Here is a 43995-nt window from a genome sequence, read left to right as displayed (position 1 = left end):
GGACCGTTGGTCCCGAGTCGCCCGCCCCGCCTCCGCCGCCGCCCCCGTCCTCCCCTCCGGCGCCTCCGCACACCACCGCCTTTCCCGCCCCCTGGGAGGCGCCCGCCGGGCAGTCGGGGCCCCGGACGTTCGCCGCGCCGCGCGTGCCGGAACCGCCCGAGCCCGACGCGCCGGCCGAGCCCGCCCTCGCGCCCGACCCCAGCGCCCTGCACGAACTTCCGCCGGATCCCGCCTCCGCGGCCGACGGCCGGCCGGCCGTCGGGCACCTCGGGGACCGGCCGCCCACCTACGACGCCGAGCCCGCCGCCCTGCCCTCCGCCACCTCGGAGAACCTGGACGGACTGGTCCCCGACACCGTCCTGGACGGCGCGCGGTACGGGACGTACACCCTGCGCGCCGTCTCCGTACGCGGTGACTCCGCCCGCTTCCGGGGCGAACCCCGGCGCGACGGACTGCTCACCGCCCGCTTCGGGACCGCCGAGAGCGCCCTCGTCCTCGTCGCCGTGGCCGGCGGCAGGCGGGCCGGCGAAGCGGCGCATCTCGCCGCGGCGGACGCCTGCCGCTGGATCGGCGGGGCCGTCGCCCGCAGCCACGTCCGGCTCTCCGAGGACATAAGAGCGGGCCGCCGGGGCGACCTGAAGTCCGGGCTGCACCGGCTCACCGACCGTACGTACGGCAAGCTGCGCGCCCGCGCCGCCGAACTCGGCGTCGAACCGGACGCGTACACCGCGAGCCTCCGCTGCCTCCTGCTGTCCGCCGACCCCGACTGCCGCACCCGGGTCTTCTTCGGCGTCGGCAGCGGCGGTCTCTTCCGCCTCCGCGACGGACTCTGGCAGGATCTGGAGCCCGTCATTCCGCAGAGCGGCGTCCCGCAGCCGGGTGACGAGCAGGAGGAGGGCCCGGACGGGGACCGGCTGACCATGGACCTCCAGATCACCGCTCCGCCTTCCCCGCACAGCGAGGGCCCCGCCCGGCCGCCCGCCGAGCCCTTCCGCTTCCGGGCCTCCGTGGCGCGGCCCGGCGACACGCTGATGCTGTGCAGTAACGGACTCGCCGAGCCGATGCGCGGCGAACCGGAACTCCCCGGCGAGCTCGCCGAGCGCTGGGGGAACTCCGGACCGCCCGGACTGCCCGCCTTCCTCGCCGACACCCAGCTGCGGATCAAGGGGTACGCCGACGATCGCACCTGCGCCGCCGTCTGGGAGGCGTAACCGCGCACGCCGTGGGTTGATGGATTCCGGAGCCCGGCCGACCGGCTTTCTCGGGCTCCGGAGTCCGGAAACGCCGAAGTGCACGGAGCACGGGCAAGGAAGGGTGCGCACCCATGGCCAAGCAGAACGTGGCGGAGCAGTTCGTCGACATCCTCGCCAGGGCAGGCGTCAAACGTTTGTACGGCGTCGTCGGCGACAGCCTGAACCCCGTCGTGGACGCCATCCGGCGTAACTCGGCCATCGACTGGATCCACGTCCGGCACGAGGAGACCGCCGCCTTCGCGGCCGGTGCGGAAGCGCAGGTCACCGGATCGCTCGCGGCCTGCGCCGGCTCCTGCGGACCGGGCAACCTGCACCTGATCAACGGTCTGTACGACGCGCACCGCTCCATGGCCCCGGTGCTGGCCCTCGCCTCGCACATCCCCTCCAGCGAGATCGGCCTCGGTTACTTCCAGGAGACCCATCCGGAGCTGCTGTTCCAGGAGTGCAGCCACTACAACGAGATGATCTCCAACCCGGAGCAGATGCCGAGGCTGCTCCAGACGGCGATCCAGCACGCCATCGGCCGCGGCGGCGTCAGCGTCGTCTCGATGCCGGGCGACATCGCCTCCAAGCCCGCCCCGGAGAAGAGCATCGAGCACGCCCTCGTCACCGAGCGGCCGACCGTACGGCCCGGCGACGACGAGATCGACAAACTCTGCCGCTTGGTGGACAAGGCCAAACGGGTGACGCTGTTCTGCGGCAGCGGCACCGCCGGGGCGCACGCCGAGGTCATGGAGTTCGCCGAGAAGATCAAGTCCCCGGTCGGGCACGCGCTGCGCGGCAAGGAGTGGATTCAGTACGACAATCCGTACGATGTCGGGATGAGCGGGCTGCTCGGCTACGGCGCCGCGTACGAGGCGACGCACGAGTGCGACCTCCTCATCCTGCTCGGCACGGACTTCCCGTACAACGCCTTCCTCCCGGACGATGTGACGATCGTCCAGGTCGATGTGCGCCCCGAGCACCTCGGCCGCCGCTCCAAGCTCGACCTCGCGGTCTGGGGCGATGTGCGCGAGACCCTGCGCTGTCTGACGCCCCGGGTGAAGCCCAGGTCCGACCGCAGGTTCCTCGACCGGATGCTGAAGAAGCACGCCAACGCCCTGGAGGGCGTGGTCAAGGCCTACACCCGCAAGGTCGACAAGCACGTTCCGATCCACCCCGAGTACGTCGCCTCCGTGCTGGACGAGATGGCCGACGAGGACGCCGTGTTCACCGTCGACACCGGCATGAACAACGTGTGGGCCGCCCGCTATCTGACGCCCAACGGCAGGCGGCGCGTGATCGGTTCGTTCAGCCACGGCTCGATGGCCAACGCCCTGCCGCAGGCGATCGGCGCCCAGTTCACCGACCTGGGCCGGCAGGTCGTCGCGATGTCCGGCGACGGCGGATTCTCCATGCTGATGGGCGACTTCCTCACCCTGGTCCAGTACGACCTGCCGGTGAAGGTCGTCCTGTTCAACAACTCCTCGCTCGGCATGGTCGAGTTGGAGATGCTCGTCGCCGGCCTTCCGTCCTACGGGACGGCCAACAAGAACCCCGACTTCGCCGCCATCGCCCGTGCGTCCGGCGCCTACGGTGTCCGTGTGGAGAAGCCCAAGCAGTTGCAGGGCGCGCTCAAGGACGCGTTCAAGCACAAGGGCCCCGCCCTCGTCGACGTCGTCACCGACCCGAACGCACTGTCCATCCCGCCGAAGATCAGCGCCGACATGGTCACCGGCTTCGCGCTCTCCGCCAGCAAGATCGTGCTCGACGGCGGAGTGGGCCGGATGCTCCAGATGGCCCGCTCCAACCTCCGTAATGTGCCGCGCCCCTGACGGTCGCCGGGGGCGAACACGCCGCCGGGCCGCCCGTCACCGGAGCGCGCCGCGCGGACATCCCTGGTCAAGGAGATCAGTGGCCGTGGTCGACCGGGCCGAAGAAGTCGGTGTGGCCGGCGGTGTTCGTGGGAAGTCAACGGAGGCTGCGCCCATGCGGTGATGGTGTGCGCGGGTGGGATGTTCCGTGCGCCCCTTGCCGCTCCTGACCGTCCACTTATTGATGAGTCGACAAGCGTGACCGTGTGCGTACAAGGGCATGCATGCCGTGAGGCTGTTCGACGGGCAGTCTGACCGGAGGAGGTCGGTTCACTGTGCGGGCGGGGGAAATGACGAAGCGTCAGAAGAGGGTCGCGGTCGTCGAGGGGCACGGCCCCCGGGGGCGGAGACCAGGTGAAGTGGCGCCGCCGGCCCGGATGCGCCGAAAGGTGGGTCACGCCGAACGGTCGGCGGTGGGGGAAGTGCGCCGGGAACTACGGGAGTTCCTCCGGCATCGCTCCGGCCGGGAGCAGGCCGAGGCGGCGGAGCTGCTGGTGAGTGAACTGGTGACCAACGCCCTCATCCACACCCGGCACGGGGCCGTGGTCACCGCCACGGCGACCTCCGCCCGACTGCGGGTGGAGGTCCAGGACTTCGCGTCGGAGGACCTGCCCGCGCCGTACGTACCGAACGCCGACGACGGTACGCACGGCAGGGGCCTGATCCTGGTCCGGAGCCTGGCTGACGCCTGGGGCGTGGAGGCGCAGGCCCTGGGCAAGGTCGTCTGGTTCGAGCTGGGCGGCGGAAGGCCCTGAGAGGCCCTCCGCCGCCCAGGGCCGGTCGGCACATTCCCGTCTGCCGACCGACCCTGGGCGCGATCAGCCGAACTGCTGCTCCAGATCCTTGAGTTTCTGTTCCAGCGAGTCGAGCCGGGGGAGTGTCTGGGTGTCGTCCTCGGCAGTGAGGTCGACGGCCCCCGGGTCACTTCTCCGGTTCGGCGCGTTGAGGCTCTTCGAGTTCGAACCGTCCGCCGGCTGCTTCGGGCCGACGGCTTGCAGGGATGGCCGGGGTCGCAGAGGCAGCTGACCCGGCTCTGCTATGGCGGGCTCCGCGACGGCCGACGCGCCGCCCGAACCCGAGGTGAGGGCGGGCACGTCCACCTGCTGCCCGCCCCGGCCGCCGCGTCCCCAGCCCCGGTTCTGCCGGTTCAGGGCCTTGATGCGGGCCCGGTCCAGCTTCTCCTGGTCACGTCGGCGCAGCCGGTCCTGCTCGCGTTCCTTGCGGTCCTCCCGCACCTCGTCCACCGCCTCGTCCAGGGTGCGGACGCCCTCCAGAAGCATCAGCGACCAGGCGCCGAAGGTCTCCCGGGGGGCCCGCAGCCAGCGGACGATCCGGATCTGCGGCAACGGACGGGGCACCAGGCCCTGTTCGCGCAGCGCGGCGCGGCGGGTCTGCTTCAGCGCGCGGTCGAAGAGCACCGCGGCCGAGAGGGACATCCCCGCGAAGAAGTGCGGAGCGCCCGCGTGGTCCATGCCCCGGGGGGCGTGCACCCAGTTGAACCAGGCGGCGGCCCCGGCGAACGTCCACACCAGCAGCCGGGAGCCGAGGGCCGCGTCTCCGTGGCTCGCCTCCCGTACGGCCAGCACCGAACAGAACATCGCGGCGCCGTCCAGCCCGAACGGAACCAGGTACTCCCAGCCGCCGGTGAGGTTCAGATTCTGCCGGCCGAAGCCGACGAGCCCGTGGAAGGAGAGCGCGGCGGCGACCGCCGCGCAGCAGAACAGCAGGACGTACGAGGCGGTGGCGTAGAGCGCTTCCTTGCGTCTGCGGCGGTCCTCGCTGCGTTCCCAGGAGTCGTCGGCCGCGGCCTTGCCGGCGGCACGCTTGCCGCGTGCGACCACCGTCACCGCCGCCATGACCCCCACGAGCAGTACGGCGCCCGGAAGCAGCCAGTCAAGCGATATGTCGGTCAGTCTCATGCGCGGTCCCTTGCGTCACGTAGGGCGTTTCGTGCGCCATCGTGACGGAATTCCCGTCCCGCTCCGGTGGTTTCGGGACAAGAGCACGCCATGGGGGTGGGAGAGACCATCTATGGGTGGAATCTTCTCGAACGGTCTCCCGGCCGGGCCGAGTTGTGTTCGATTCCACGTCATCCGGACGGGCGGTGTGGATCAAGAAGCTGCTGCGAGCTTCCGCACCCGGTCCGCGTCACAGGTACGCGGGCAGGTCACACAGGTGTCCTCGGGGCGCAGGGTGTAGAAGAGGCAGCAGCTCGCCCGGTCCCGGGTCGGCAGCGACCGGCCATCGGGTCCGGTCAGCTCGCGGAAGCCCGCGGTGCCGACGTACGGCTTGGTCGTGCCGGGGAGCAGCAGCTCCAGCTCGGCCATCGCCCGGCGCTCCTCGCCCAGCAGGTGCGCGATGTACCAGAGGCCCTCGACGATCTCGTCCGTCGCCATCCCCCACAGGGCCCGCTTTCCGCGCCGCATGCGCGGCCCGAAGCCGTCCAGCACGGGACCGAGGTGCTCGGTCAGGGAGGCCAGGACCTCGGCCCGCAGCGCCGCCTCGTCCGCGACGACCCAGGCCCCGGGCAGGTCGGCGGCCGGGTCGTCCGGCAGGCAGGCGAAGGCGCGGACCCGCACGGTCAGGTGCCCCAGAGCCCGCTGGAAGGCCACGTCCTCGACCGGGATCCGCGGCACCCGGTGCTGCAGGAACCAGGGCACCGTCACCAGCAGACAGGCGGGCCAGGCGTACCGGTGCAGACCGAAGCTCGCCACCACGTCCGGGCGGGCCTGCCGGCCGTAGTCGCGCAGCACCTGGGCGTTGTCCCAGGCGAGGAAGGAGTCCACGGCGGCGCCGCCGGCCGCCAGCTCGGCCGCGCCGACCCAGCCCGCGCCGGACGGGGCGACGGCGTCACCGTCGAGCACGTCGGCCCGCAGTCCGGGGAACACCTCGGTCAGGCGGGCGTACGCGGCGGTCACGGGGGACGTCGCGGCACCGGTGAACGGCGGGGAGAGGGTCATGCAGGGGACCACCGAATCGGGATCGTTTGCAGGTAAGGCTTACCTTACCCGATGCCGTCGATGTTTGAACTGCAGCCTCCTCCCTCTATCGTGCACAGGAGGTCCGGCGCACGCGAGTCGGCCCGCGGCAGGTGGAGGAGGTCCGGGTGGAGCAGGGCAGCGCGCGCGAGGGCGCACGTCCGGCGTACGCCCCCGGAGCGTTCCCGCGCACCGCGGCGGAGGGCTGGATTCCGAAAGGCCGAGTGCCGGAACAGGCCCAGGGCGACCGGGCCGGCGGAGACCAGGCCCGGAGCGACCAGACCCGGAATGACCAGACCCAGGGTGGCCGGGCCCGGAGCGAACAGGCTCAGGGTGACCAGGCCCGGAGCGAGCAGGCCACGGGAGAGCGAGTCACGGGAGAGCACGCCCGGGGCGAGCACGCCCACAGTGAGCCTCCCGCGCCGCGTGCCGTTCGGCGCCACTCCATCCGCGGCCAGATCCTGGACGCCCTGCGCGCCGCCCTCGTCGACGGCGAACTGGTGCCCGGCCAGGTGTACTCCGCCCCCGTGCTCGGCGCCCGCTTCGGGGTCTCCGCGACGCCGGTGCGCGAGGCCATGCAGCGGCTGGCCGTCGAGGGCGCCGTCGAGGTCGTGCCGAACCGCGGCTTCCGGGTCAGCGAACGCGGCCCCCGTGAGCTGGCCGAGCTGGCCGAGGTGCGGGCGCTGATCGAGGTCCCCGTGATGCTGAGCCTGGCCCGTACGGTCCCGGCGCACCGGTGGAGCGTCCTGCGCCCGCTGGCGGAGGCCACGGTCACGGCGGCGGCCGCGGGCGACCGGGCCGCCTACGCCGAGTCCGACCGGGCCTTCCACCGCGCGGTCCTCACGCTGTCGGGCAACGAGCAGCTCGTGACCGTGGCCGACGAACTGCACCGGCGCTCCCAGTGGCCGCTGGTGTCGGGCCCCGCCACCCGTCGGGCCGACCTGCTGGCGGACGCCTCCGAGCACACCGCCCTGCTCGACGCCCTCATCGCCCAGGACCTCGCCGTCGTCAACGCCCTGGTCCGCGAGCACTTCACCGGCGCCGACGGCTGACCCGGACGGCCCGCGCCCGGGGCCCGGGTCCCGGCCGACGACGACCGCGTCGGAGGCTGCGGGCCTCGGCTCAGCCCGCCTCCGCGGAGCGCTGGGCCGGGGGGCCCAGGTACGGGGCCAGCCAGGTGGGTACGCCGCCGAGGAGCCGGAACAGCCGGCCCGCCTCGGCGCGCAGCCGGGCCGCCTCCGGTTCCGGTTCCGCCTCCGCGAGCGAGATCAACGCCGGCGCCGTACCGACCAGGAACCCCAGCTCCTCCCGGATCCGCAGCGACTCCGCGAAGCCGTGCCGGGCCTCGGCCAGCTCCCCCTCGCGCAGGGCGAGCGCGGCCAGATGCCGCCAGGTGGACGAAAGGAGCAGCTCGTCGCCCCGGGTCGCCGCACCGGCGTGCGCCCGGCGGAACGCGGCGCGCGCCGACTCCGGCGACTCCGCGATGTTCTGGGCGATCAGCCCGCGCCGGAAGTCCAGCAGCGGCCGGGCCGGGGAGGCGGGGGCCAGCAGCGCCGCCGACCGGCTCAGCGCCACGCTCGCCTCGTCGGCCCGGTCCCGTACCGCCAGGAGGGTCGAGGCGTACGCCAGATGGCCCCGCTCGGAGGCGGCCGCGCCGCGCTCGTCGTCGCTGCGGGCGATGGCCTCCGCCGTGCGCAGGGCGTCCTCGGCGTCGGTCCAGCCCTGCCCGGTGTAGAGACAGCGCTCCGTCAGCAGGGCGGTGCGCTGGAGCGCCGAGGCCGGGTCGGTGACGGCGTGGTGCTCCAGCAGTGCGGCCGCGTCCGTCCAGCAGGCGCGTGACCGCAGCCGCCATACCGCGGTCTGGAGCGGCGGATCGTCATCTGCTGTCGTTCCGGAACCAGACATGGCGGTATGCGCCACATTGCCCTCCCCGAGCGCGCCATTGTGCTGTTGGGTACGGCGCATCTCAGCACGGAATGGCACGCCGGGCCAAGGGGTCCGGACCATGTCAGGTGAAAGATTTCACAATCGGCCGGAGTGTGACGGTGTCCGCCGGACCCCGTGCGCGGCCGGAAGATCAGCTCATACGCAGGGCGAGGAAGAAGTCGAGCTTGTCCTCCAGGCGTGAAAGATCACGCCCCGTCAACTGCTCGATCCGTCCGACGCGATAGCGCAGCGTGTTGACGTGGAGGTGCAGCCGGGCCGCGCAGCGGGTCCAGGACCCGTCGCAGTCCAGGAAGGCCTCCAGCGTCTCGATCAGCTCTGCCCGGTGGCGCTGGTCGTAGTCGCGCAGCGGGTCCAGCAGCCGGGCGGTGAACGCGCGCCGGACGTCGTCGGGGACGAACGGCAGCAGCAGCACGTGCGAGGCCAGTTCGTGGTGGCCGGCCGCGCAGACCCGCCCCGGGCGTGCCGCGGCCACCCGGCGGGCGTGCCGGGCCTCTTCCAGGGCGCCGCGCAGCCCTTCGGCGGAATGTACGGCCGCGCTGACGCCCAGTGTCAGCCGGCCGTCGTCGGCGAGGCCGGCCGAGAGCGGTTCGCGCACGGAGGCCAGCAGCGCGTCGGCGTGCAGTCCGGGGTCCGCGTCGAGGGCGTCGGCGTTCTCGGCGCCCGCCCGCCCGGCCTCGCCCTCCGCGTCCTCCCCGGAGTCCGCGGGCACGGTGGTGAGTGTGGGCAGCGGCACCAGGGCGATGGCCTCCTCGCCCGTGTGGGCGACGGCGATCCGGTCGGCGGAGTCGGGGCCGCTGACCGCCGGGTCGACGAGGATCTCCTCCAGCAGCGCCTGGGCCACCGGGCCGCTCGCGATGTCGCCCGCGGCGACGGCCTGGCCCGTGGCGCTCCAGTCGACCCGGGCCACCACGACCTGCCACTGCGGGGCCACGCCGAGGCCGGGCAGCAGGACCGGTGCGGCGACCCGCAGTCTGGCCGCGATCTCGGCGGGTGCGGCGCCAGCCTGGACCAGCTCCAGGACCTCCTGGGCGAGCCTGCGGCGTACCGTACGGGCCGCGTCGCGGCGGTCGCGCTCGACCGCGATCAGCTGGGTGACGCCCTGGAGCAGGTCGAGCCGGGCGGCGGGCCAGTCCGATGCGTCCGCCTCGACCGCCAGCAGCCAGTCGGAGAGCAACGACTCCCGTACGTCGCGGGCGGCCGGCACCGCGCCCCGGCCGGTGTTCCGGATCGGGAAGAGCGAATACGTCGTACCGGCGATCGTGGCCCGGTGCGGACCCCGGCGGCCGGTCCGGGTCGCGGCCAGGTGGTGTCCGGCCAGCGCCGCGCCCAGCGGTCCGGGCAGCGGCGCGCCCGCCCCGGCGATCTGGCGGCCCGTGGGGGACAGGACCCAGGCCCGCAGGTCCAGGTCGGAGGTGAGGAGGTCCAGGACCACCTCGGGGCCGCCGCCCGCCGGGCCCGAGGTCATCAGCCGCCGGTGCCGGTCCACCACGGCGGCCAGATCGCCCGCCCGCTCGCCGGAGACCTGACGTACGACGTACTCGGTGATCGTTGCGAAGGCAACGGTCTCGTGCACGGCGAAGAGGGGGAGGCGGTGGTGCCGGCACGCCTCGACCAGATCGGCGGGAATGTCGCCGAGTTCCGCCTCGCCGGCCGCGAGACCGGCCACCCCGGCGCCCGCCAGGATCCGGACGAACGGCTCGGAGTCCGCCGCGTCCCGGTGCCAGGCGAGGCCCGTGAGCACCAGTTCGCCGCCGGAGAGATAGCGGCTGGGGTCGCGCAGGTCGGTCGTCATGACGCCCCGGACCGTGCGGTCCAGCTCGTCCTCGCCGCCGAGCAGCCGCAGGCCCAGCGCGTCGGTCTCCAGCAGTGCGCGCAGCCGCATCTCGTCGCCGCCGATCTTTCCGTAGGGGGGAGTGGGTGAAGGAGGAGTGGTGAAGGAGGTCGTGGGCGGGGGGAGCCGTGGGGTGAACGGGTATCTGTGAATTGCGGTGAGGTTACTGATTCCCGCCATTCGTTCGAATCTACAAGACGAGGACGGAGAGCAGCCAACTCCTTCAGTGTTTCGGTGACTGCACCGGCAGGACCAGGGCTTGTGTACTGGGCCACACACCACATGAACACCACATGAACGAGCCAGTCGAGGGCCGGCCGTCCCCAGCCCCAGCGAACGACCCGATTGAGAAGAAGAGAGCCACTCATGGACTTCCTTCGCCCCGCCAGCTGGGAGGAGGCGCTCGCCGCCAAGGCCGAGCACCCCACGGCTGTGCCCATCGCGGGCGGCACCGATGTGATGGTCGAGATCAACTTCGACCACCGGCGGCCCGAGTACCTCCTGGACCTGAACCGCATCGGTGAGCTGTCCGAGTGGGAGGTGGGCCACACGAGCGTGCGGCTCGGCGCCTCCGTGCCGTACAGCGCCATCATGGAGCACCTGCGCACCGAGCTGCCCGGTCTGGCGCTCGCCTCGCACACCGTCGCATCCCCGCAGATCCGCAACCGCGGCGGCGTCGGCGGCAACCTCGGCACCGCCTCACCGGCCGGTGACGCCCACCCGGCCCTGCTCGCGGCCGGCTGCGAGGTCGAGGCCGAATCCGTACGCGGGACACGGCTGATTCCTATCGACGCTTTCTACACAGGGGTCAAGCGCAACGCCCTGGCGCCGGACGAGCTGATCCGGGCCGTGCACATCAGGAAGGCCGACGGACCGCAGCAGTACTCCAAGGTCGGCACCCGTAACGCCATGGTCATCGCGGTCTGCGCGTTCGGCCTCGCGCTGCACCCCGAGACCCGCACCGTGCGCACCGGCATCGGTTCCGCCGCCCCGACCCCGGTCCGGGCCAAGGAGGCCGAGGAATTCCTGAACGCCGCGCTCGAAGAGGGCGGGTTCTGGGAGAACGGCAAGATCATCACCCCCGCGATCGCCCAGCAGTTCGCCACCCTCGCGTCCGGCGCCTGCAACCCGATCGACGACGTACGCGGCACGGCGAAGTACCGCAGGCACGCGGTCGGCATCATGGCCCGCCGCACGCTCGGCTGGACCTGGGAGCAGTACCGCGGCGCGGGCCGCACGCTGGAAGGAGCTGCGTAACCATGCGAGTCAATTTCACGGTCAACGGCCGTCCGCAGGAAGCCGACGACGTGTGGGAGGGCGAGTCCCTCCTGTACGTCCTGCGTGAGCGCATGGGCCTGCCCGGCTCCAAGAACGCCTGCGAGCAGGGCGAGTGCGGTTCCTGCACGGTCCGCCTGGACGGGGTCCCGGTCTGTTCCTGTCTGGTCGCCGCCGGTCAGGTCGAGGGCCGCGAGGTCGTCACCGTCGAGGGCCTGGCCGACTACGCCAAGCACCGCGAGGACGCCCACCCCGGCGGCGGCTGCGCCTCCGGCGCGTGCGGCACCACCCTGGACGCCGCCAAGCGCCGGCAGGACCGGCCCACCGACGGCCGGACCGGCGAGGCAGCCCCGCTCTCCCCGATCCAGCAGGCGTTCATCGACGCCGGAGCCGTCCAGTGCGGCTTCTGCACCCCCGGCCTGCTCGTCGCCGCCGACGAGCTGCTGGAGAACACCCCCTCGCCGTCCGACCAGGACATCCGCGAGGCGCTCTCCGGCAATCTGTGCCGCTGCACCGGTTACGAGAAGATCCTCGACGCGGTCCGCCTCGCGGCCGCCCGTCAGGAAGAGGCGGTCCAGTCATGACGACGCCCCCGAAGGCCCAGACCGTACCGGCCGGCACGCCCACGAAGATCACCCAGGGTTCGCCCACCAAGGGCGGCATCGGCGAGTCCACGCTCCGCCCCGACGGCACCCTCAAGGTCACCGGAGAGTTCGCGTACTCCTCCGACATGTGGCACGAGGACATGCTGTGGGGCCAGACGCTGCGCTCCACCGTCGCGCACGCGGAGATCGTCTCCATCGACACCTCCGAGGCGCTGGCGACGTCCGGCGTCTACGCCGTGCTGACCTACGACGACCTCCCGGCCGAGATGAAGAACTACGGCCTGGAGATCCAGGACACCCCGGTCCTCGCCCACGGCAAGGTCCGCCACCACGGTGAGCCGGTCGCCATCGTGGCCGCCGACCACCCGGAGACCGCGCGCCGCGCCGCAGCCAAGATCAAGATCGAGTACCGGGAACTGCCCGTCGTCACCGACGAGGCATCCGCGCTCGCCGACGACGCGCCGCTGGTCCACGAGGGCCGCACGGACGAGTACATCAAGCACGTCCCGCACGCGAACGTCGTGCACAACCAGCCGATCATCCGCGGCGACGCCGACGAGGCCGCGAAGCGGGCCGACGTCGTCGTCAAGGGCGAGTACACCTTCGGCATGCAGGACCAGGCCTTCCTCGGTCCCGAGTCCGGGCTCGCCGTGCCCTCCGAGGACGGCGGCGTCGAGCTGTACGTCGCCACCCAGTGGCTGCACTCGGACCTCGAACAGATCGCCCCCGTCCTCGGCCTGCCCGAGGACAAGGTCCGCATGACGCTCTCCGGCGTCGGCGGCGCCTTCGGCGGCCGCGAGGACATCTCGATGCAGATCCACGCCTGCCTGCTGGCGCTCCGCACCGGCAAGCCCGTCAAGATCGTCTACAACCGGTTCGAGTCCTTCTTCGGACACGTCCACCGGCACCCGGCGAAGCTGTACTACGAGCACGGCGCCACCAAGGACGGCAAGCTCACGCACATGAAGTGCAGGATCGTCCTGGACGGCGGCGCCTACGCCTCCGCCTCCCCGGCGGTCGTCGGCAACGCCTCCTCGCTCTCGGTCGGCCCGTACAAGATCGAGGACGTCGAGATCGAGGCGGTCGCCCTCTACACCAACAACCCGCCCTGCGGCGCGATGCGCGGCTTCGGCGCGGTCCAGGCCTGCTTCGCCTACGAGGCGCAGATGGACAAGCTCGCGGCGAAACTGGACCTGGACCCGGTCGAGTTCCGGCAGCTCAACGCCATGGAGCAGGGCACCCTGCTGCCCACCGGACAGGCCTGTGACTCGCCGGCCCCGGTCGCCGAGCTGCTGCGCCGGGTCAAGGCCCGGCCGCTGCCGCCCGAGCAGGAGTGGCTGACGGCGGGCAGCGAAGGCACCGCCGTCGACATCCGCTCGCTGCCCGGCGGGCTCTCCAACACCACGCACGGCGAAGGCGTCGTCCGGGGCGTCGGCTACGCGGTCGGCCTGAAGAACGTCGGCTTCTCCGAGGGCTTCGACGACTACTCCACCGCCCGTGTGCGGATGGAGGTCATCAACGGCGAGCCGGTCGCGACCGTGCACACCGCGATGGCCGAGGTCGGACAGGGCGGCGTCACCGTGCACGCCCAGATCGCCCGTACCGAACTCGGGGTCAACCAGGTCACCATCCATCCCGCCGACACCCAGGTCGGCTCCGCCGGATCCACCTCCGCCTCCCGCCAGACGTACGTCACCGGCGGTGCGGTCAAGAACTCCTGCGAGGCCGTCCGGGAGCAGGTCCTGGAGATCGGCCGCCGCAAGTTCGGCACCTACCACCCGGCCTGGGCCACCGCCGAACTCCTCCTGGAGGACGGCAAGGTCATCACCGACGGCGGTGAAGTGCTCGCCGACGTGGCCGACGTGCTGGAGGACGAGGCGATCGACATCGAGCTGGAGTGGCGCCACCGGCCCACCGAGGCGTTCGACAAGCGCACCGGACAGGGCAACGGCCACGTCCAGTACTCCTTCGCCGCGCACCGCGCGGTCGTCGAGGTCGACACCGAGCTCGGCCTGGTCAAGGTCATCGAACTGGCCTGCGCCCAGGACGTCGGCAAGGCGCTCAACCCGCTCTCCGTCCTCGGCCAGATCCAGGGCGGCACCCTCCAGGGCATGGGCGTCGCCGTGATGGAGGAGATCATCGTCGACCCGAAGACCGCGAAGGTGCGCAACCCGTCCTTCACGGACTACCTGCTCCCCACCATCCTCGACACGCCGACGATCCCGGTCGACGTGCTCGAACTCGCCGACGAGAACGCCCCGTACGGGCTGCGCGGCATCGGCGAGGCCCCCACCCTGTCGTCCACCCCGGCCGTCCTCGCGGCGATCCGGAACGCGACCGGTCTTGAGCTCAACAGGACACCGGTGCGGCCCGAACACCTCACCAGCACCTGAGAGCCTGCCGGGTGACCTCTGACCGGGCGGCCACGCCCTGGCACGCACGCTTCCGGCGTTGCCGAAATGCCCTAGTAGCTCCGCTACAAGGCCATCCCGGCGCCTTGGAATCGCACGCACCATGCCGCGTCCGCTTTCCGATCGAAGGCCACCCGGCAGGCTCTGAGAGCCTGCCGGGCGATCTCCCACCGGTCCTCGCCCGGCAGCCTCCGAGCGGTTCCCCCCCGAACTCTCCGGGCGGTGCGCAGAGCCGAGAACGTCACACTTTCCGCACCCCGCACCGCCCGGAGGCACCAAGTACCGCACCGCTCGCGGTTCTTCGCCGTGCCGAGCGCACGGCAGCGCCACACGGATCATCCGTGCCGCCGGCACATCCGTTCTGCTTCAACAGTCCGTCCCGGCCGTCCCCGGGTCGTGCAGCCGACGCAGTCATCCCAAATCCCGCATTCAGGAATCTCCAAGCGGGTGCCCCTGTGAACCTTGGGAGTCAGGCATCATGACCCAGCAGTCAGTGGAACCGAAGACCAGCGCGGAGGCCGCGGGCCCCGGCTCGCGCGTCCCCGCCGGAAGATCATGGCTCGACCGGTACTTCCATATATCCGAACGAGGATCCTCGGTCGCGCGCGAGGTGCGCGGCGGCGTCACGACCTTCATGGCCATGGCGTACATCCTCCTCCTCAACCCGCTGATCCTCGGTGGGAAGGACGTCGACGACAACCTCCTCAGCCAGCCCGCGCTGATCACCGCGACCGCCTTCGCGGCGGCCGCGACGACCCTGCTCATGGGCTTCGTCGGCAAGGTGCCCCTGGCGCTCGCCGCCGGGCTCAGCGTCTCCGGGGTGCTCGCCTCGCAGGTCGCACCCAACATGACCTGGCCGCAGGCCATGGGCATGTGCGTGATCTACGGTGTGGTGATCTGCCTCCTGGTGGTCACCGGCCTCCGCGAGATGATCATGAACGCGATTCCGCTCGCGCTCAAGCACGGCATCACCATGGGCATCGGGCTCTTCATCGCCTTCATCGGCCTCTTCAAGGCCGGATTCGTCCACCAGGGCGTGGCGACCCCCGTCTCCCTCGGCCCGGCCGGTGAACTGGCCGGCTGGCCCGTCCTGATCTTCTGCGTGACCCTGCTCCTCATCTTCATGCTCCAGGCGCGCAACGTCCCCGGCGCGATCCTGATCGGCATCATCGTCGGCACCCTGGTCGCGATCGTCATCAACGCGATCGTCGACATCGACCCCAAGTCGTGGAGCAGCGGCCCGCCCGCCCTGGAGGGCAGCGCGGTCGCCATGCCCGACTTCTCGCTCTTCGGGAACGTCGAGTTCGGCGGCTGGGGCGACGTCGGAGTGATGACCGTCGGCATGATCGTCTTCACCCTGGTGCTGGCCGGCTTCTTCGACGCGATGGCCACCATCATCGGCGTCGGCACCGAGGCCAAGCTCGCCGACGAGAAGGGCCGTATGCCGGGCCTGTCCAAGGCACTGTTCGTCGACGGCGCCGGCGGCGTCATCGGCGGTGTCGCCTCGGGCTCCGGCCAGACGGTCTTCGTCGAATCGGCCACCGGAGTCGGCGAAGGAGCCCGGACCGGGTTCGCCTCCGTCGTCACCGGCCTGTTCTTCGCCGCCTGCCTCTTCTTCACCCCGCTCACCGCGATCGTCCCGACCGAGGTGGCCTCCGCCGCCCTCGTCGTCATCGGCGCGATGATGATGCAGAACGCCCGGCACGTGGACTGGGGCGACCGCTCGGTCGCCATCCCGGTCTTCCTGACCGTGGTCCTGATGCCCTTCACGTACACCATCACCACCGGTGTCGCCGCGGGTGTCATCGCGTACAGCGCCATCAAGCTCGCCCAGGGCCGGGCCCGCGAGGTCGGGGCCTTCATGTGGGGGCTGACGGTGATCTTCATCGTCTTCTTCGCCCTCAACCCGATCGAGAGCTGGCTGGGCGTCCACTGACGCGCCCGGTACCGCCCTCCTCCCCCCATCACCGGTGATCTTAAGGAGACACGCCATGCTGGACATCGCCGAAGAGCTGCACCGGTGGGTCTCTCAGGGCCGCGAGTTCGCCGTCGCCACCGTGGTGGCGGTCGGCGGCAGCGCGCCCCGGCAGCCGGGAGCCGCACTCGCGGTCGACCGCGACGGCACGGCCATCGGGTCGGTGTCCGGCGGTTGCGTGGAGGGGGCGGTCTACGAACTGTGCCAACAGGCCCTCGACGACGGGAAGTCCGTCCGCGAGCGCTTCGGCTACAGCGACGAGGACGCCTTCGCGGTCGGCCTGACCTGCGGCGGCGTCATCGACATCCTGGTGACGCCGGTACGGACGGACGACCCCGCCCGCCCGGTGTTCGCCGCAGCGCTCGCGGCCGCCGCGGAGGGGACGGCGGCCGCGCTGGCACGGATCACGGACGGGCCCGGCGAACTGCTCGGGCTCCCGCTCCTGGTCCGTACCGACGGAAGTTACGAGGGCGGGCTCGGCGGCCACCCGGCGCTGGACCGGACCGCCGCCGCCGAGACCCGTGCCCTGCTGGACGCGGGCCGCACGGAGCCGCTCACCATCGGGGCCGAGGGCTCCCGCTGCGGCCGGCCCATCGAGCTCCTGGTCGAGTCCAGTGTCCCGCCGCCCCGGATGATCGTCTTCGGGGCCATCGACTTCGCGGCCGCGCTCGTCGCGGCCGGGAAGTTCCTCGGCTACCGGGTCACCGTCTGCGACGCCCGACCGGTGTTCGCCACCCCGGCACGCTTCCCCGAAGCCGACGAGATCGTCGTCGACTGGCCCCACCGCTACCTCGCCGCCACCACGACCGACGCCCGCACGGTGCTCTGCGTCCTCACCCACGACGCCAAGTTCGACGTACCGCTGCTGGAGGCCGCCCTCCGCCTCCCGGTCGCCTACGTCGGCGCGATGGGGTCGCGCCGCACCCACCTGGAACGCAACGACCGGCTGCGCGAGGTCGGCCTCACCGACGGTGAACTGGCCCGGCTGCACTCGCCGATCGGCCTCGACCTCGGCGCCCGTACGCCGCAGGAGACGGCCCTGTCCATCGCCGCCGAGATCGTCGCGGTCCGGCGAGGCGGCAGCGGCGTACCGCTCACCGGGGCCCGTACCCCCATCCACCACGACACCAGCGGACAGCCACTCGTCTCGGTGGCTTGAGGTGGCCTGAAGTGGCTTGAGTTGGCTTTGAGGTGCCTGAGACGGTCTGAAGTGGCTTGAGGTGGCCTCAGCCCCCGGCCGGCCGGACCGCGGGCGCCCGCCCGAACCGGGCCAGCAGATGCCAGACCTTCTTCAGGTCCTGCTCCGCACGGCGCCCGGCACGTGCCGCGTCGCCGATGATCCGGGCGTCCAGATACCCGTCGACGGCGAGGGCCGCCCCGAGCTCGACGTACTCCGGCCCCCGGAAGCCGGGACGGCGGCGCAGCTCGTCGACGCCGATCCGGAACCCCTCGTGCCACTCGACGGGACACGGCAGCCTCCCGGCCGCGGCCTCCACCGCCGTCCCCCGGTACGTCGGGTCGAGCACGAGCGCCTCCACCTCCCGGTCCAGCCGGACCGGAACGTGGATCTGCGCCTCGATGTAGTCGTCCAGGGCGTCACGGTCGTCCGCCGCCGCCAGCTCCACGAGCCCCGACATCCGGGCCGCGACCCCGAAGCGCTCGGGCTCGGCGGCGCTGTCCGGATAGCAGAAGGTGGCCGAGCCGAGGACGTCCGCCGCCAGCCGGAAGTGCGCCGACCCGAACCGGGGCGCGCCGCCGATGGAAGCGCGCCGGACGTCCAGCGCCCCGTAGACGGGCCGCTCGGCCGGCCCGGCCCGGTCGTACGCGCCGCCGAAGATCCGGCTCTCCCAGTGCCACCGGTCACCGCCGGGGTGCGCGGTGAGCCCGCCGTTGCTGGTCCCGGTCACGAACTGGGAGACGTACGAGCCGTCCTCGCGCAGCCGCTCCAGGATCGGCCGCCCCGCCACCGTACGGTCGGGGTGGAAGTTCAGCGTGACGCGCGGTCCGGCGTCCAGGGGCGCCCCCGAGGACAGCGACGTGACGTGTTCCAGCGCCCGCCCGCGGGGCGAGGTGACCGGGAGATCGGCGTTCATCGGGACAGTGTGCCGGGACGGGTCCCGGGGGAGCACCTGAATTGCCCCGCCCGGCCGGTGCGGTTGGATGTGACCATGAGCGTTCACGATGTGGCCCGCAGGCTGCCGGGCATAGCCGCCCTCACCGATCTCTGCCGTTCCCTGGCGATGCTCGACGCCATCCTGTGTCCCGAGTGGGACCACCGCTGGCACAGCTTCGACGCGCGGTGGTCGCCGACCGAGGCGATGGCATCGATGCGGGACGGGTCGGGCGGGGAGTACTCCGTGGTCTTCTCCGCCGCCGGCGCCTACGCGCGCGGCTTCGACCACGAGTCGCCGATGAGCCCGTACGTGGACGACGCCCCCTGGCCCGGGGTGCTCGACGAGGTGCCCGCCGTGTTCCGCCGCTACGTGGACGAGCCGTCGTTCACCGACGAGTTCGGCCTGCCCGTGGTCACCGCCTGCCTCTGGCGCGAGAGCGGCGACGACCGCTGGCGGGCGGGCAGCGTCGAGTTCCCGGAGGACGGTGAGGACTCCGACGGCGCGGACTGGCTCTTCCAGCTCCTCGTCACGGGCACCCCCGAGTCGTACCAGGAGTGGGCCGAGGACTACTTCGACCTGCCCGTCGACCTCGACGCCGTACGCCATGTCCACGCGCTGCGGCCGCTCACCGACGAGGTGATCGCCGCGCTCTGCCCCGAGCGGATCCCCGCCGAACTGGCCGAGGACGTCAAGGAGATCGGGTACCCGGCCGGCACGGCGGAGTGACGCGCGCGCGGCCCTCGGGCGTGCCCCGGCGTCAGTCCGCCTCCGGAGTCGTCGGATCGCGGCGGGTCAGCGCCTGTGCCGCCGGCAGACCGGTCCGGGCCGCCACCGCCAGCCGGGCCCGGACCTCCGCGCGGGTGCGCGGCCGGAAGCGCGGCTGCTTGCCGCAGCCGCACGCCTCCAGCCCCTCGTAGCGCAGGCCCGCCGCCAGGACGGCCGCGACCGCGCTCCAGGCCGCGGTGTCACGGCGCGGCGGCGGCGCGAAGTCGTGGCCCGCGCAGACGAGAGCACGGCCGCAGTTCGGACAGGGCTGCTCCCGGCCGTCCGCGGGATGCCGCTTGAAGCTGACGCGGCAGGCGACGCAGGCGAAGTGCAGCTTGTAGTGGGTCATCCCGTAGTGGCACACGGGACGACGTTACCGGGGGGAGTACGCGGCCGGGGCCCCGGGCGGCCCCTGGAAGAGCAGGCCCGGGGCCCCGGCGCTCAGGGGGCGTTCCGCGTTCAGCGGCCCGCCTGCAGGGCCCCCCACATCGCCGGGCCCACCACGCCGTCGACGTCCAGCCCGCGGGCGGTCTGGTAGTCGCGGACCGCCGTACCGGTGGCCGCGCCGAATTCGCCGTCCACGCCCACCGTGGTGCCGAGCGCCGCCGTCAGGGCCCGCTGGAGCCGCTTCACCGCGTCGCCCGAGCTGCCCTGCTTCAGCAACGGGGTCGTGCCGGCCGACAGCAGGGCCGTCCAGGTCTTCGGTCCTACGATCCCGTCGGCGTCGAGGGAGCGGTCCTGCTGGAACGCCTGCGCGGCGCTCTTCGTGCGGGTGCCGAAGAGCCCGTCCGCCTGGCCCGCCTCGTAACCCTGTTCGTTGAGCAGCAGCTGGACGGCCTTCACCTGCGGGCCCGACGAGCCGGACCGCTGTGTCGTGTACGCGGGAAAGGTGATGCTGTCACTGCCGCTGCCCGGGTCGCCGCCGATCAGCCGCATGTAGTGGTTCCAGTCCCAGTGCACGCCCGGGTCGGTGTGGTCGTTGCCCGGCACCTCGCTGTGGCCGACGATGTGCGCCCGGTCCTTCGGGATGCCGAACTTCGCGCTGAGATGGGAGGTCAGGGCCGCCGACGAGCGGTACATCGTGTCGGTGAACCAGGCCGGGTCGTCGACCCACCCTTCGTGCTCGATCCCGACGGACGAGGCGTTGGCGCTGCGCGCGTGCCACGCCGTGTCCTTGTCCCGGACCGTCTGGGTGACCTCGCCGTCCGAGGACCGGATCACATAGTGGGCGCTGACCTCGGAGTCCGGGTTCTGGAACCAGCTGATGGAGCCCGCGTACGAGCCCTGGGTGACGTGGACGACCACCTTGTCGACGCTCGCGGTGCGGTCGGCGGCGAAGTTGTCGGGGTGGGCGGGCACCCAGCGCGCCGAGGGGTAGTCCGCACTCTGGGCGTAGACGTCGGACGCCGACAGCGCGCCCTTGTCCGGGGCGACCGGCCGGGAGGGCACGAGCACCTGCTCACCGCCGGGCGTCTTCGCGGCCACGCCCTCGGCGAGGAACGTGAAGACCGCGTCGGCGTAGAGCGCGGCGGCCGGGTCGTCGGCGGCGCTGTAGCGGGCGACCGCCGGATACCAGGCGTTGACGTCCCGGCGCTCGGCGGCGTCCAGGCCGAGCGCGTCGGCGTGGTCGCGCAGGACGGCCGCGCCACCGAGGATGTTGGCCGTGGTGTCCCGGCGCAGCCGCGCCGCGCTCTCCCCGGTCAGCTCGGAGGCCTTCTCCAGGGAGCGGTTGACGGGGTTGCTCGCCAGGTGCATCACGCCGTAGCCGTTCGCCTGGCTGGGCTCTCCCGCGTGCCCGTTCAGCCGGGACTCGCCGTAGCCGACGGCGGCCAGCAGATCGCGCGGTACGCCGTACGCGTGTGCCGCCTCGGCGAAGGCGCGGTTCATCGGGTCGGCCGTGTCCGCCACCGGGGCGGCGCTCGCCGGCTGCCCGGCCGTGAGAAGGGCCGTGGCGGTGAGGACGGACAGGGCGCAGACGCGGGCCCGGGTTCGGGCGGCGATGCGTCGGGGCATGAGGGCTCCTGCTCTGTGGGGGACGCCATGGAAATGCGACGGGAACGCAGTGGAAAAGCGGTGGGAACGCGGTGGGAATGCCGTGGGATCGCGGTGGAGGAAAGGAGCTGGGTGAAGAGAAAAGCCCTCGGGCCGGGGCCGACCAGAGGGACGTGAAGCACCGTCAGGCTAGCGATACGGGTTGCGCATGACAACGAGGCGCGCCGGTGGGCGGGATGGCAACATGCCGGAAAATAAGGGGAGTTGACCGACTCGCCGGCCTGCCGGGTGACGTCGGGCCGCACCCGGCGGAGCAGCCCGCGCCGGCCGGCACGGGGTGGCCGCCGGCAGCGGTCGCCGCCAGTGGCCGAGGCGAAGTGGTCACGGGCGAAGTGGTCGCGCTGACGCTTGATCGCCGCGGCCATCCGTACGCCGCCGCGGCCAGCCGGGCGTACGCCGCCCCGGCCATGCCCTCGGGGGCGTACTGCCCCGGTCGTCGCCGGACAGCGCCCCCGCCCCGGCAGCCACCGGCGCCGCACCCCGGATTCGTACACCTGGACACCCCTCCCACCGCACGAGGGAACGCGGACCGGGAACCCGTCCGCGAAGGCGTATAAAGGGTCCTTCCGGAGCAGCCGGCGTCCCCCGATGGCCCCTCCCCCCTCCCCTCACGCGGCCGGCGTCACCGCGTCACCGATCCCAGGAGCGCCAATGAGCACTTCGGACGAGATCAGCGCCCTGCTGGTAGCCAAGTTCGGAACCGACCCCGAGGCCATCCGCCCCGATGTTCCGCTGCACCGGCTGCGGCTGGACTCCCTCGCGCTGGAGGAGCTGCGGCTGCTCATCGAGGACCGGCTGGACGTGGACCTGGAGGACGTCGCGCTCACCTCGCGCGACACCGTCGGACGCCTCGTCGAGGCCGTGCACGGGAAGGTCTCCGCATGAGCGCGGCCACCGCACCGCCCTACCGCCGGACGCCGCTCGCCCCGTTCGCCGCCGCCGTCACCGGCGTCGGCCTGGTCACCGCGGCCGGTACGGGAGCGGACGCCGCCTGGCACGGTGTCACCGAGGGCCTCGTGCCGTCCGCCGGTCCCCGGCCCGAACTGGCCGGCCTGCCCTGCGACTTCTTCTACTCCGTCACCGACGGCGACCCGGGGGCCGTCCTCGGGGTGGCCGCCCAGCGGCTGATGGACCGCTTCTCCCAGCTCGCCGTCATCGCCGCCCGCGAGGCCGTCGCCGACGCCGGGCTCGACCCGTCCGTCTGGGACAGCGGCCGCGTCGGCATCGTCATCGGCTCCGCCCACGGCGGGCTGCCCTTCTACGACGAACAGCACGCCGCTCTCGCCGGGCGCGGCCCCCGCCGGGTCTCCCCGAAGCTCGCCCCGCTCAGCGTCGTCAACGGCGCGGCCAGCAGCGTCAGCCTGGACCTCGGCGTCCACGGCCCCAGCCAGGCCGTCTCCACCGCCTGCTCCTCCGGCACCGTCGCCATCGGCACCGCCCACCAGATGCTCCGCTCCGGGGCCTGCGACATCGTCATCGCGGGCGGCGCCGAATCCACCTGCACCCGCCTCCTGATCGCCAGTGCCTGCAGCCTCAAGGCCGTCTCCACCCGCCGCGAGGACCCCACGGCCGCCTGCCGCCCCTTCGACACCCACCGCGACGGCTTCGTCGTCGGCGAGGGCGCCGGGCTGCTCGTCCTGGAACACCCGGACCACGCCCGCGCCCGGGGCGCCGCCGTCCGCGCCCACGTGAGCGGTTACGGGGCCTCCAGCGACGCCCACTCCGCCGTCGCCCCGGACCCCGATGGCCTCGGCATCGAACGCGCCCTGCGCACGGCGCTCGCCGACGCGGGCCTCTCCCCGGCCGACGTCGGGCACATCAACGCGCACGGCACCTCGACGCTCTCCAACGACCTGATCGAGGCGACCATGCTCCGCCGGGTCCTCGGCGAGAGCCCCCTGGTGACCTCCACGAAGGCGATGACCGGGCACACTCTCGGCGCGGCGGGCGGCATCGAGGCCGCGTTCACCGTGCTCGCCCTCCAGCACCAACTGGTCCCGCCCACCGTCAATCTGGACGCACCCGATCCGCTGATCCCCGTCGACGTGGTGGCCAAGGAAGCCCGCGGCGCCTCCTTCGACTGCGCCGTCAAGACCTCGCTCGGCTTCGGCGGCCACAACGCGGCACTCGTCCTCACCAGGGCCTGAGCGGAAGGGAACGCAGGAGCACATGCCCGAGGAGATCATCCGGACCCTGTCGGTCGACGACGTACGCTACAGCTACCGCCTCCTGCCGCACTCCCGCTCCGGCGGCGTCCCCGCCACCGAACCGACGCTCATTCTCGGCGGCGCGCTCCAGGGCATGTTCGGCTGGCCCCAGATGGACGACCACCTGGGCCCGGCCACCGATGTCGTCACCGCCGACCTGCCCGGCATGGGCAGCGCCGACCCGCTCCCGCCGGGACCCAGCGCCGATCTGCTGCGCCGGGCCGTCCTCGGCATCGCCGACGACCTCGGCGCGCCCCGGCTCAACGTCTTCGGCTTCTCCTACGGCACGGCCATCGCCTTCGGCTTCGCCCGCCGCCACCGGGGGCGGGTGGCGCGCCTGGCCCTCGGCGGCGTCCCGGTCCACATCGACGACGCCCAGGTCACCTGCTGGGAGCGGGCCCGGCAGCAGCTGGCGGCCGGGGACCGCGCGGGGTTCGCCGCGACGGCGGCCGACGCGCTGATGTGCCTGGACCCCGAACGGGCCGTACACCGCAGGGAGTTGGCGCGCCGCTATGTGCGGCGCTCGTTCCTGCACGCACTCGACCACTCGCCGCACGCGGCGGACTCCCTCTACCGGGCGCTGGCCGACCGGCCCGACTTCTCCGGTGGTCTCACCGGCGTACCGGCGCTGGTCTTCGCCGGGGAGCACGACACGGTGACGTCTCCCGCGCGGCAGCGGGAGTTCGCGGCGACGATCGAGGGCAGCCGGTTCCTGACGATCGAGGAGTCCGACCACTGGGTGGTCCTGGAGCGGGCCGGCGAGGTGGCCGCGCTGGTCTCCCGGTTCTTCACCGAGCGGGAGCCGGTGACCGGCGCGGTCGCCCTGCCGCGTCAGGCGGGCACCCCGGTGGGGCGGCGAACCTGAGAGAGACCCCGGTGGGCGGACCCGAGAGACCCCGGCGGGGCGGACCTGACAGCGGCCGGTCCGCCCCGCCGGGGCAGTGCCTCAGAACCAGGGCCCGCCGACCTTGATCCGCACCACCTGCGGGTCGTGGTCGCTCGCCTGGTCGGCGAACTCGGCGTTGATGTGCACCACGTCGTAGTCGAAGCGCCGGATGGCGGGGCTCGTCAGGATGTGGTCCAGCGTCTGCGAGTTGCCGTCGTACACATAGCTGTACCGCTCCGAGGCGGGCAGCGTCGTGATCAGCGGCCTGAGAACCCCGCCCTTGGTCAGCGTCTTCATCGTCGGGGAGAACTCGAAGTCGTTGATGTCCCCGAGCGTGATGACCCGCGCGAACCTGTTCGCCTTCAGCAGGTCGGCGGTGAAGGCGTTGACCTCGGCGGCCTGCTGGATCCGATCCGCCTCCGAGGACCGGGTCGGCTCCTGGTAGCGGCCGTGCAGCGGCTGGTCGCCGCCCTTGGACGCGAAGTGGTTGCCGATGACGAAGACCGGCCTGCCCCGGAAGACGAACTCGCCCACCAGGGGCTTGCGGCTGTTGTCCCACGCCGGGCTCGTCGGGTTGATCCGCCCCGGGGACGCGGAGAGCCTCACGCCCCTCCAGGTGTCCACGGCCCGCACCGGCGTGGTGGCGTCGCCGCCCGGCCGGTCGGTGAAGGAGACCCGCTTCGGGTTGAACAGGAAGACGTTACGGATGTTGCCGCCGGGCTGACCGCCGTCCTTGTTGTTCTCGGGGGCGATGTAGCGCCAGTCGTAGCGTGGCCCGCCCTGCGCGACGATCGCGTCCGTGAACCGCTTCAGCGTGGCCTCGGAACCCGTCGTGCCGTCGTTCACCGGACCGTTGTCGTCCTGGATCTCCTCCAGCGAGACGATGTCGGGGGAGGAGAGGTTGACCGCGACGCCCTCGGCCAGGGTGTCGAACTTGCCCTGGTCGTCCAGAGCGTCGAGGTTCTCCACGTTGTACGTGGCCACGGCGAGCTCGTTCCGCTTCTGCTTGCGGGTCACCTCGCGCCGCAGCTTCTTGTCGACGTGCGTGCCCAGCTCGGTGGCCTGCACGTTGTAGCCGCCGTACGAGGCGTAGTCGAGCACCCCGGTGGTGCGGCCCTTGAGCACGTCACCGACGTTCGCGGTCGGCACCGGACGCGCCGGGTCCAGCGACATCACCTTGAGCCGGCCGGTGTTCTGGTCCTCGTACGAGGCGTAGACCGTGCCGCCGCGCCGGTTGCGGTTCTCCCAGGGCTTCACCGTCACCCAGATCTCGTCGTACGCGGTCGTCGCCCCGGTCACCCGGGTGTCGGCGATCTCGACCCGGGAGCCCTCCAGCGCCTCGTACAGGTCCAGGGCGTACCGGGACGGCTCCAGGGGCAGCGCGTCGATCGTCCCGCCGTCCGCCGACGGCACGTAACGGCCGGGCACCGAACGGGAGTCCAGGACCACCGGGGCGGGCAGCGCGTTGCCGGACGACAGCACGGTGGTGCGGGGGGCGGTGAGCTGGGTGTTCGACTGGGTGCTGGTTCCGGGGCGGTACTCGCCGACCTTGCCACTGACCAGGACGGAGTCCCCGACCGCCACGGACGGTACGGCGGAGCCCGTGTAGACGAACAGGCCCTCGCTGGTGCGCGGGTCGTTGTCGGGCGCGGTGTCCTGGATCCAGAAGCCGCGCGAGCCACTGCTCCGTACGCCGGTGACGACGCCCGGGACGCCGTCCACCATCGTGCCGTCGAGCGGGGAGATCCGGGTGGTGCCCTGGATGTCGTGGATCCGTACGTCGCCGGGCTCGGTGGGTCCGGGCTCCTCGGGCTCCTGCCCGCCGCCGGACGTCTCGCCCTTCGTGTTGACCGGGGTCGGGGCTCCCGCGGTGAGATCGGCGGCGTTGTCGTCGGTGTCGGCGAGTGAGGCGGCCCGCGCGACGGACGAGGTGGCCGAGGCGCCGGGGACCGGGCCGCTGCCCTCCCGGACGACCGCGGAACCGTAACCGACCAGATCGACGATCCGGGTGTCCGCCGCACAGTCCGCCGCCGACTTGCAGGTCAGCGGGTCCGTCCCGGAGACGAGGGCGACGGTTCCGCTGCCCCCGGCCATGGCGATCGTGCCGGTGGTGTCGGCGGTGGGCAGCGCGACCGTTCCGCCGTTGCCCTTGGCCTGGGCGACCAGGTAGCGGCCGCCGGGAGCGATCGACCCGGACAGCTCGGAGACCTGCCACCGCGAGCCGGCCGACGGGCTGCCCGGCAGGTACTGGACGCTGAGGCCGCCGACCGCGAAGGGCGCGGAGCCGGCGTTGGCCAGCTCGACGAAGTCCCGGGTCAGGGTCGCGCCGGAGTTGCCCCCGCCCCCGTACACCTCGGAGATGACGGCGGTGGCGGACGGGGCCGCCTGGGCGGCGGGCAGGGCGGTCACCGCGAGAGCGGCGGCGACGGCGCCGGTCAGCAGGACGGATCCGGATCTGTGTATCTGCACGGGTGGTGCCCCCAACTGAGTAGTAGGGAGCAAAAACTATGCGCGTAGAACAGGCCATGACAAGGCATCATCGGTTAATTCCCGGCATCATTCCGGGTGCGCGGCCGGAAGACCCCGCCGGATCGTGGTGCACGGGTGCCCGGTTCGCCGGATACGAGGCCCCGGACCTTGACGGTGCGGGGTCCGCGCGCGTGCCGCTGTCCGGGGGAAGCCGGGCCGGGACGCTCCCGTCCGGATCGACGGGAGCGCCCCGCCCGGCGCCGGCCTGTCGGCCCGCGGTGCCGGCTACCCCCCGGCGGTCCTCACCGACGCGTCCCCGCGCCGCCGCTCGGCCCGGCGGCGAGGGGACGCGGGCCGGGGTCACTGGCGGATGCGGTCGCGGATCCAGACCCCGGCCTCCTTGAGCACCCCGGTCCCCGTCCATGTGCTTCCGTCGCAGGTGCCGGTCTTGAAGACGGCGCCGGAACGGTGGTCGTCGGAGTAGTTCCAGTTGGTCCAGGAGATCTTCTTGCGCTTCATCAGGTCGACGTAGCGCTGCGACATGGCGAAGTCGTTCGCGCCGTCGCCCGAGTAGTTCTGCATCCCGAACTCGGTGACGAACACCGGCAGTTCGTCGGAGGCCCGGTCGAGTGTCCGCAGGTACTCCCCGCGGTGCGAGGCCGCGTAGAAGTGGAAGGTGTACATGATGTTCGAGGCGTTGACGGGGTTGTTCACGACCTCCGACTCGTCGGAGCCCTCGGACACCCCGAAGGAGGACCAGGCGCGCGTCCCGACCAGGACCACCGAGTCGGGGTCCTGGGCCCGGATCACCGGGATGATCTGCTCGGCGTACGACTTGATGCCCGACCAGCTCACTCCGGAGGGCTCGTTGGCGATCTCGTAGAGCACACCCGGGTGGTTCCTGTACTTCTTCGCCATCGCCGTGAAGAAGGTCTTCGCCCGCGACAGGTTCGCGTTCGGGTCGCCCGGGGAGAGCATGTGCCAGTCGATCACCGCGTACATGCCGCGCGCGTGCGCCGCGTCGACGAACTTCTGTGCACGGGCGGTGAATCCGGCCGGGTCGGTCTCGTAACCGCCCTCCTGTACGTAGGTGGAGACGCGCAGTACGTCGGCGCGCCAGTCCTGGGCCAGGGCGTCGAGCGAGCCGCCGGTGACGCACTGGGCGTACCACTGGGTGCCGTGCGTGCTCATCCCGTTGAGGGCGACCGCCCGGCCGGAGGCGTTGCAGAGCTGACGGCCGCAGACGGAGAGCTGTCCGTTGGCGGCGAGCGGGGTGGCGGCGGTGGGGGAGGCGGGAGCCGGTGCGGCTCCGGCCCGGACCGGAGCCATGAGTGCGGCGACGACACCCAGCGCGGACGCGGCGAGCAGGGCCTTGCGGGCGAACCGGCGGCGACCGGCCGTGGGGGTGGGCTCGGTGGGGGGACTGGTGCGCTGGTGCATGGTGGTGCTCCCTTCGGAGGGGGTGGGAGGCGCCATGTCGGCAGATCTGAAAGTAAAGGTTCCTATCAATTGCGTCAACGGTGTTGGGAAACTTTCCTGTCTATCAACGCGCGCGGCGGAAGGTCCCGTTGGGATCTTTCCGCCCGGTGCCGACGGGCCGGGGCCCCGGCCCGATCGCCTTCCGCGCCCTCCCGCGCCCCCCGTGCGGCCGGACGCCCGGACGTGTCCCGGGTGAGGAAACACCCGGTGCGGCCTAAGGGCTGTCCCGTCATCCCTGGCGGGCGCACGACGACAGCTACGGCACCTCGCCGCGTTGTCGGAACGCCCGAATACATCCAGTATGCGGACGTCCCTCCGCCTTGCGATGCACCGCATCCGACGCCGCGCGCTGATCCACCAGGGATGACGGGACAGCCCTTAAGGTGCGAACCATGGCACGGAGCGCGGCGCATCCCGGGCCGACCGGGGGCGACGCCGCTCCCGGCGGCCCCGACCCCCGGCGTTGGCAGGCACTCGCGGTCTGCCTGGTGGCGGGCTTCATGACCCTGCTGGACGTCTCCATCGTCAATGTGGCCCTCCCCTCCATCCGGGAGGGCCTGAACACCCCGGAGTCCGCCCTCCAATGGGTGCTCTCCGGCTATGCCCTCGCCTTCGGTCTCTTTCTCATTCCCGCCGGACGCCTGGGTGACGCGCGGGGCCGCCGGGTGGTTTTCATGGTGGGACTCGCCCTCTTCACCCTGGCCTCCGCCGCCTGCGGGGCCGCCCGGTCCAGCCAGTGGCTGGTGATCGCCCGACTGGCGCAGGGCATCGCGGGCGGACTGATCGCCCCGCAGATCTCCGCCCTGATCCAGCAGATGTTCTCCGGGCGCGAACGCGGCCGGGCCTTCGGCATGTTCGGCACCGTCGTCGGCATTTCCACGGCCGTGGGCCCGCTGCTGGGCGGTCTGCTCATCCAGGCCGCCGGACCGGACCACGGCTGGCGCTGGGTCTTCTACGTCAACCTCCCGCTGGGCGCCGTCTGCCTCCTGCTCGCCCACCGCCTCCTGCCCGACACGCCCTCCGCCGGCCGGGTGAGGCCGCGCGACCTGGACCCGGTGGGCGTCGCCCTGCTCGGCGCGGGGGTGCTGGCCCTGCTGCTGCCGTTCGTCCAGGCCCAGCAGTGGCCCGGCAATGCCAAGTGGCTCCTGCTCGTCCTGGCCGGGGCCCTGCTCACCGCGTTCGTCGCCTGGGAGTCGCGGTGCACCGGCGGACGCACCCACCCGGTCCTGGACCTGTCGCTGTTCCGGCTGCGTTCCTACTGGCTGGGCTGTCTGCTGATCCTGCTCTACTTCGCCGGGTTCACCTCGATCTTCTTCGTCACGACCCTCTACCTCCAGTCCGGCCTGGGCTACTCCGCCCTCCAGGCCGGACTCGCCATCACCCCCTTCGCCCTCGGCTCCGGCGTCGCCGCGTCCATCGGCGGCCGGCTCGTCGGCCGCTTCGGCCGCCCGCTGGTGGTGGCGGGCCTGGCCATGGTCGCCCTCGGCCTCGCGGGCACCGCCCTCGCCGTCCACCTGGTCCCCGGCGACGGAGCGGGCTGGGCCATGGCCGCCCCGCTGCTCCTCGCCGGTCTCGGCAGCGGCCTGGTCATCGCCCCGAACCAGACGCTGACCCTCGCGGAGGTCCCGGTGAACCGGGCCGGGAGCGCCGGGGGCACCCTGCAGACCGGCCAGCGGGTGGGCTCCGCGATCGGGATCGCCGCTGTCGGCGCGGTGTTCTTCGCGCAGGTCGGCCCGGCCGGCTGGGCCGACGCCTACGACTACGGGCTCCTCGTGTCCGTCGCCTTCGTGCTGGCCGGACTCGTCGTGGCGCTGGCCGACGTCGGAGCGGACCGACGGGGCAGACGACGTGCGGCACGGAAATCCACCGAAGCATCGAGGAGCGCGGCATGAGCGACAGGACAGCGGACGACAGGACTGCGGACGACACGACAGCGGATGACGCGGGAGCGGACGACACGACAGGGGACGGCACGACGGCGGACGGCGCGGGCGTGACAGCAGCGGACGGCCGGGGCGCGGGCAGCGCCGGGAGCGACGGCAACACCTCCTACGGCCACAAGCCGTTCAAACGGTCCCGGAGCCACTTCGCCGACCGGATCACCGCCGACGGACGCGACGGCTGGCCCGTCGAGCCGGGCCGCTACCGCCTCGTCGTCAGCCGCGCCTGCCCCTGGGCGAGCCGCGCCCTGGTCTCCCGGCGGCTCCTCGGCCTGGAGGACGCACTGTCGCTCGCCGTCGCCGACCCGATCCAGGACGACCGCAGCTGGCGCTTCACCCTCGACCCGGGCGGCAGGGACCCGGTCCTCGGCATCCGCTGTCTGAGCGAGGCCTACGACGCCCGGGAACGCGACTACCCCGGCGGCGTCAGCGTGCCCGCGATCGTGGACGTACCGAGCGGGAAGCTGGTCACCAACGACTACCAGCGCATCACCCTCGACCTCGCCACCGAATGGACCGCCCTGCACCGGCCCGGCGCCCCCGACCTCTACCCCGGACCGCTGCGCGCGGAGATCGACGAGGTCATGGACGGCATCTACCGGGACGTCAACAACGGCGTCTACCGCGCGGGGTTCGCGAGCTCCCAGGAGGAGTACGAGGAGGCGTACGCCGCCCTCTTCGCCCGCCTCGACCAGGTCTCCGCCCGCCTCACCGACCGCCGCTACCTGGTCGGCGACACCATCACCGAAGCCGACATCCGCCTCTTCACCACCCTGGTCCGCTTCGACGCCGTCTACCACGGCCACTTCAAGTGCAACCGTACGAAGCTGACCGAGGACCCCGTCCTGTGGGCGTACGCCCGCGACCTCTACCAGACGCCCGGATTCGGCGACACGGTCGACTTCGGCCACATCAAGCGGCACTACTACGAGGTGCACACGGGCATCAATCCGACCGGCATCGTTCCCGCCGGCCCCGACCTCTCCGGCTGGACCACCCCGCACCACCGTGAACAGCTCGGCGGCCGTCCCTTCGGAAACGGCACGCCCCCGGCGGCAACCTTCTGAGCCTCGGCGGCGACAAGGAGTAGTCCGGCCGCACAGGACCGGACGACTCCCGACCGAGCGAAGGAACCACCTCACGTGAGCACCAGCAGAGGACGACACCGCAGGACGCGTACGCTCCAGGCCGCCGTGGCCGTCACCGTGACCGCCGGCCTCGCCGGCGTCTGGCTGACCAGCACCCCGGACGACGCGAGCGCCGCCGCCACGGTCGTCGTCTCCACCACGGCGCAGCTGGAGAAGGCGTTCGCGAACGCCGGTCCCGGCACCACCATCCAGCTGCGCGGCGGCACGTACCGTCCGGCCAAGAGCCTCAAGAGCCAGGCGAACGGCACCGCGCGGAGTCGGATCACCGTCACCGCGTACCAGGCGGAGAAGGCCGTCGTCGACGGCTCCGCGCTGCCCGAAGGCGACTGGCTGGTCGCGATAGGCGGCGACCACTGGACGCTGTCCGACCTGACGTTCCGCAACTCCCGCGCGCACGGCGTCGTCGTCACCTCGTCCGTCGGCGGAACCTTCCGTAACCTCACCACGCACGGCAACGGCGACTCCGGCTTCACGCTGCGCGGCGCGGGAACGACGGACAACCTCATCGAGAACCTCGACTCCTACGACAACTACGACGCGAGGAACCACGGCCAGAACGCCGACGGCCTCGCGATCAAGTTCGGCTCGGGCATCGGAAACCGGGTCGTCGGCGCACGCCTCTACAACAACGCCGACGACGGCGTGGACCTGTGGCAGTGGGCGAGCCCGGTCCGCATCGAGAGCAGCTGGGCGTACGGGAACGGCGTGAACCGCTGGAAGGACCCGGCCTTCGAGGGCAACGGCAACGGCTTCAAGCTCGGCGGCGGCGGCGCGAGCGCCGCACACGTCGTCACCGGCAACGCCGCCTGGGACAACGAGAAGCACGGGTTCACGGACAACAGCAACCCGGGAGCCCTGCGCCTGCACCGCAACACCGCCTACGCCAACGAGGCCTCCGGCTACTACATCGCCTCCTCGCCCTCGCGCCTCTCACGCAACTACGCGCTGGACAACTCCACCGGCACGGCGAAGATCGGCCGACGCGTGGTGTCGGCGGCCAACACCTGGGACGCGAACGCGACACCGGTCCCGGGCCCGGTCAGCACCGACCCGGCCACCGCGTACGGGCCGCGGCGCGCGGACGGTTCGCTGCCGGCGACGGACTTCCTGGCGACCGGAACCCCGGACATCGGCGCGGAGATGCCGTAACCGTCGTACGGCGGGTCCCGGGGCCGGTGGCCGGCCGTCCCGGGACCGGCGCATAGGATCCGGCGCTCAGGCCGTATCGGCGCGCACGACGGAGGGGTTTGCGGCATGGCCGACGTATCGGCGCAGTTCCACGAGTTCTTCGACCGCCATTACGCCGAACTGGCCCGCCTGGCCTTCCTCCTGACGGGCGATGCGGACGCGGCCGACGACCTGGCCGCCGACGCTCTCGTCGCGCTCTGGGACCGCTGGGACCGGGTGTCCGCCGCCGAGCATCCGGTGGCGTACGCCCGCGGAGTCGTCGCCAACCTGGCCCGCAGCCGCATCCGCGGGGCCCTGCGCGAGCGCCGGCGCGTCGCGCTGTTCTGGTCCCGGCGCGCCGAGCGGACGGACGGCCCTGACGTGGCTGCCGTGCTCGACGTGCGGCAGGCGCTGAGCAGACTGCCCTTCCGCAAGCGGGCGTGCGTCGTGCTGCGGCACGCGCTCGATCTGTCGGAGAAGGACACGGCTCTGGCGCTCGGCATATCGGTCGGCACGGTGAAGAGCCAGACCTCCAAGGGGATGGCGGAACTCGAACGGCTGCTGGGCGACCGGGCCGGCCTCAAGACCGTGGGAAGTGGACGACGATGAGCGACCTGCGCAGGCAGTTGGAGGAAGCCGCCCGGTCACACCGGCCCGACCGGGCGCGCATGCTGGCCCGGATCGAGCGGGCGCGAGACCTCTCGGCGGCCGGTGCGGAGCCGCGCGGCGCGCGTGCCCGCCGTGCCCGTCCCGGCTGGCCGCGCGTGGCCCTCGCGGCGGTCGCCGCCGTCGCGGTGTGCGCGATCGGCGGAACCGCCGTCACCTCACTCGTACAGCAGGACCCGGCCGCTCCGCAGGAGGTGTCCACCGGAGCGCTGCCGAAGACCTCCGCCCCCACACCTCCCCTGACCGGCGACAGCCGACCGCCGCCGCTGCCGGGACAGAGCCGCACGACGGACGGTCCGCTGTGGGCGGACGGTTCCGTCGCCCCCGACGACAACGTCCACTGGGCCCAGAGCAACGTCACGCTCAAGACCCAGGAGACCCTGACCGCGCTCACCGTGGAACTGTTCGTGGCCCGGACGGAGCGGCTGCGGAGCACCGGACGGTGGGAGACACGGCCCACGGCGGACTTCGACCTGTCCGTGCACGAACGGGACGGCATGCTCGTCTACCGCTGGAGCCTCAAGTCCGGACGGACGGTGCCGGCCGGGACGCACGTCTTCGCCGGGCAGTACGACCACGCCTCCGGCGGCCGCGACGCCGGCGCGGACGTGTACCGGGCCACGGCGACGGCGGCGAGCGGCACGTACGAGGTCCACGGCGACTTCGCGCGCACCACCTGAGCCGGCCGGCTGCCGTGCGTCGCCGCCCGCCGCCCGCCGCCCGCCGCGTACGCGCCCGGCGGGCGTAGCCCAAGTCCTTCGCCGCTCGCGGACCGTGGGTGTCCGCGCGTCCCGGTAGCGTGCGGGGCATGGCCGCGAAGACGCACCGCACCGCCGCGCACCCCGCCGTCCTCCGTACTCGGGCGCTGAACCGGGCGACCCTGGAGCGCCAGCTCCTGCTGCGCAGATCACCGATGTCCGCGAAGGACGCGGTCGCCCACCTCATCGGGCTCCAGGCCCAGAACACCAGGCCCCCGTACTTCCAGCTGTACGCCCGGCTCGCGGACTTCGACCCCGCGGAACTGTCCGCCCTGATGGAGTCCCGCGAGGTGGTCCGGATCGTCACCCTGCGCTCCACCCTCCACACCCATACGGCGGACGACGCGCTCACCCTGCGCCCCCTGGTGCAGGCGGCATGCGAGCGGGAGCTGAAGAACTTCCGGCGCGGGCTGGAGGGGGTGGACCTGGACCGGCTCGCGGGGCTGGCCGAGGAACTGGTCGTGGAGCGCCCGCGCCCGGTCAGGGAACTGCGGGACGAACTCCTCACGCACTGGCCGGACGCCGACCCCCTCGCACTCACCGTCGCCGCCCGCTGCCTGCTGCCCCTGGTCCAGGTCACCCCGCGCGGACTGTGGGGCCGCAGCGGACAGGTCGCCCTGACCACCGTGGAGCACTGGCTCGGCCGGCCCGCCGAACCCGCGCCCGCACCGGACGCCACCGTCCTGCGCTACCTAGGCGCGTTCGGCCCCGCCTCGGTGATGGACTTCCAGTCCTGGGCGGGCCTCACCCGTACGAAGGAGGTCTTCGAACGGCTCAGGCCCCGGCTGCTCACCTTCCGGGACGAGCGGGGCGTCGAGCTCTTCGACCTGCCCGACGCGCCGCGCCCCGACCCCGGCACCCCGGCCCCGCCGCGCTTCCTGCCCGAGTTCGACAACGTCCTTCTCGGCCACGCCGACCGCACCCGCGTCATCCCCGCGGTGAACAAGGGGCGCAACGGGGTCGGCAACCAGGCGTACGGGTCCGTGCTGATCGACGGGTTCTTCGACGCGGTCTGGCGCGTCGAACGCGAGGGCGGCGCAGCGACCCTGACCGTCCAGCCGCTCCGGAGCCTGGCCCGCGACGAGCGCGCGGAGATCACCGAGGAGGCGGCGCGGATGCTGGCCGTGATGACGGACGCGACGGACCACGACGTCCGGTTCGGCACGTTCCTGGACTACGGCGACTGACCGGACTCCGGAGCCCGGCGGCCTTCCGGGCGCTCACCGAGGTCAGGGCAGCAGCCCCGCGCGGCGGGCCGCCACCACCGCCTCCAGCCTCGTCTGCGCCCCCAACTTCCGCATCGCCGAGCGCAGATACCCCTTCACCGTCTCGGGCCGCAGCCCCAGCCGCTCGGCCGCCGCCGCGTTCGTCGCGCCCGCCGCCACACACGCCACCACATCCACCTCGCGCGGCGCGAGGCGGATCTCCCGGGCCGCGGGCACTTTGGCCCCCGACGCCGAGGCCAGCCGCCCGCAGACGTCCAGGAGCTCGTCGCGCAGCGCCGGATCGAGGACCCTCGGGACCAGTGCGCGCAGTTCACGGTGGGCCTCGCGTACGTCCTCCCAGGCGCCGGGGACCGTGTCCGGATCGCGCACCTGCTCCCGGCCCGCCGCCAGCAACCGCCGCACCTCGTCCCGTACCGCGAGCGACTGCTCCACATCACGGGCCGCCGCGACCACCGCGTCGAACGTCCGGTCGCCGAGCGTGACCGGCGTACGCAGCGCCCCGTACAGCACGCCCCGCACCGCACGCCGTACGACGACGGGGACCGCGACCACCGAGCGCAGCCCCTCCGCCGCCACCGCCGCGTCGTACTCGTGGCTGATGTGGCGCGAGGAGGCGTAATCCGTCACCGCACAGGGCCGGGACAGCGCGATGGCCTTGCCGCCCAGGCCGCTCCCCGCGGAGACGACCAGGCCCCGCAGCGCGCTGGTCTGCGCCCCGTTCAGCTCGGCGATCCGCGCATGGCGCGCGTCGGACAGCAGGCCGCCGAACACCACGGGAAGCCCGCTCGTGCGGCGCAGCCTCACCAGCGCCGACTGCATCTCGACCGCATCGACCGGTTCCGGCACTCCGACGCCCTTCCACCCGGCCCGTGCGCCTCCCCCGGGCGGGGGAGAGGACCACCCCCGTCCGGGGGTGGTGAGACCTGGGTCACTGTTTACATGATGTTAAGACCCACCGGCAATTGGGGGGCGGCGTCACGGGGCTGGGCACGCCCATCTGCGGCGTTGTCGTCAATCACCATGGCTCCTTCCCCAAGCTCTCGGCTCCGCTCGACCAGGGGAGACCCCATCTGCCTCAATCCTCCGCCTTGCAGCTGCACGCACCCAGCCCCGCTCCTTCTCCCACCCCCCAATCGCCGGTGGGTCTAAGCGACCGGTCCGTATCGAGGAGGGCACATGTCGGCAACCAGCGCGACCGAGACGTTCCGGGCCGCCCGGGACTTTCTGCTGGAACACCGCGAGGACTACGAAACCGCGTACGCGGGCTTCCGCTGGCCCCGGGTGGACCACTTCAACTGGGCGCTGGACTGGTTCGACGTCATCGCCGAGAACAACGACCGCACCGCCCTGCACATCGTGGAGGAGGACGGCCGGCGCACCGAGGTGTCCTTCGCGGCGATGTCCGAGCGCTCCGGCCGGGCCGCCAACTGGCTGAAGGCGCAGGGCGTACGGGAGGGCGACCGCATCCTCGTGATGCTCGGCAACCAGGTCGAGCTGTGGGAGACCGCCCTCGCAGCGATGAAGCTGCGCGCCGTCGTCATCCCCGCCACCCCGCTGCTCGGACCCGCCGACCTGCGCGACCGGGTGGAGCGCGGCCGGGTGCGCCATGTGCTGGTGCGGGACGCGGACACCGCGAAGTTCGACGAGGTCCCCGGGGACTACACCCGGATCGCGGTGGGCGAGGAGGTGGCGGGCTGGCTGCCGTACGCGGGAGTGGCGAAGGCGCCCGCGGTGTACACGCCCGGCCGGGAGACGGAGGCGGACGAGCCGCTGATGCTCTACTTCACCTCCGGCACCACCGCCAGCCCCAAGCTCGTCGAGCACACCCATGTGTCCTACCCCGTGGGCCACTTGTCGACGATGTACTGGATCGGGCTCAGGCCGGGCGACGTCCATCTGAACATCTCCTCGCCCGGCTGGGCCAAGCACGCCTGGTCGAACCTCTTCGCCCCGTGGACCGCCGAGGCCACCGTCTTCATCTTCAACTACACCCGCTTCGACGCGGGCCGCCTGATGGCCGAGATGGACCGCTCGGGCATCACGAGCTTCTGCGCCCCGCCCACCGTCTGGCGGATGCTCATCCAGGCGGACCTGAGCCGGCTGAAGGTCCCGCCGCGCGAGGTCGTCGCGGCGGGGGAGCCGCTGAATCCGGAGGTCATCGAGAAGGTCCGGCGGGAGTGGGGCGTCACCGTCCGGGACGGCTTCGGCCAGACGGAGACCGCCGTCCAGGTAGCCAACACCCCCGGCCAGCTCCTCAAGACCGGCTCCATGGGCCGCCCGAGCCCCGGCTTCACCGTCGAGCTGCTCGACCCGGTCACCGGCCGGCCCGGGGCGGCCGAGGGCGAGATCTCCCTCGATCTGGCCGACCGCCCCGTCGGTCTGATGACCGGCTACCACGGAGACCCGGACCGCACCGCCGAGGCGATGGCCGGCGGCTACTACCGCACCGGAGACATCGGCGCACGCGACGCGGACGGCTACATCACCTATGTCGGCCGCGCCGACGACGTGTTCAAGGCCTCCGACTACAAGATCTCCCCGTTCGAGCTGGAGAGCGCCCTGCTGGAGCACGAGGCGGTCGCCGAGGCCGCCGTCGTGCCCGCCCCCGACCCGCTCCGCCTCGCCGTCCCGAAGGCGTACGTCGTGCTCGCGGAGGGCTGGGAGCCGGGGCCGGACACCGCGAAGATCCTCTTCGAGCACTCCCGGGCGGTCCTCGCCCCGTACAAACGCATCCGCAGGCTGGAGTTCGCGGACCTGCCCAAGACCGTCTCGGGCAAGATCCGCCGCATCGAGCTCCGCGAACGCACCGCCCTGGGCACCGGCGCCGAGTTCGACGAGGGAGACCTGAAGTGAGCGAACCGTCACACGAGAAGCTGTCCTACGCGCACGGCATCGGCGACACCGCCCTGCTCGGCGACACCATCGGCCGCAACCTCGACCGGGCGGTCGACGCGTACGGCGACCGCGAGGCACTGGTGGACGTGATGTCGGGCCGCCGCTGGACATACACGCAATTCGCCGCGGACGTCGGTGTGCTGGCCCGCGCCCTGATGGCGTCGGGGGTGGCGAAGGGCGACCGCGTCGGCATCTGGGCGGTCAACTGCCCCGAGTGGGTGCTCGTCCAGTACGCAACGGCCCGGATCGGGGCCGTCATGGTCACCGTCAACCCGGCCTACCGCGCCCACGAGGTGCAGTTCGTCCTGAAGCAGGCCGGCATCTCCCTGCTGGTCGCCTCCCTCTCCCACCGCACCAGCGACTACCGCACCCTCGTCGACCAGGTCCGCGCCGACTGCCCGGACCTGCGCGCCGTCCACTACATCGGCGACCCGTCCTGGGACGACCTGACCGCCGCCGCGCCCACCGTCACCCGGGAGCAACTGGCCGCCCGCGAGGCCGAGCTGTCCTGTGACGACCCGATCAACATCCAGTACACCTCGGGCACCACGGGCTTCCCCAAGGGAGCGACGCTCTCCCACCACAACATCCTCAACAACGGGTATTCCGTGGGCGAGACGATCGCCTACACCCCGGAGGACCGGATCTGTCTCCCGGTGCCCTTTTATCACTGCTTCGGCATGGTGATGGGCAACCTCGCCAGCACCTCGCACGGGGCCTGCGTCGTGATCCCCGGCCCGTCCTTCGAGCCCGCCGCCGTGCTGGCCGCCGTCCAGCAGGAGCGCTGCACCTCGCTGTACGGCGTGCCCACCATGTTCATCGCCGAGCTGGACCTGCCGGACTTCGCCGCGTACGACCTCTCCTCGCTGCGCACCGGAATCATGGCCGGATCTCCCTGCCCGGCCGAGGTGATGAAGCGGGTCGTCGCCGAGATGCACATGGCCGAGGTGTCCATCTGCTACGGGATGACGGAGACGTCCCCCGTCTCCACCCAGACCCGCCGCGACGACGACCTGGAGCGCCGCACGGGCACGGTGGGCCGCGTCCTGCCGCACATCGAGGTCAAGGTCGTCGACCCGGTCACCGGGGTCACCCTGCCGCGCGGCAGCGCCGGCGAACTGCGCACCCGGGGCTACAGCGTGATGCTCGGCTACTGGGACCAGCCCGACCGCACCGCCGAAGTCGTCGATGCCGGGCGGTGGATGCGCACGGGGGATCTCGCGGTGATGCGCGAGGACGGATACGTCCAGGTCGTCGGCCGGATCAAGGACATGATCATCCGGGGTGGCGAGAACGTGTACCCACGGGAGATCGAGGAGTTTCTGTACGGCCACCCGAAGATCGCCGACGTCCAGGTGGTCGGGGTGCCCGACGAGCGCTACGGCGAGGAGATCCTGGCCTGTGTCATCCCCCGGGACCCGGCCGACCCGCCCACCCTGGAGGAGGTCACAGCGCACTGCCGGGAGCGGCTCGCGCACTACAAGATCCCGCGCAGGCTGCGGATCCTGGAGACCTTCCCGATGACGGTCAGCGGAAAGGTCCGCAAGATCGAACTGCGCGAGACGTACGCGGACTGAGCGGGACGTGAGCGGAGCGCCCGGCGTGTGCGGACCGAGCGGGAGGGGTGCCGGGTCAGGCGGCTTCGATGATGTCGGGATCGCCCCGGGTCGCCGCCGCCCACTTGATGAGCAGCACCTCGTACGTCGCCGCCTCCACCGCGGACCATTCCTGCCCGGAGGCGTCGACGAGCGCGCGAATGGCCTCGTTGGCCTGCTCGGCGGCGGGCGCGGGGCGGTCTGCGGGGAGGGAGCTGTCCGGGAGTAAAGCCATGCGCACAGCTTACGCGCCACCACTGACAGCCACGGCTTTTGAAGCGTCCGAGGCCCCCGAGGCCCCCGAAGCCTCCGAGACCCTCGAAGTGTCCGAAGCGCCCGGGGCGCGCGGAGCCTTCACGGATCCCGGGGCATCCAAGGCGTGCGACGGCAGGGCGTCCGCCCGCGGGGCGTCCGACGGCCGGACGGCCGCCGTCAGTTCGCGCCGCATGCAGACCCGGGGCCAGCGGTCGAGTCCGTGCTGGGCCTCCTCGGCCCGGATCGCGCGCAGCCCGTCGGTGAGTTCGCTCTCGGTCAGGATCCGGAAGCCGATACGGGTGTAGTACGGGGCGTTCCACGGCACATCGGTGAAGGTGGTCAGGGTGAGTGCCGCCATGCCCCGGGCCGCGGCCAGGGCGGCGAGGTGGGTGATCAGGCCCCGGCCGATGCCCCGGCGGGCGGCGCCGGGGTCGACCGAGACCTGCTCGATGTGCAGGGCGTCGTCGACGGGGTCGGCGATCACATAGCCGAGCGGCCGGTCGCCGGTGGCGGAGAGAGGGTCGGTGGCCACCCAGCAACGGCCTGCCAGCCGGTAGCTCTCCAGCAGGGCGAGCGGGGGCGGATCGTCGTCGGCCACGAAGGCCATGCCCAGGGTGCGGAACGGTTCCCCTGCGGCGCGCTCGATGTCCTGGAGAAGTGGGAGATCCGAGCGTCTGGCGAAGCGGATACGCATGCACTCAGTGTGCCGCGCCGGACAGCGGACCGGTACGCGGTGGCCGGATCCACCCCCTCGGCGGCGGTGCCCGGACTGTCGTTCAGGCGCCGGTGCTGACCAGTTCGTCCGCAGGGCTGTTCACCGGCTGAGGGGTCCCGGTGAGGTCCATGACGAAGAGCGGGAGTCCCACGCCGTCCGCGCGGGTCCGGGCATCGGCCGCGTAACCCGCGAGGGAGAAGAACACCCCGGTGGCCGAGGCGCCCAGCGCGTTGAGCCAGAGGGTCTCGACCGCGCGGAGCGTCGTCGGCCGGGTGCTGGAGTCGACCCGCGCGATCAGTCCGTCGGCCCGCAGGTCGATCCCGGAGGCCGGGCCCGCCCCGGGCCGGCCGACGCCGCGGCAGCCCAGCCAGGTCAGATACAGGCCGGCCGCGCTCACCGCGTCGTGGCCCGTGCGGATCGTCATCGGCCGGAACGTCGGGCGCGGGTGCGCGGCGGTGCGCGGCAGGGGGATGTGGGCGGCCGGGGCCGGCGCGGCCGGGGCCGGCGCGGCGGCCGCCGGGCGCACCGGTATCCGCAGGACGGTGCCGCACGGGCAGCACAGCTCGGGCTGCGGCCACTGGTTCTCCCGCGCGCAGGACGTGCAGCGGACGGTGACCCAGACGTCGTTCCAGCTGCGGTGGGTGACCCGGACCGCCGGGGCGCCCGGCAGCAGCGGCGCGGCGGTGGGCGTTCCGCACGGGCAGGGGTAGGCCGGGGTGCTGTAGGCGTGCTCCCGGCCGCAGACGGGGCACCGGACCGGCACGGACTCCACGATCGTCTCCCTCCGGCACGGACGCGCGGCCGACTGCGCTCCGTGCCTCCCTCGTCACACCATCGTCCACCAGGAGCGAGGCTCCGGGGAGGGGATTGACGCAGTCCGTACGGGCGGGCGGCGCTGCGCGCCCTTGACGGCGATCGGCCCACGTTTTAGATTGCTTCCGTATAGCAGAACTGAACTTCCGTAATGCGGAATTGGTGCTCTCAGGTGGCGCGACAGAGCCCGACTCCACCAAACCCGAGCAGGAGCACTCAATGCCTCGTATGACCGCTGCCCGAGCGGCAGTTGAGATCCTCAAGCGCGAAGGCGTCAGCAACGCGTTCGGTGTGCCGGGTGCGGCGATCAACCCGTTCTACGCGGCCCTCAAGGCTTCCGGTGGGGTGCAGCACACGCTGGCCCGGCACGTCGAGGGCGCCTCCCACATGGCCGAGGGGTACACCCGGGCCGAGGCCGGCAACATCGGCGTCTGCATCGGCACGTCGGGCCCGGCGGGCACCGACATGATCACCGGTCTGTACTCCGCCATCGCCGACTCCATCCCGATCCTGTGCATCACCGGCCAGGCGCCGACGGCCGTCCTGCACAAGGAGGACTTCCAGGCCGTCGACATCGCGTCGATCGCCAAGCCGGTCACCAAGGCGGCGACGACCGTCCTGGAGGCCGCGCAGGTCCCCGGCGTCTTCCAGCAGGCCTTCCACCTGATGCGCACCGGCCGCCCCGGCCCGGTCCTCATCGACCTGCCGATCGACGTCCAGCTCACCGAGATCGAGTTCGACCCCGAGCTGTACGAGCCCCTCCCCGTGCACAAGCCCGCGGCCTCCCGCAAGCAGATCGAGCGGGCGGTCCAGATGCTGAACGCCGCGGAGCGCCCGGTGCTCGTCGCGGGCGGCGGCATCATCAACGCCGACGCCTCCGAGCTCCTGGTGGAGTTCGCCGAACTGACCGGCGTCCCCGTCATCCCGACGCTGATGGGCTGGGGCATCCTGCCCGACGACCACGAGCTGAACGCCGGCATGGTGGGCCTGCAGACCTCGCACCGCTACGGCAACGCGAACTTCCTGGAGTCCGACTTCGTCCTCGGCATCGGCAACCGCTGGGCCAACCGCCACACCGGCAAGCTGGACGTCTACACCCAGGGCCGCACCTTCGTCCACGTCGACATCGAGCCCACCCAGCTCGGCAAGATCTTCGCTCCGGACCTGGGCATCGCCTCCGACGCCAAGGCCGCGCTGACGCTCTTCGTCGAGGTGGCGCGCGAGCTGAAGGCCGCGGGCGAGCTGAAGGACCGTTCCGTCTGGGCCGCGTCCACACAGGAGCGCAAGGCGACCCTCCAGCGCCGCACCCACTTCGACAACGTGCCCCTCAAGCCGCAGCGCGTGTACGAGGAGATGAACCGGGCGTTCGGCCCCGAGACCCGTTACGTCACCACGATCGGGCTCTCCCAGATCGCCGGCGCGCAGATGCTGCACGTCTACAAGCCGCGCCACTGGATCAACTGCGGCCAGGCGGGCCCCCTCGGCTGGACGATCCCGGCCGCGCTGGGCGTCGCCACCGCAGACCCGGAGGGCACGGTCGTCGCCCTCTCCGGCGACTACGACTTCCAGTTCATGCTGGAGGAGCTGGCGGTCGGCGCGCAGCACCGCATCCCGTACGTCCACGTCCTGGTGAACAACTCCTACCTGGGGCTCATCCGCCAGGCGCAGCGCAACTTCGACATCGACTTCCAGGTCAACCTGGAGTTCGAGAACCTCAACTCCCCGGAGCTGGGCGTCTACGGCGTCGACCACGTCAAGGTCGTCGAGGGCCTCGGCTGCAAGGCGATCCGGGTCACCGAGCCGGACCAGCTGCTGCCGGCCTTCGAGGAGGCGAAGAAGCTGGCCGCGGAGTTCCGGGTGCCGGTGGTGGTCGAGGCGATCCTGGAGCGGGTCACGAACATCGCGATGAGCGGCAGTGACATCGCGTCGGTCAACGAGTTCGAGGACATCGCGACGGACCCGTCCCACGCGCCCACCGCGATCCGCCCGCTGACGGTCTCCTGACGGACCGCGGTCACCTGACAAGGGCCCCCGCCCGGAGTGAACCTCCGAGCGGGGGCCCTCCGCCGTGCCCGGCCTCCGCCCTTGCGGGGTGCGCCACTCCAGCTCTTTTGGGCGTGTGCCATTTCCGCCCGTCCGGCGATTGAGGACGGAACCGTCGCGTTGGTGGGCCCGCACCGTCTCAGCCTGTCCGGCGTTTGAGGACGGACCCCTGGAGTGGATGCGCCCGCATTCTTCAGGACAGGGGATCCATCACGTCCCTCACGCAGGTGGCGGCGCACACCATGCCAAGGGTTCCGTCCTCAAACGCCGGACTGGCTGGGTTTCCGCACGCGAAAGGGCGCGGAGTACGGGACCGTATCCGTACTCCGCGCCCTCGTTCATGGGGTGACGCAGAGGTGCTGCCCGGCTGACAGGGACCGCGGCGGCGGCGATCGGCCCGGGGGGCGTCTCCTTCAGGTCAGGAGACGCCCCCCGGGGCCTTCACCACCGCACTGGCATCGCTCGACCGCCGCGGCCTCGTCGTCCTGCCCGTGCCGCGCGGCACCCCACATCCGGGTGCGCGGTACGGGCAGGGTCCAGGGGGAGGCTCGGGGCCTCTCGTCCGGAATCCGAACCGGAAGGCCCTAGGGCGTGTATCGGAAGTGGATCTTGAGGTGGGATGATCTTGTGTTGTGGCACGTGGAGATCTGACGGATACGCAGTGGGCTCGCCTG

General features: G+C 72.2%; 35 protein-coding genes. 22 read left to right on the top strand and 13 right to left on the bottom strand.

Translation table 11 applies throughout. The features are described from left to right. The 3 genes from ACGF2Y_RS07180 to ACGF2Y_RS07170 all read left to right on the top strand — a co-directional run. On the top strand, positions 1-1211 hold a 1211-nt coding region (locus tag ACGF2Y_RS07180; RefSeq protein ID WP_392943774.1), incomplete at its 5' end, for a protein phosphatase 2C domain-containing protein. A 113-nt stretch (positions 1212-1324) separates the two neighbouring features. Beyond that, positions 1325-3067 carry a pyruvate dehydrogenase gene (locus ACGF2Y_RS07175; RefSeq protein WP_392943773.1) on the top strand — a complete coding sequence of 581 codons (1743 nt, stop codon included), beginning with the start codon at positions 1325-1327 and terminating at the stop codon, positions 3065-3067. Positions 3068-3396: 329 nt separating this feature from the next. Next, positions 3397-3861: an ATP-binding protein gene (locus ACGF2Y_RS07170; RefSeq protein ID WP_392943771.1), complete on the top strand. Its 465-nt coding sequence runs from the start codon at positions 3397-3399 to the stop codon at positions 3859-3861. 63 nt (positions 3862-3924) lie between these two features. Here the strand turns inward: ACGF2Y_RS07170 and ACGF2Y_RS07165 are convergent, their stop codons facing one another. Continuing rightward, positions 3925-5025 (bottom strand): DUF2637 domain-containing protein, encoded by a 1101-nt coding sequence (locus ACGF2Y_RS07165; protein ID WP_392943769.1) that lies wholly within the window; start codon positions 5023-5025, stop codon positions 3925-3927. Positions 5026-5217: 192 nt separating this feature from the next. Next, positions 5218-6066 (bottom strand): (2Fe-2S)-binding protein, encoded by an 849-nt coding sequence (locus tag ACGF2Y_RS07160; RefSeq protein WP_392943767.1) that lies wholly within the window; start codon positions 6064-6066, stop codon positions 5218-5220. 146 nt (positions 6067-6212) lie between these two features. On the opposite strand from ACGF2Y_RS07160, the gene ACGF2Y_RS07155 reads away from it, so the two are divergent. Continuing rightward, on the top strand, positions 6213-7136 hold the full coding sequence (locus tag ACGF2Y_RS07155; protein ID WP_392943765.1) for a GntR family transcriptional regulator: 924 nt from the start codon (positions 6213-6215) through the stop codon (positions 7134-7136). 70 nt (positions 7137-7206) lie between these two features. Here ACGF2Y_RS07155 and ACGF2Y_RS07150 read toward each other — a convergent pair whose 3' ends face one another. Both ACGF2Y_RS07150 and ACGF2Y_RS07145 read right to left on the bottom strand, forming a co-directional pair. After that, positions 7207-7989, bottom strand: coding sequence for a hypothetical protein (locus ACGF2Y_RS07150; protein WP_392943764.1), 783 nt, complete (start codon positions 7987-7989; stop codon positions 7207-7209). 172 nt (positions 7990-8161) lie between these two features. Continuing rightward, positions 8162-9913 carry a PucR family transcriptional regulator gene (locus ACGF2Y_RS07145; RefSeq protein WP_392944282.1) on the bottom strand — a complete coding sequence of 584 codons (1752 nt, stop codon included), beginning with the start codon at positions 9911-9913 and terminating at the stop codon, positions 8162-8164. A gap of 315 nt (positions 9914-10228) precedes the next feature. On the opposite strand from ACGF2Y_RS07145, the gene ACGF2Y_RS07140 reads away from it, so the two are divergent. From ACGF2Y_RS07140 to ACGF2Y_RS07120, 5 genes are all read left to right on the top strand, one after another. Continuing rightward, a complete protein-coding gene (locus tag ACGF2Y_RS07140) occupies positions 10229-11119 on the top strand; it encodes an FAD binding domain-containing protein (RefSeq protein ID WP_392943762.1) in 891 nt (296 codons plus the stop codon). 2 nt (positions 11120-11121) lie between these two features. Continuing rightward, positions 11122-11721 carry a (2Fe-2S)-binding protein gene (locus ACGF2Y_RS07135; RefSeq protein ID WP_392943760.1) on the top strand — a complete coding sequence of 200 codons (600 nt, stop codon included), beginning with the start codon at positions 11122-11124 and terminating at the stop codon, positions 11719-11721. Then, entirely contained in the window at positions 11718-14135 is a 2418-nt protein-coding gene (locus ACGF2Y_RS07130) for a xanthine dehydrogenase family protein molybdopterin-binding subunit (protein WP_392943758.1), read from the top strand. Before ACGF2Y_RS07135 ends, ACGF2Y_RS07130 begins: the two co-directional genes overlap by 4 nt. Positions 14136-14631: 496 nt before the next feature. After that, positions 14632-16089 carry an NCS2 family permease gene (locus ACGF2Y_RS07125; protein WP_392943756.1) on the top strand — a complete coding sequence of 486 codons (1458 nt, stop codon included), beginning with the start codon at positions 14632-14634 and terminating at the stop codon, positions 16087-16089. Between the two features lie 55 nt (positions 16090-16144). Beyond that, the gene (locus ACGF2Y_RS07120; protein WP_392943754.1) at positions 16145-17287 is read left to right on the top strand and encodes an XdhC family protein; all 1143 of its coding nucleotides are present in this window, start codon (positions 16145-16147) and stop codon (positions 17285-17287) included. 67 nt (positions 17288-17354) lie between these two features. Here ACGF2Y_RS07120 and ACGF2Y_RS07115 read toward each other — a convergent pair whose 3' ends face one another. Further along, a complete protein-coding gene (locus tag ACGF2Y_RS07115) occupies positions 17355-18221 on the bottom strand; it encodes a DUF3626 domain-containing protein (RefSeq protein WP_392943753.1) in 867 nt (288 codons plus the stop codon). A 75-nt stretch (positions 18222-18296) separates the two neighbouring features. Here ACGF2Y_RS07115 and ACGF2Y_RS07110 point away from each other — a divergent pair, with 75 nt between their 5' ends. Continuing rightward, positions 18297-18968: a hypothetical protein gene (locus ACGF2Y_RS07110; protein ID WP_392943751.1), complete on the top strand. Its 672-nt coding sequence runs from the start codon at positions 18297-18299 to the stop codon at positions 18966-18968. A 31-nt stretch (positions 18969-18999) separates the two neighbouring features. Here the strand turns inward: ACGF2Y_RS07110 and ACGF2Y_RS07105 are convergent, their stop codons facing one another. Next, positions 19000-19371: a hypothetical protein gene (locus ACGF2Y_RS07105; protein WP_392943749.1), complete on the bottom strand. Its 372-nt coding sequence runs from the start codon at positions 19369-19371 to the stop codon at positions 19000-19002. 95 nt (positions 19372-19466) lie between these two features. Further along, positions 19467-21020, bottom strand: a complete 1554-nt coding sequence (locus tag ACGF2Y_RS07100) for an N-acetylmuramoyl-L-alanine amidase (protein ID WP_392943747.1) — start codon at positions 21018-21020, stop codon at positions 19467-19469. A gap of 690 nt (positions 21021-21710) precedes the next feature. Here ACGF2Y_RS07100 and ACGF2Y_RS07095 point away from each other — a divergent pair. Genes ACGF2Y_RS07095 through ACGF2Y_RS07085 form a run of 3 tightly spaced genes read left to right on the top strand, consistent with a single transcriptional unit; the run spans position 21711 to position 24131 of the window. Next, the gene (locus ACGF2Y_RS07095) at positions 21711-21944 is read left to right on the top strand and encodes an acyl carrier protein (protein ID WP_392943745.1); all 234 of its coding nucleotides are present in this window, start codon (positions 21711-21713) and stop codon (positions 21942-21944) included. Further along, a complete protein-coding gene (locus ACGF2Y_RS07090) occupies positions 21941-23206 on the top strand; it encodes a beta-ketoacyl-[acyl-carrier-protein] synthase family protein (RefSeq protein ID WP_392943743.1) in 1266 nt (421 codons plus the stop codon). Before ACGF2Y_RS07095 ends, ACGF2Y_RS07090 begins: the two co-directional genes overlap by 4 nt. A gap of 22 nt (positions 23207-23228) precedes the next feature. Continuing rightward, entirely contained in the window at positions 23229-24131 is a 903-nt protein-coding gene (locus ACGF2Y_RS07085; RefSeq protein ID WP_392943741.1) for an alpha/beta fold hydrolase, read from the top strand. Positions 24132-24212: 81 nt separating this feature from the next. On the opposite strand, the gene ACGF2Y_RS07080 is transcribed toward ACGF2Y_RS07085, so the two are convergent. Together ACGF2Y_RS07080 and ACGF2Y_RS07075 are read right to left on the bottom strand one after the other, a co-directional pair. Then, entirely contained in the window at positions 24213-26621 is a 2409-nt protein-coding gene (locus ACGF2Y_RS07080) for an endonuclease/exonuclease/phosphatase family protein (RefSeq protein WP_392943739.1), read from the bottom strand. Positions 26622-26981: 360 nt separating this feature from the next. Further along, positions 26982-28061: a glycoside hydrolase family 5 protein gene (locus tag ACGF2Y_RS07075; RefSeq protein WP_392943737.1), complete on the bottom strand. Its 1080-nt coding sequence runs from the start codon at positions 28059-28061 to the stop codon at positions 26982-26984. A 431-nt stretch (positions 28062-28492) separates the two neighbouring features. On the opposite strand from ACGF2Y_RS07075, the gene ACGF2Y_RS07070 reads away from it, so the two are divergent. The 6 genes from ACGF2Y_RS07070 (at position 28493) to ACGF2Y_RS07045 (ending at position 34966) form a co-directional block, all read left to right on the top strand. Then, positions 28493-29992, top strand: coding sequence for an MFS transporter (locus ACGF2Y_RS07070; protein WP_392943735.1), 1500 nt, complete (start codon positions 28493-28495; stop codon positions 29990-29992). Then, on the top strand, positions 29989-31107 hold the full coding sequence (locus ACGF2Y_RS07065) for a glutathione S-transferase family protein (protein WP_392943733.1): 1119 nt from the start codon (positions 29989-29991) through the stop codon (positions 31105-31107). The genes ACGF2Y_RS07070 and ACGF2Y_RS07065 overlap by 4 nt, the downstream gene beginning before the upstream one ends. A 75-nt stretch (positions 31108-31182) precedes the next feature. Further along, entirely contained in the window at positions 31183-32337 is a 1155-nt protein-coding gene (locus tag ACGF2Y_RS07060) for a right-handed parallel beta-helix repeat-containing protein (protein WP_392943731.1), read from the top strand. A 105-nt stretch (positions 32338-32442) separates the two neighbouring features. Further along, complete coding sequence (locus tag ACGF2Y_RS07055) at positions 32443-32964, top strand: SigE family RNA polymerase sigma factor (RefSeq protein WP_392943729.1); 522 nt, start codon at positions 32443-32445, stop codon at positions 32962-32964. Continuing rightward, positions 32961-33701, top strand: a complete 741-nt coding sequence (locus ACGF2Y_RS07050) for a hypothetical protein (RefSeq protein WP_392943727.1) — start codon at positions 32961-32963, stop codon at positions 33699-33701. The genes ACGF2Y_RS07055 and ACGF2Y_RS07050 overlap by 4 nt, the downstream gene beginning before the upstream one ends. A gap of 128 nt (positions 33702-33829) precedes the next feature. After that, positions 33830-34966: a winged helix DNA-binding domain-containing protein gene (locus tag ACGF2Y_RS07045; protein WP_392943725.1), complete on the top strand. Its 1137-nt coding sequence runs from the start codon at positions 33830-33832 to the stop codon at positions 34964-34966. Between the two features lie 42 nt (positions 34967-35008). On the opposite strand, the gene ACGF2Y_RS07040 is transcribed toward ACGF2Y_RS07045, so the two are convergent. After that, complete coding sequence (locus ACGF2Y_RS07040) at positions 35009-35851, bottom strand: response regulator transcription factor (RefSeq protein WP_392943723.1); 843 nt, start codon at positions 35849-35851, stop codon at positions 35009-35011. A 330-nt stretch (positions 35852-36181) separates the two neighbouring features. Here ACGF2Y_RS07040 and ACGF2Y_RS07035 point away from each other — a divergent pair, with 330 nt between their 5' ends. After that, positions 36182-37858 (top strand): AMP-binding protein, encoded by a 1677-nt coding sequence (locus tag ACGF2Y_RS07035; RefSeq protein WP_392943721.1) that lies wholly within the window; start codon positions 36182-36184, stop codon positions 37856-37858. Next, the gene (locus ACGF2Y_RS07030) at positions 37855-39477 is read left to right on the top strand and encodes an AMP-binding protein (protein ID WP_392943719.1); all 1623 of its coding nucleotides are present in this window, start codon (positions 37855-37857) and stop codon (positions 39475-39477) included. Before ACGF2Y_RS07035 ends, ACGF2Y_RS07030 begins: the two co-directional genes overlap by 4 nt. A 55-nt stretch (positions 39478-39532) precedes the next feature. Here ACGF2Y_RS07030 and ACGF2Y_RS07025 read toward each other — a convergent pair whose 3' ends face one another. The 3 genes from ACGF2Y_RS07025 to ACGF2Y_RS07015 all read right to left on the bottom strand — a co-directional run bounded on the left by ACGF2Y_RS07025 (position 39533) and on the right by ACGF2Y_RS07015 (position 41237). After that, complete coding sequence (locus ACGF2Y_RS07025) at positions 39533-39730, bottom strand: hypothetical protein (RefSeq protein ID WP_392943717.1); 198 nt, start codon at positions 39728-39730, stop codon at positions 39533-39535. A 9-nt stretch (positions 39731-39739) separates the two neighbouring features. Beyond that, complete coding sequence (locus ACGF2Y_RS07020) at positions 39740-40444, bottom strand: GNAT family N-acetyltransferase (protein WP_392943715.1); 705 nt, start codon at positions 40442-40444, stop codon at positions 39740-39742. A gap of 82 nt (positions 40445-40526) precedes the next feature. Beyond that, positions 40527-41237, bottom strand: a complete 711-nt coding sequence (locus tag ACGF2Y_RS07015; protein ID WP_392943713.1) for a hypothetical protein — start codon at positions 41235-41237, stop codon at positions 40527-40529. 260 nt (positions 41238-41497) lie between these two features. Between ACGF2Y_RS07015 and gcl the strand changes: the two genes are divergently transcribed. Further along, positions 41498-43282 (top strand): glyoxylate carboligase, encoded by a 1785-nt coding sequence (gene gcl, locus ACGF2Y_RS07010; RefSeq protein ID WP_392943711.1) that lies wholly within the window; start codon positions 41498-41500, stop codon positions 43280-43282. Positions 43283-43995: the final 713 nt, after the last annotated feature.

Source organism: Streptomyces sp. NPDC048142, from assembly GCF_043202835.1.
Lineage (GTDB): Bacteria > Actinomycetota > Actinomycetes > Streptomycetales > Streptomycetaceae > Streptomyces.
This window is presented reverse-complemented; position numbering and strand designations above follow the sequence as displayed.

Bases quoted from the DNA above. Each gene is read 5' to 3' on its own strand.
- ACGF2Y_RS07175 (WP_392943773.1), top strand. From the start codon at position 1,325: ATGGCCAAGCAGAACGTGGCGGAGCAGTTCGTCGACATCCTCGCCAGG.
- ACGF2Y_RS07170 (WP_392943771.1), top strand. From the start codon at position 3,397: ATGACGAAGCGTCAGAAGAGGGTCGCGGTCGTCGAGGGGCACGGCCCC.
- ACGF2Y_RS07165 (WP_392943769.1), bottom strand. From the start codon at position 5,025: ATGAGACTGACCGACATATCGCTTGACTGGCTGCTTCCGGGCGCCGTA.
- ACGF2Y_RS07160 (WP_392943767.1), bottom strand. From the start codon at position 6,066: ATGACCCTCTCCCCGCCGTTCACCGGTGCCGCGACGTCCCCCGTGACC.
- ACGF2Y_RS07150 (WP_392943764.1), bottom strand. From the start codon at position 7,989: ATGTCTGGTTCCGGAACGACAGCAGATGACGATCCGCCGCTCCAGACC.
- ACGF2Y_RS07145 (WP_392944282.1), bottom strand. From the start codon at position 9,913: ATGCGGCTGCGCGCACTGCTGGAGACCGACGCGCTGGGCCTGCGGCTG.
- ACGF2Y_RS07140 (WP_392943762.1), top strand. From the start codon at position 10,229: ATGGACTTCCTTCGCCCCGCCAGCTGGGAGGAGGCGCTCGCCGCCAAG.
- ACGF2Y_RS07135 (WP_392943760.1), top strand. From the start codon at position 11,122: ATGCGAGTCAATTTCACGGTCAACGGCCGTCCGCAGGAAGCCGACGAC.
- ACGF2Y_RS07130 (WP_392943758.1), top strand. From the start codon at position 11,718: ATGACGACGCCCCCGAAGGCCCAGACCGTACCGGCCGGCACGCCCACG.
- ACGF2Y_RS07125 (WP_392943756.1), top strand. From the start codon at position 14,632: ATGACCCAGCAGTCAGTGGAACCGAAGACCAGCGCGGAGGCCGCGGGC.
- ACGF2Y_RS07120 (WP_392943754.1), top strand. From the start codon at position 16,145: ATGCTGGACATCGCCGAAGAGCTGCACCGGTGGGTCTCTCAGGGCCGC.
- ACGF2Y_RS07115 (WP_392943753.1), bottom strand. From the start codon at position 18,221: ATGAACGCCGATCTCCCGGTCACCTCGCCCCGCGGGCGGGCGCTGGAA.
- ACGF2Y_RS07110 (WP_392943751.1), top strand. From the start codon at position 18,297: ATGAGCGTTCACGATGTGGCCCGCAGGCTGCCGGGCATAGCCGCCCTC.
- ACGF2Y_RS07100 (WP_392943747.1), bottom strand. From the start codon at position 21,020: ATGCCCCGACGCATCGCCGCCCGAACCCGGGCCCGCGTCTGCGCCCTG.
- ACGF2Y_RS07095 (WP_392943745.1), top strand. From the start codon at position 21,711: ATGAGCACTTCGGACGAGATCAGCGCCCTGCTGGTAGCCAAGTTCGGA.
- ACGF2Y_RS07090 (WP_392943743.1), top strand. From the start codon at position 21,941: ATGAGCGCGGCCACCGCACCGCCCTACCGCCGGACGCCGCTCGCCCCG.
- ACGF2Y_RS07085 (WP_392943741.1), top strand. From the start codon at position 23,229: ATGCCCGAGGAGATCATCCGGACCCTGTCGGTCGACGACGTACGCTAC.
- ACGF2Y_RS07075 (WP_392943737.1), bottom strand. From the start codon at position 28,061: ATGCACCAGCGCACCAGTCCCCCCACCGAGCCCACCCCCACGGCCGGT.
- ACGF2Y_RS07070 (WP_392943735.1), top strand. From the start codon at position 28,493: ATGGCACGGAGCGCGGCGCATCCCGGGCCGACCGGGGGCGACGCCGCT.
- ACGF2Y_RS07065 (WP_392943733.1), top strand. From the start codon at position 29,989: ATGAGCGACAGGACAGCGGACGACAGGACTGCGGACGACACGACAGCG.
- ACGF2Y_RS07055 (WP_392943729.1), top strand. From the start codon at position 32,443: ATGGCCGACGTATCGGCGCAGTTCCACGAGTTCTTCGACCGCCATTAC.
- ACGF2Y_RS07050 (WP_392943727.1), top strand. From the start codon at position 32,961: ATGAGCGACCTGCGCAGGCAGTTGGAGGAAGCCGCCCGGTCACACCGG.
- ACGF2Y_RS07045 (WP_392943725.1), top strand. From the start codon at position 33,830: ATGGCCGCGAAGACGCACCGCACCGCCGCGCACCCCGCCGTCCTCCGT.
- ACGF2Y_RS07035 (WP_392943721.1), top strand. From the start codon at position 36,182: ATGTCGGCAACCAGCGCGACCGAGACGTTCCGGGCCGCCCGGGACTTT.
- ACGF2Y_RS07025 (WP_392943717.1), bottom strand. From the start codon at position 39,730: ATGGCTTTACTCCCGGACAGCTCCCTCCCCGCAGACCGCCCCGCGCCC.
- ACGF2Y_RS07020 (WP_392943715.1), bottom strand. From the start codon at position 40,444: ATGCGTATCCGCTTCGCCAGACGCTCGGATCTCCCACTTCTCCAGGAC.
- gcl (WP_392943711.1), top strand. From the start codon at position 41,498: ATGCCTCGTATGACCGCTGCCCGAGCGGCAGTTGAGATCCTCAAGCGC.